General features: G+C 69.4%; 48 protein-coding genes and 1 pseudogene (2 of these 49 running past the window's edge). 20 read left to right on the forward strand and 29 right to left on the reverse strand.

The window, feature by feature from the left end; all coding sequences use genetic code 11:
- Together OG588_RS39150 and OG588_RS39155 are read right to left on the reverse strand one after the other, a co-directional pair.
- A protein-coding gene (locus OG588_RS39150) for a pectinesterase family protein (RefSeq protein ID WP_405951359.1) crosses the window boundary here: on the reverse strand, positions 1-849 show its 5' portion. Its footprint begins 225 nt before the window's first position; 849 of the gene's 1,074 nt are visible here — the first part of the coding sequence; the start codon lies at positions 847-849; the stop codon falls past the left edge of the window.
- A gap of 39 nt (positions 850-888) precedes the next feature.
- Positions 889-2,568: a rhamnogalacturonan lyase B N-terminal domain-containing protein gene (locus OG588_RS39155; protein ID WP_405951360.1), complete on the reverse strand. Its 1,680-nt coding sequence runs from the start codon at positions 2,566-2,568 to the stop codon at positions 889-891.
- Between the two features lie 188 nt (positions 2,569-2,756).
- Between OG588_RS39155 and OG588_RS39160 the strand changes: the two genes are divergently transcribed.
- Together OG588_RS39160 and OG588_RS39165 are read left to right on the forward strand one after the other, a co-directional pair.
- A complete protein-coding gene (locus OG588_RS39160; RefSeq protein ID WP_405951361.1) occupies positions 2,757-3,800 on the forward strand; it encodes a rhamnogalacturonan acetylesterase in 1,044 nt (347 codons plus the stop codon).
- An 84-nt stretch (positions 3,801-3,884) separates the two neighbouring features.
- Entirely contained in the window at positions 3,885-5,591 is a 1,707-nt protein-coding gene (locus OG588_RS39165) for a DUF2264 domain-containing protein (protein ID WP_405951362.1), read from the forward strand.
- Here the strand turns inward: OG588_RS39165 and OG588_RS39170 are convergent.
- Positions 5,536-7,119 carry a hypothetical protein gene (locus tag OG588_RS39170; RefSeq protein ID WP_405951363.1) on the reverse strand — a complete coding sequence of 528 codons (1,584 nt, stop codon included), beginning with the start codon at positions 7,117-7,119 and terminating at the stop codon, positions 5,536-5,538. The two genes, OG588_RS39165 and OG588_RS39170, sit on opposite strands and share 56 nt — an antisense overlap.
- Before the next feature lie 194 nt (positions 7,120-7,313).
- Here OG588_RS39170 and OG588_RS39175 point away from each other — a divergent pair, with 194 nt between their 5' ends.
- Positions 7,314-7,736, forward strand: a complete 423-nt coding sequence (locus OG588_RS39175) for an NUDIX hydrolase (protein WP_317771432.1) — start codon at positions 7,314-7,316, stop codon at positions 7,734-7,736.
- Here the strand turns inward: OG588_RS39175 and OG588_RS39180 are convergent.
- The 3 genes from OG588_RS39180 to OG588_RS39190 form a co-directional block, all read right to left on the reverse strand.
- The gene (locus OG588_RS39180; RefSeq protein ID WP_405951364.1) at positions 7,723-8,448 is read right to left on the reverse strand and encodes a hypothetical protein; all 726 of its coding nucleotides are present in this window, start codon (positions 8,446-8,448) and stop codon (positions 7,723-7,725) included. The two genes, OG588_RS39175 and OG588_RS39180, sit on opposite strands and share 14 nt — an antisense overlap.
- Positions 8,449-8,452: 4 nt before the next feature.
- Positions 8,453-9,898: a hypothetical protein gene (locus tag OG588_RS39185; protein ID WP_405951365.1), complete on the reverse strand. Its 1,446-nt coding sequence runs from the start codon at positions 9,896-9,898 to the stop codon at positions 8,453-8,455.
- Positions 9,899-9,999: 101 nt separating this feature from the next.
- The gene (locus tag OG588_RS39190) at positions 10,000-10,581 is read right to left on the reverse strand and encodes a TetR-like C-terminal domain-containing protein (protein ID WP_405951366.1); all 582 of its coding nucleotides are present in this window, start codon (positions 10,579-10,581) and stop codon (positions 10,000-10,002) included.
- A 123-nt stretch (positions 10,582-10,704) separates the two neighbouring features.
- On the opposite strand from OG588_RS39190, the gene OG588_RS39195 reads away from it, so the two are divergent.
- The 3 genes from OG588_RS39195 (at position 10,705) to OG588_RS39205 (ending at position 14,014) form a co-directional block, all read left to right on the forward strand.
- Positions 10,705-11,982: a YhgE/Pip domain-containing protein gene (locus tag OG588_RS39195; RefSeq protein ID WP_405951367.1), complete on the forward strand. Its 1,278-nt coding sequence runs from the start codon at positions 10,705-10,707 to the stop codon at positions 11,980-11,982.
- 116 nt (positions 11,983-12,098) lie between these two features.
- A complete protein-coding gene (locus OG588_RS39200) occupies positions 12,099-12,707 on the forward strand; it encodes an ArsR/SmtB family transcription factor (protein ID WP_405951368.1) in 609 nt (202 codons plus the stop codon).
- Positions 12,704-14,014 carry an MFS transporter gene (locus OG588_RS39205; protein WP_405951369.1) on the forward strand — a complete coding sequence of 437 codons (1,311 nt, stop codon included), beginning with the start codon at positions 12,704-12,706 and terminating at the stop codon, positions 14,012-14,014. Before OG588_RS39200 ends, OG588_RS39205 begins: the two co-directional genes overlap by 4 nt.
- Positions 14,015-14,070: 56 nt before the next feature.
- Here OG588_RS39205 and OG588_RS39210 read toward each other — a convergent pair whose 3' ends face one another.
- The 15 genes from OG588_RS39210 to OG588_RS39280 form a co-directional block, all read right to left on the reverse strand.
- Entirely contained in the window at positions 14,071-14,589 is a 519-nt protein-coding gene (locus OG588_RS39210; RefSeq protein ID WP_405951370.1) for a hypothetical protein, read from the reverse strand.
- The gene (locus OG588_RS39215) at positions 14,586-15,155 is read right to left on the reverse strand and encodes a SigE family RNA polymerase sigma factor (RefSeq protein WP_405951371.1); all 570 of its coding nucleotides are present in this window, start codon (positions 15,153-15,155) and stop codon (positions 14,586-14,588) included. The genes OG588_RS39210 and OG588_RS39215 overlap by 4 nt, the downstream gene beginning before the upstream one ends.
- A 76-nt stretch (positions 15,156-15,231) precedes the next feature.
- Complete coding sequence (locus tag OG588_RS39220; protein WP_405951372.1) at positions 15,232-15,942, reverse strand: hypothetical protein; 711 nt, start codon at positions 15,940-15,942, stop codon at positions 15,232-15,234.
- Positions 15,894-16,082, reverse strand: a complete 189-nt coding sequence (locus OG588_RS39225) for a hypothetical protein (protein ID WP_405951373.1) — start codon at positions 16,080-16,082, stop codon at positions 15,894-15,896. Before OG588_RS39225 ends, OG588_RS39220 begins: the two co-directional genes overlap by 49 nt.
- The gene (locus OG588_RS39230; RefSeq protein ID WP_405951374.1) at positions 16,079-16,879 is read right to left on the reverse strand and encodes an ABC transporter permease; all 801 of its coding nucleotides are present in this window, start codon (positions 16,877-16,879) and stop codon (positions 16,079-16,081) included. The genes OG588_RS39225 and OG588_RS39230 overlap by 4 nt, the downstream gene beginning before the upstream one ends.
- Before the next feature lie 5 nt (positions 16,880-16,884).
- A complete protein-coding gene (locus tag OG588_RS39235; protein WP_405951375.1) occupies positions 16,885-17,688 on the reverse strand; it encodes an ABC transporter permease in 804 nt (267 codons plus the stop codon).
- Position 17,689: 1 nt separating this feature from the next.
- On the reverse strand, positions 17,690-18,700 hold the full coding sequence (locus OG588_RS39240) for an ATP-binding cassette domain-containing protein (protein WP_405951376.1): 1,011 nt from the start codon (positions 18,698-18,700) through the stop codon (positions 17,690-17,692).
- A 34-nt stretch (positions 18,701-18,734) separates the two neighbouring features.
- The gene (locus OG588_RS39245) at positions 18,735-19,907 is read right to left on the reverse strand and encodes an MFS transporter (RefSeq protein ID WP_405951377.1); all 1,173 of its coding nucleotides are present in this window, start codon (positions 19,905-19,907) and stop codon (positions 18,735-18,737) included.
- Positions 19,904-22,771, reverse strand: coding sequence for a glycoside hydrolase family 2 TIM barrel-domain containing protein (locus OG588_RS39250; RefSeq protein ID WP_405951378.1), 2,868 nt, complete (start codon positions 22,769-22,771; stop codon positions 19,904-19,906). The genes OG588_RS39245 and OG588_RS39250 overlap by 4 nt, the downstream gene beginning before the upstream one ends.
- Before the next feature lie 27 nt (positions 22,772-22,798).
- Positions 22,799-23,665 (reverse strand): carbohydrate ABC transporter permease, encoded by an 867-nt coding sequence (locus tag OG588_RS39255; RefSeq protein ID WP_405951379.1) that lies wholly within the window; start codon positions 23,663-23,665, stop codon positions 22,799-22,801.
- Complete coding sequence (locus tag OG588_RS39260) at positions 23,662-24,630, reverse strand: carbohydrate ABC transporter permease (protein WP_405951380.1); 969 nt, start codon at positions 24,628-24,630, stop codon at positions 23,662-23,664. The genes OG588_RS39255 and OG588_RS39260 overlap by 4 nt, the downstream gene beginning before the upstream one ends.
- Positions 24,631-24,650: 20 nt before the next feature.
- Positions 24,651-25,916 (reverse strand): ABC transporter substrate-binding protein, encoded by a 1,266-nt coding sequence (locus tag OG588_RS39265; RefSeq protein WP_405951381.1) that lies wholly within the window; start codon positions 25,914-25,916, stop codon positions 24,651-24,653.
- A gap of 225 nt (positions 25,917-26,141) precedes the next feature.
- Positions 26,142-28,007 carry a glycoside hydrolase gene (locus OG588_RS39270; protein WP_405951382.1) on the reverse strand — a complete coding sequence of 622 codons (1,866 nt, stop codon included), beginning with the start codon at positions 28,005-28,007 and terminating at the stop codon, positions 26,142-26,144.
- 11 nt (positions 28,008-28,018) lie between these two features.
- Positions 28,019-29,272, reverse strand: coding sequence for an ROK family transcriptional regulator (locus OG588_RS39275; protein ID WP_405951383.1), 1,254 nt, complete (start codon positions 29,270-29,272; stop codon positions 28,019-28,021).
- 128 nt (positions 29,273-29,400) lie between these two features.
- Entirely contained in the window at positions 29,401-30,645 is a 1,245-nt protein-coding gene (locus OG588_RS39280) for an FAD-binding protein (RefSeq protein ID WP_405951384.1), read from the reverse strand.
- 146 nt (positions 30,646-30,791) lie between these two features.
- Here OG588_RS39280 and OG588_RS39285 point away from each other — a divergent pair, with 146 nt between their 5' ends.
- The 3 genes from OG588_RS39285 to OG588_RS39295 all read left to right on the forward strand — a co-directional run bounded on the left by OG588_RS39285 (position 30,792) and on the right by OG588_RS39295 (position 34,977).
- The gene (locus OG588_RS39285; RefSeq protein WP_405951385.1) at positions 30,792-31,469 is read left to right on the forward strand and encodes a pyridoxamine 5'-phosphate oxidase family protein; all 678 of its coding nucleotides are present in this window, start codon (positions 30,792-30,794) and stop codon (positions 31,467-31,469) included.
- Between the two features lie 462 nt (positions 31,470-31,931).
- Positions 31,932-33,260 carry a radical SAM protein gene (locus tag OG588_RS39290; RefSeq protein ID WP_405951386.1) on the forward strand — a complete coding sequence of 443 codons (1,329 nt, stop codon included), beginning with the start codon at positions 31,932-31,934 and terminating at the stop codon, positions 33,258-33,260.
- A 214-nt stretch (positions 33,261-33,474) separates the two neighbouring features.
- Positions 33,475-34,977: a cellulose-binding domain-containing protein gene (locus tag OG588_RS39295; RefSeq protein ID WP_405951387.1), complete on the forward strand. Its 1,503-nt coding sequence runs from the start codon at positions 33,475-33,477 to the stop codon at positions 34,975-34,977.
- Positions 34,978-35,064: 87 nt separating this feature from the next.
- Here OG588_RS39295 and OG588_RS39300 read toward each other — a convergent pair whose 3' ends face one another.
- Positions 35,065-37,149, reverse strand: a complete 2,085-nt coding sequence (locus OG588_RS39300) for a DUF4157 domain-containing protein (protein WP_405951388.1) — start codon at positions 37,147-37,149, stop codon at positions 35,065-35,067.
- On the opposite strand from OG588_RS39300, the gene OG588_RS39305 reads away from it, so the two are divergent.
- On the forward strand, positions 37,054-38,040 hold the full coding sequence (locus OG588_RS39305; RefSeq protein ID WP_405951389.1) for an SDR family NAD(P)-dependent oxidoreductase: 987 nt from the start codon (positions 37,054-37,056) through the stop codon (positions 38,038-38,040). The genes OG588_RS39300 and OG588_RS39305 overlap by 96 nt on opposite strands.
- Before the next feature lie 92 nt (positions 38,041-38,132).
- Positions 38,133-39,155, forward strand: coding sequence for an LLM class flavin-dependent oxidoreductase (locus tag OG588_RS39310; RefSeq protein ID WP_405951390.1), 1,023 nt, complete (start codon positions 38,133-38,135; stop codon positions 39,153-39,155).
- Positions 39,156-39,439: 284 nt separating this feature from the next.
- On the opposite strand, the gene OG588_RS39315 is transcribed toward OG588_RS39310, so the two are convergent.
- Entirely contained in the window at positions 39,440-41,068 is a 1,629-nt protein-coding gene (locus tag OG588_RS39315) for a protein kinase domain-containing protein (protein ID WP_405951391.1), read from the reverse strand.
- A gap of 379 nt (positions 41,069-41,447) precedes the next feature.
- On the opposite strand from OG588_RS39315, the gene OG588_RS39320 reads away from it, so the two are divergent.
- The 4 genes and pseudogenes from OG588_RS39320 to OG588_RS39335 all read left to right on the forward strand — a co-directional run.
- Positions 41,448-42,101: a hypothetical protein gene (locus OG588_RS39320; protein ID WP_405951392.1), complete on the forward strand. Its 654-nt coding sequence runs from the start codon at positions 41,448-41,450 to the stop codon at positions 42,099-42,101.
- Between the two features lie 580 nt (positions 42,102-42,681).
- Positions 42,682-43,074 (forward strand): hypothetical protein, encoded by a 393-nt coding sequence (locus tag OG588_RS39325; protein WP_405951393.1) that lies wholly within the window; start codon positions 42,682-42,684, stop codon positions 43,072-43,074.
- 964 nt (positions 43,075-44,038) lie between these two features.
- Positions 44,039-44,902, forward strand: a complete 864-nt coding sequence (locus tag OG588_RS39330) for a hypothetical protein (RefSeq protein WP_405951394.1) — start codon at positions 44,039-44,041, stop codon at positions 44,900-44,902.
- A 294-nt stretch (positions 44,903-45,196) separates the two neighbouring features.
- A pseudogene (locus tag OG588_RS39335) lies at positions 45,197-45,622 on the forward strand (GTPase RsgA); the annotation flags it as partial.
- Positions 45,623-45,911: 289 nt separating this feature from the next.
- Here the strand turns inward: OG588_RS39335 and OG588_RS39340 are convergent.
- From OG588_RS39340 to OG588_RS39350, 3 genes are read right to left on the reverse strand one after another with little or no spacing between them, the layout of a single operon-like run.
- Positions 45,912-46,643, reverse strand: coding sequence for a hypothetical protein (locus tag OG588_RS39340; RefSeq protein ID WP_405951395.1), 732 nt, complete (start codon positions 46,641-46,643; stop codon positions 45,912-45,914).
- Entirely contained in the window at positions 46,600-46,992 is a 393-nt protein-coding gene (locus OG588_RS39345; RefSeq protein WP_405951396.1) for a hypothetical protein, read from the reverse strand. The genes OG588_RS39340 and OG588_RS39345 overlap by 44 nt, the downstream gene beginning before the upstream one ends.
- Positions 46,992-48,554: a glycoside hydrolase domain-containing protein gene (locus tag OG588_RS39350; protein WP_405951397.1), complete on the reverse strand. Its 1,563-nt coding sequence runs from the start codon at positions 48,552-48,554 to the stop codon at positions 46,992-46,994. Before OG588_RS39350 ends, OG588_RS39345 begins: the two co-directional genes overlap by 1 nt.
- Before the next feature lie 1,341 nt (positions 48,555-49,895).
- On the opposite strand from OG588_RS39350, the gene rsgA reads away from it, so the two are divergent.
- The 3 genes from rsgA (at position 49,896) to OG588_RS39365 (ending at position 53,043) form a co-directional block, all read left to right on the forward strand.
- Positions 49,896-51,017, forward strand: coding sequence for a ribosome small subunit-dependent GTPase A (gene rsgA, locus OG588_RS39355; protein WP_405951398.1), 1,122 nt, complete (start codon positions 49,896-49,898; stop codon positions 51,015-51,017).
- A gap of 107 nt (positions 51,018-51,124) precedes the next feature.
- Positions 51,125-52,549, forward strand: coding sequence for a DNA-3-methyladenine glycosylase 2 family protein (locus tag OG588_RS39360; protein ID WP_405953312.1), 1,425 nt, complete (start codon positions 51,125-51,127; stop codon positions 52,547-52,549).
- A complete protein-coding gene (locus tag OG588_RS39365) occupies positions 52,546-53,043 on the forward strand; it encodes a methylated-DNA--[protein]-cysteine S-methyltransferase (protein WP_405951399.1) in 498 nt (165 codons plus the stop codon). Before OG588_RS39360 ends, OG588_RS39365 begins: the two co-directional genes overlap by 4 nt.
- A gap of 1 nt (position 53,044) precedes the next feature.
- On the opposite strand, the gene OG588_RS39370 is transcribed toward OG588_RS39365, so the two are convergent.
- Positions 53,045-53,428, reverse strand: coding sequence for a PPOX class F420-dependent oxidoreductase (locus OG588_RS39370; RefSeq protein WP_405951400.1), 384 nt, complete (start codon positions 53,426-53,428; stop codon positions 53,045-53,047).
- A gap of 178 nt (positions 53,429-53,606) precedes the next feature.
- Here OG588_RS39370 and OG588_RS39375 point away from each other — a divergent pair, with 178 nt between their 5' ends.
- Positions 53,607-54,815, forward strand: coding sequence for an SGNH/GDSL hydrolase family protein (locus OG588_RS39375; RefSeq protein WP_405951401.1), 1,209 nt, complete (start codon positions 53,607-53,609; stop codon positions 54,813-54,815).
- 11 nt (positions 54,816-54,826) lie between these two features.
- Here the strand turns inward: OG588_RS39375 and OG588_RS39380 are convergent, their stop codons facing one another.
- Positions 54,827-55,309 carry a DUF456 domain-containing protein gene (locus tag OG588_RS39380; RefSeq protein ID WP_019063771.1) on the reverse strand — a complete coding sequence of 161 codons (483 nt, stop codon included), beginning with the start codon at positions 55,307-55,309 and terminating at the stop codon, positions 54,827-54,829.
- Between the two features lie 36 nt (positions 55,310-55,345).
- The gene (locus tag OG588_RS39385; protein ID WP_405953313.1) at positions 55,346-56,326 is read right to left on the reverse strand and encodes a helix-turn-helix domain-containing protein; all 981 of its coding nucleotides are present in this window, start codon (positions 56,324-56,326) and stop codon (positions 55,346-55,348) included.
- A gap of 1,047 nt (positions 56,327-57,373) precedes the next feature.
- Between OG588_RS39385 and OG588_RS39390 the strand changes: the two genes are divergently transcribed.
- Positions 57,374-57,671, forward strand: partial view of a protein phosphatase 2C domain-containing protein gene (locus tag OG588_RS39390; RefSeq protein WP_405951402.1) — the beginning only. The gene runs 1,151 nt beyond the window's last position; the window shows 298 of its 1,449 coding nt (coding positions 1-298); it begins with the start codon at positions 57,374-57,376; its stop codon lies off the right edge, out of view.

Consider the following 57,671-nt stretch of genomic DNA (forward strand, 5'->3'; position numbering starts at 1 on the left):
TTGGCCCACCGCGTCCGCCGTCGGGTGCCAAGGGCGGCCCAGGTAGTACGTGTTGGCCGCCGCCGAGCTGCTCACCGAACTGCCGGTGACGAGAATGCCGTACGTCTTCGCGGAGCTGGTGTTGGGCGCGGAGAGGAAGCCGTTGAGACCGCCCGCCGCGGCACCCGAGTTCCGCAGCTGGATGTTGACCCGGTCGTAGACGGCGGTGGCGTTGCCGAAGACGAAGTCCACGTCTCCGGTGATGAACGACGAGTAGAAGTACTGCCTGTACTGACCGGTCGACGACGGCGACCAGTTGAGGACGGTGTCCTGGCGGCTGATGAACCGGTCGTTGGTGAACGTCTGCCGGTCGCCCTGCGCGGTGATCGCGACGGCCTGTGTGTCCGTGATTTCGGGGTGGGCGGACTTGTCGAAGGTGTTCTGGACGGTGATCCCGGTGACGGTGAGGCCGCCCGCCGAGAAGGTCGCGACCGAACTGCCCAGCGTCCCGTATTTGTTGCCGCTGGCATCGGTGTAACCGGCGGCCCGGTCATAGGTGATGACGACGTCCTCGGCATTGCCGGTGGCGCCCTGGATGGTCAACCCCGTCTTGCTCACCGGCACGTTGACGATCTCGGCGTACGTGCCCTTCGCGACGGAGATGGTGTCACCGGCGGCGGCCGCGTTCACGGCGGCCTGCACGGTGGTGAAGCGGCCCGAGCCATCCTTGGCGACGGTGATGACGGTGGCGGCCCGCGCCTGGGTCACCAGCGACACCGCGAGCAGCCCGAGGGCGGCCGCGGTACAGGTCGCCACGGCGGCGGCTCGACGCCGGGCGGGGGAGCGGCGGTGCGTGTTCGGCTCTGTCATGCCTACAAGTCGCCGTGCCCCGCCCGGGAGTTGCCGCCTCTACGCCAGCAGATCGATCGCGTCGACCGATGTGCCCGCACTCAGGAACGACGTCGTCCCCGACCCGCTCGCCACATAGATCTTCAGCGTGTTGTACGCGCTCGCGTCCGTCAGCCAGGCGGACGCCGGAACGCTGTACGTGAACGTGTTGTTGTTGCCCCGGTACGAGCCCACGGTCAGCGACCGGGTGCTCGGCTGGGTCGGCGGCGAGGGGACGGCCGAGGTCCAGGTGTCGTTGACGACGACCTGCGGCCGGCCGTTCGCGTACGCCGTCGTCACCCCGATGCGCAGCGTGTGCGCGGCGGCCAACTGGGCGGCCGTCAGCTTGAAGTACACGATGATGCCGCTGTTGACGTCCTTCCACAGATAGCAGGGGAACCCCGAGGTCTCCGTGCCGCTGCCGACGACGACGTTGCCGGTCCAGGACGCGGCCCGTACGTCCGACGGGTGCGCGTACGTCATCAGGTCCGCGTTCTTGAACCCGCTCGGCGAACCGTCCCAGTTGCCGATCCGCCAGATCGCGCTCGCGTTGGACGGGTCGTTCGAGGACGGGATCGCGATGCTGTTCAGCGTCGTCGTCCCGCCCGCCGTGACCGTCACCGACCCGGTGTAGACGGCGAGTTCACCCTTGAAGACGGTCAACGTGTAGGTCCCCGGCAGGACTCCGGCGATCGAGAAGTAGCCGTCCGAGGCCCGCGCCGAACCCCAGTACTGGGCACCGGAGTTGGCGAGCCCGACCGTGTACGCGTACGCCGTGTCGCGCCCAGTGATGCCCACACCGGCGACCCGACCTCGGCTGCCAGAAGCCGTGTACCCGGAGATGCCGAGCGAATCGGCCCACGCGGTGGTCAAGTTGGCGTGATACAGGGACGAGGAGGGCGCGCCGCCGTCCGTGAGCGCGATGACGTACGGCCCCTGGAGACCGAACCGCTGCGCCTCCGTCTGGTTCTCGCCGTAGTACAGGATCTCGTACAACCCGCCGCCGTCCGCGCTCTGGTGGCGCAGCAGCGAGCGGTAGAACGGGCCGCCGGACGCCTTCTCGTGGTTGCTGCGCACGACCCAGAGGCCGACGCTGCCGGTGGTCCAGCCGACGTAGTCGTAGTCGATGACCCGCTTCTTCGCGTAGTGCTTGGAGCGGGTCTGGCCGTCGGACTTCTCGAAGACGTCGGCGGATTCGATGGTGGTCGGTGCGTAAGTGTAGGAATCCGGCTCGTCGTTGAGGAACAGGCCGGCCTTCACGCGCACGATGTAGCGGGTCGCGCTGACCGAGGTGTCGGCCTTGTTGGTCCACAGGTAGACGTTGTTCTCGCCGCTGCGGGCCGCGTAGTAGTGCTTCAGCGTGCCGTGCGTGACGGAGATCAGGATCGTCGTGCCGGACTGCGCGATGGTCACCGTGGAGGCGCCGAGGCCGGACTCGACATGCGAGTTCATGCCGCCGTAGCCCTGGTACTCGGTGCCCTTGTAGACCAGCGAGGTCAGGTCGCCGTTCGTCTTGCTGACCTTGAAGACCAGGCTCGCGCCGGTGTCGACGACGTAGTTCGAACCGTCGTCGGTGTAGCCGAAGCTCGCGGCGGACGCGCTCTCGGCGAGCGGCCCGGCGAGCGCCGCCGAACCGGCCGTAGCGGCTGCGCCGAGGACGAAGGTACGGCGGCGAACCGGTCTGTTCACAGAGCCGGACATGGGGGTGCCTCCTTCGGGAGGGTGGGGGTGCGGGTGCTTTGGAGGGTGGCAGTTGAATCGATTTCGCGAAAGGGCTTTCGCAGCCTTGGAGTTGGCGATGAAGTGAAATCTGCCGCAGGTCTAGAAAGCGCTTGTCCGGAGCGGTACGGTCCACCGCCAGGCCTTGTCGTCGGACGGAGGAGCCACGCATGAGACGTTTCAACATCGCCCTGCTGGCCGCACTGACCCTGAGCACCGCCCTGTCGACCGCACCCGCCCAGGCACACGACCGCACGCCCCCGCTCGGCCTCGCCAATTGCACCGCCACCGCTTGCCACTTCGACGTCCCGCCCGGCACCTACGACGTCACGGTCCACCTCGGCGGCGAGAGCGCGGCGAGTACGGCCATCAGCGGTGAGACCCGGCGCTCCCTGCTCCCCGAGACGGCAACGGCGGCCGGCCGCACGGTGACCCGCAGCTTCACGGTCGACGTCCGTACACCAGAAGGCGAACCGACCGGCCCCGACGGCACCCCAGGCCTCGACCTCACCCTCGGCGGCACCGCCCCCGCGCTCGCCGGCATCAGCGTCAAGCCCACTCACCACGCCCGCCAGATCATCCTGATCGGCGACTCCACGGTCTGCGACCAACCGGGCGACCCGTACTCCGGCTGGGGCCAACAGCTCCCGCAGTTCCTGCGCAAGGGCATCTCCGTCGCCAACTACGCGGATTCCGGGGAGAGTACGGTCACCTACCTGGAGAATCCCCTGCTGTGGGGGACAGTTCAGCCGCTGATCCACCCCGGCGACCTCGTCCTCGTCCAACTCGCCCACAACGACAAGACGACCGACGAGGCCACGTACCGCGCGAATTTGGAAACGCTCGTAGCGGGTATCCGTGACAAGGGCGGTCGGCCAGCCCTCGTGACACCGATCGTCCGACGCTGGTTCAATGCCGACGGCACACTGAACAACAACACAGCGCTGCTGGTGAACGGACTCGGCGTCGACCTGCCGGGCGTCATCCGCTCGGTCGCCGCGACCGAGGGGGTAACGCTGATCGATCTCACGGCGCAGACCAAAGCGCTGGTGGAATCGCTGGGAGTGGAAGGCTCCAAGGCCCTCTACCTCTACAACGAGAAGAAGGACAACACGCATACTTCCGCGCACGGGGCCACCGTGTACGCGGGCCTGGTCCGCGACGCACTCGTCGCCCGGCATCTGCTGCCGGAGGACCGGGTACGAGTGGGGTGAGACCCGAAAGACCCCTGGGGCGTTCCGACCGGAACCGGGGCGCCCCAGGTTCCACTCTCCCGCCGTGCGTGTGAAAGCGAGCCGATGCAACTCCCTGCCGAAAACCGTGTGTTGAGCCCCCGCACCGGCTACACCCGCGCCCACTGGGAGACGGCCGCCGACACCCTCCTCGCCGCCGTGGAGCCGTACGCGACCGAGGACCGCGCGCTCTACCACCTCCCCGGCAACCGCACCAGCTGGTCCGGCAGCCTCTCCGACGGCCTGGAGGGCTACGCCCGCACCCTGCTGCTGGCCACCTTCCGCCGCGACGAGACAGCACTGGAGCGCTACGCGGACGGCCTGGCCGCAGGCGTCGCGGGCGTCTGGCCGACGATCGAGGACCGCAGCCAGCCCCTCGTCGAGGCCGCCTCGATCGCCCTCGCCCTTCGCCTGACCCGCCCCCTCCTCTGGGACCGCCTCGACGAGCCCGTACGGCAGCGCGCGGCGGCCTGGCTCGCGGACGCCCTCACCGCCGAACCCTGGCCCTGCAACTGGGAGTTGTTCCCCGTCACGGTGGGCGGCTTCCTCCAGGAGATCGGATACGAGGCCGACGCCTCCCGCAAGGCCGTCGACCGGGGCCTGTCGCGCATCGAGGAGTGGTACGTAGGCGACGGCTGGTACACGGACGGCGACGGCCGCAAGTTCGACTACTACAACGGCTGGGCGATGCACCTCTACCCGGTCCTGCACGCCTGGCTCGCCGACGACCCCCGCCTCCTCGACCTCTACGGCGGTCGCCTGGAACGCCATCTCGCCGACTACGCCCGCCTGTTCGGCGGCGACGGCGCCCCGATGCACCAGGGCCGGTCCCTCACGTACCGCTTCGCGACGACGGCTCCGCTGTGGCTGGGGGCGCTGACGGGCCGTACGCCCCTGTCGCCGGGGGAGACCAGGCGGCTGGCGTCGGGCGCGCTGAAGTACTTCCTGGAGCGCGGGGCGGTGGACGACCGGGGGCTGCTGAGTCTGGGCTGGCACGGGCCCAACGAGGCTGTCCTGCAAGGCTATTCGGGCCCCGCGTCCCCGTACTGGGCCAGCAAGGGATTCCTCGGCCTGCTCCTCCCGCCGGACCACGAGGTGTGGACGGCGGTCGAGGAGCCCGGTCCGGTGGAGCGGGAGGATGCGGTCACGGCGGTCGCCCCCGCCAACTGGCTGCTCCAGTCGACCCGTTCGGACGGCCTGGTCCGCCTCCACAACCACGGCAGCGAGGACGTCCGCTACGACCCGTACTACACGCGCCTCGCCTACTCCACGGCCACGACGCCCTCGACGTCGTACGACAACAGCGTGTTCGTGGGCGGCGATCCGAGCCGTACGGACATCGTGCCGTTGGGGGTGGGGGACGCGCTGGTGGCCTCCCGGCACACGGCGGGTTCCGGTGCCCGGGTGACCAGCGTGGTGATGGCCGAGGGGGCGGTGGAGGTGCGGGCGCATCTGGTGGTGGGCGCGGCTGCGGGGACGCCCGTGCGGGTCACGGGCTGGTCGGCGCAGGACGGGCAGCGCGCCGAACTCGTCTCCCTGCACGGGCTGTTGGACGGCGAGGGTGTGGTCGGTGACGGGCCCACCCTGTTCGTCGCCCTGGTCCGGCTCACCGCGGAGCCTGACCCCCGTCCCCTCGCGGAACTGGTGTCCGTGGAGGTCGACGGGGATCACGGCGTCTCCGTTCAGTGGGCCGGCGGCAGGCGGATGAACTACCGGTTCACGGAGTCAGCCGGGCTATCCGGAGGCTCGTGGCGGTCGGTGACGCCCCGGTGAGCGCGGTCGCGTAGGTCGGGGTGACCGGGGCGTAGGCCCAGGTCAGCGTGCCGTTCTTCAGGACCGCTATGTCACCGCTGATCCGGGCGCTCACCACCTTGTCCGCACTCTGGAACTTGCCGTTCCAGTCGATGAGCCGCAGGTGGGTGCCCGTGAAGGTGCCGGTGCAGGTGCCCGCGTTGCACTTGGCACCCTTCAGGGACTCCCAGGAGACCAGGAGCCGGTCCTTGCCGTAGGGCGCGACGTGCACGTTGACGTTCTCGGTGCCGGCCGCGCTCGTGAGGTAAACCGCCTTGCCGGGACCGGAGTTGCGGTTGGCCATGAAGGCGACGGCGACCTGGTGGGTGCTGGTCTTCGGGGTGACTGTCCAGCCGCGTCCGCTGGAGTCGGCGGCGTTCTTCTTGGCCGAGGCGGCGCCGCGTGAGGCGAAGGCGGTGGCGTACCGGCCGCTCGCGGACTTCACCAGGTCACCGGTGCGGCTGGGGAAGGTACCACCGCAGTACCCTGCCCAGCACTGCTCGCGCTGCACGACCGGCGCGACGTCCGGGGCGCCGATCCCGGTGGAGACGAACAGGCCCGAGCGCCAGTCGTCGAAGCACAGCGAGGTGAAGGCGCCGGAGGTCTCCGCGTGCAGCGCGATGCCCTCGTTGTGGCTGCAGCCCCAGCTCCAACCACCGCTCAGCTTCGCGCCCTTGGCGCTGATGTACGTCAACTTGTCCCCGAAGTGGCCGTCCGCGAAGCCGCCCGCGCCGTGCACGACGAAGTACGCGCCGTACTTGCTGCCGTTCCAGGTGAGTTGGCCGTCGAGACCGGGGGAGGTGTCGTTGGAGGCGGTGCCGGTGAGCTTGGTGCGGAAGGTCTGCTTGGCGCCCGTGTAGCGGACGATCGCGGCGGCCGTCTCCTTCCACTTGTTGGTGTCGGCGACTCGGGTGAGCAGCGCGAAGCCGTCGTTGTGCGCGACGAGCCCTCCAACTTCCTTGGCGCCCTTGACGATTGTGTCGGCGCCCGAGCGCAGTCCGGCCGCGTTCAGCGGGGTCACGTGAACGCCGTCGGCGGCGGGCCAGGCCACGCGCAGGGTGCCGTTGGGGGCCACGGCGGTGGTCGTGCGGGTCCACTCGCGGGTGTTGTTGTAACCGGCGGTCAGATAAGGGAACTTGGCGGCGAGCGCCACCGTGGTGCTGATCGGGGTGAGCGTGCCGGTCGCGGCCTTGGCGGCCGTCGAGGTCTTCGCGACGGCCTTCGGTGTGGTCTTCGCCGAGGCGGACGCGGTCGTCGTACCGGAGGCGGCCGTGGAGCCGTCGGCTGCGGCCTCGGAGGAGGCGGAGGCGGAGGCGCTGGTGGACGCGGAGGCGGACGTGGCTGTCCTGGCCGCGGTCGAGCCACCGTTGTCGCCGCTGCCCGTCGCCGCGGTCGCGTACCACGCACCGCCCAGCAGGGCCGCGACGGCGAGCGAGCCCGCGAGCGGCTTGCGGGCGATGCGGCGGGGGGAACGGCGACGGTGTGTCGTGGTGCGTCTTGCGTTGGTCATGTTCCCAAGTCGCCGCTGGTGCGAGGGAGGTTGCCGTCGAGTCGTGCGAAATATGGGGAGGTCAGTGGTCCGGCGGCTTCCGGAGGTGAGACCGGCTCCACAGCCGGGACAGGCCGATCCTGGTACGTTGGATGCTTTCCTGGGTATCAGACCCTTTGGACTCATCTCCGGCGAGGGACCGAGGAACCATGACCATGGACCCCGGCGACAAGCGACTGGCGGCGGCCGTCGTGATGGACGACGACGGGCGCGTGCTTCTGGTGCGCCGCAGTGCGACCGAGAGGTTCCTGCCGCGCGTGTGGGGCGTTCCGTGCGGGAAACTGGAGCCGGACGAGCTTCCCGAGGACGGTGCCCTGCGGGAGCTGAAGGAAGAGACCGGGCTGCTCGGTGAGATCGTCCGCAAGATCGGCGAATCGTCCTTCGTGAGCGAGTACCGGGGGAGCGAGATCAAGAACTGGCAGGACAATTTCCTGGTCAGGCCGCTGACCTTGGAGATCACCCTCCCCGAGCCCGACCAGGCGTATCTCTGGCTCCCGCCGTCCGAGCTCGCCGGCGCCGGCATCGACATCGACGCGTACAACCTGGACGTCGTACGACAGGCCCTCACGAACTTCTGAGGGACTCCGCGAGGCCGTTCAGCGCGGCGAGATAGTCCCGCGCTTCGAGCGGCACCTTCGTCACCGCCCCCGGATGCGGGCCCGCCGCCGTGAACACATCGGTGTGGCGCCGCCGTTCGGCCCCCGTCTCCAGGAACAGCGTCACCGTCGGTACGTCCGTGTCGCACCAGGCCCGGTGCAGGGTGTGTGCCGGGAGGGCGTAGGCGCTGCCCGCCGCGTACTGACCCGTGTGCGTCAGCCGCAGTCGTGCCGGTCCCGTCGGCCGCAGCCGCCAGTCGGAGCTGCGCTCGGCCAGGGACTCCTCGTACCGGTCCGCCGTGATCCCGCCGTCGTCCCGCGCCTCGTACAACTCCATGGCGAGCCGGCCCCGGACCACGTAAGAGGCCAGCGGGGAACGGTGGTTGTGAATGTCCTCCGTGCCGATCGCCCTCGCGCCGGGATGCCAGAAGTGCGCGCGCAGCATGTGGCGCGGGCCGCCGTCGATCAGCAACAGCTTGTCGAAGCCCAGGACATGACGGTACGACAGCTTCGCGCAGGCCTCGGGATCGCCCTCGCCGGAGGCGAGTTCGGCGACCAGCTCCAACAGGCGGTCGGGGCAGCCCAGTTCGGCGATGGCAGCACGGGCTGAGGCCACCGTCTCGTGGTCGGACAGCTCACCGTCCAGCACCTCGGTCAGCAGCCGTCGCGCCGCCAGGATCTGCCGACCACCCATGCACTCACTCCCCAACTACGTCTCGCACCGGCCTCGTTCGAGGGTCCGGCTGGTACATCCATACGGCATGTGCGCGCAGCGCCGAAAGCCCTTGATAGGTCATCCAGATGGGCTGGCGCATTTCCTCGGTCGTCGTGAACCCGGACCCGTCCCGGCTCCAGGACCAGATGCCGTCGGTCTGCGCCGCCCACACCGCGGCGGCCGCGCCGTTCAGCAGTTCCCGCCAGGTGTCCTCGAGGCCGTCCTGACGCGCGATCTCCTGGGCGCCCGGGGTGAGCAGCGCGCGCACGATCCAACTCGCCGTGAAATGCCGGACGTTGAGCACCTCGTGGTGCGAGGAGTCGTCCGGGTGCCGTCGGCGTACTTCCTCCCGCAGGTTCGCCAGGTCGGCGCAGTTGTCGTGCCCGGTCGCCGGGCAGGCCAGCAGCCAGCGCACCCCGTCCTCGCGCGCCGACCGCTCCACGGGCCCCTCGCCCAGGACAACGGCCGCCCGGTCCAGGGCGACCACGGCCTGCGCGGTGTGCAGGGCGGAGGGCTGGGCGGGGTGCCCGACCCAGGGGAGCGGGGAGAGACGGTGGCTCCAACAGCGGCGGTGCTGGCGCTGCGGATCGGAGAACGCGCCGTCGACCAGGGCGCCGCGCAGCACGGGAATCGTCGGCGCGTCCGGTGCCGCGCGCAGCAGCCCCCGCATCACCGTGGTGACGACATGGGTCAACGCCCGCCCCGTACCGTCGAGTTCACGGGTGAACCCGGCCTCGCAGCGCGCCACCTCGTCCGCCAGCCGCTCCCGCGAGGCACCCGCCCGGGCCAGCGCGCCCAGCACCATCGCGGTGACCTCCGGGCGGGCCACCGACCCCTGCGAACGGGCCGACCAGCCACCGCCCTGCAGCCGTAGCCGCCACAGCGTGTCGATGAGGTCGCCGGTGTGCAGCCGGCCGTCCGCCACCCCCAGGTCCAGCACGATGTGCAGCCCGTACGCGGTGGCCAGCGAGGTCGGCCGGGCCGGGCCGTCCAGCTCCTGGAGGGAGTGCGGCCAGCCGACGAGACGGCCGCGCACCGGGTCGTCCACCACGGCGACCTGCGCGGCGAGGGTGTCGTAGGCCGAAGTGAACACCTGGGGCAGCGGGCCGGGGGCGTTCGGCGCGAGGGGCGCGGGCGTGGTGAGGGGTGTGGGTCCTGCCGTGCGGGCGCGGAGCAGGGCGGCCGCCAGCCAGGTCATCCCGACCGTGGCGAACCCGCTCAGCCCGGAGATCAGATACTTGGCCGGTTCCCCGTCGATCGAGTCGGGTAGCACGCCGAACAGGAACTGGAACACCGCGTATCCGGCGGCCACACACCCGAACCGGCCGAGCCAGCTCACGAAGCGGGTCGGCGGGCTCCCGCCGGGAGTCGTCGGACCGGGCGGCCCCGGGGCCCTCAAGGGACCACGTCCCAGTTGCTGTTGAGACAAGGCGCGCTCCCTCCCCCCTGGGTGGCACGTGACGTTCGCGAAGTTTCCAGTCTAAGTGGTCAGCGATACACCTGGGGCGCGGACCGGAACCGGCGTCTCCGTCACCCCGGTTGACCCTCACGCGGCCAGTGCGTCAGCGCGACATGCAGCGCGTCGACCGCACGCTCCCAGGACCGCCGCACGTCACGCGGCGCGCCGAAGCCGCCAGCGGACTCCAGGGCGCAGTAGCCGTGGAACGTACTCCTCAACAGCCGTACGGCGTCGGTGAGATCGGGTTCCTCCAGGCCGTAGGAGCGCAGCATGCCGTAGGTGATCTCGGCGGTGCGGCGCAGGGCGGGGGAGTCTGAGATCAGGGACTGGTCGACGCGGATCTGGGTGGCCGCGTACCGGCCCGGGTGCTCCAGGGCGTACGCCCGGTACGCGTCGGCGAAGGCGCCCAGTGCCTCCCGGCCCGTGCGGTCGGCGACCGCGACGGCGATGCGGTCGATCAGCTCGCCGCCCGCGAGGAAAGCGACCCGGGTGCGCAGGTCCTGGAGGTTCCGGACGTGCGAGTACAGGCTCGCGTCCTTCACGCCGAAGCCGCGGGCCAGCGCGGACAGGCTGACGTTCTCGAAGCCGACCTCGTCGGCGAGGTCGGCGGCGGCCGCCACGACCCGGTCGGCGGTGAGTCCCGCGCGCGCCACGGCCCACCACCTCTCCTCTGACCTGCGAAAACCAGAACCCCTAGGACGATAGCCAATAACAACAGGGGTGTCCGGCGCGTTTCCGCACCGCCTCCAACGGATCCGGTACCAGACTTGCCCACCATGGACGACGACTCCGGCACCCCCGCCCCCACCGGCCTCCGCGCCACCGCACTCCTCGGCCGCCCCAAACTGTGGCTCATCCCCACCGTGCTCACCGGCCTGCTCGCACTCCTGCTGTCCCTCCTCTACATGGGCGGCATCGTCAACCCCAACCGCGAACTGCGCGACCTCCCCATCGCCCTCGTCAACAGCGACACCGGCAAACCCCTCACCGGCCAGCAGCAGAACCTGGGCACCCGGATCGCCCACTCCATCGTGACCAACTCCGGCAGCCGCGCGGCCGGTTGGCGTCAGCTCACGCGGGCCCAGGCCCAGGACGAACTCGACGCCGGCAAGGTCTACGGCGCCCTCGTCATCCCCGCCGACTTCACCAACTCCGTCGCCGCACTGACCACCACGAACGCCACCGCCCGCCCGACCATCACCGTGCTGACCAACCCCGGCAAGGGCAGCCTCGGCTCCTCCCTCGCGAGCAAGATCTCCTCCACGGCGGCCCAGCAGGCCTCGCTCACCATCGGCAAGCAGCTCGGCGCGGCGGCCACGCAGGCCGACGCCACGCAGAAGCTGTTCCTCGCGGACCCGGTGCGGATCGTCACCCAGGTCGGCCACCCCATCGGCGACAACAGCGGCATCGGCCTGACCGCCTTCTACTACACCCTGCTGCTGGTCCTGGCCGGTTTCATGGGCGGCAACGTCATCAGCAACGGCGTCGACACCGGCCTCGGCTACGCCGACAACGAGATCGGCCCCTGGCACACCCGCCGCCCCACCGTCCCCATCGACCGCACCCAGACACTGCTCCTGAAGATGGTCATGACGGCCGGCATCACCCTCCTCAGCGTCTCCCTGATCATGCTCGCCAGCGTCAGCATCCTCGGCATGGACGCGACCCACATCCCGCTCCTGTGGATCTACTCCTACTGCGCGGCCCTCGCCGTCGGCCTCGGCGTCCAGGCCATCAACGCCGCGTTCGGCGGGATCGGCCAGCTGGTCTCCATGTTCGTGTTCATCGTCCTGGGCCTCCCCTCCTCCGGCGCGACCGTCCCCCTCCAGGCCGTCCCCGGCTTCTACCGCTTCCTCTCCCACTTCGAGCCCATGCGCCAACTCAGCGACGGCGTAAGGGCGATCCTCTACTTCGACGCCCGCGGCGACGCGGGCCTCACCCGCGCGTGGACCATGATCGGGATCGGTACGGCGATCGGCCTGCTCTTCGGTTTCGCGATGGTCCAGTACTACGACAGGAAGGGCCACAAGCGCCTGACGCCGCAGCCTGCTTGAGGCACCCCGATTGCGGCGCCCCGATCGAGGCGCCCCGATTGAGGCACCCCGCTCCCAACTCTGCGGCTGGATCTGAGAGTTGACTCTCAGGCTTTCTGAGAGAACACTCTCAGACCATGGATTCCGGCAACCGCTTCGGCGACCTAGAGATATCCGACCCGAAGACCATGCGCGCGCTCGCGCACCCTGTACGGCTCGCGATCCTCGAACGCCTCCAGCGCCACGGCCCCGCCACCGCCTCCCGGCTCTCCCCGCACGTGGGCGCCACCCCGTCCGTCACCAGCTGGCATCTGCGCCATCTCGCCGGCTTCGGCCTGGTCCGCGACGCCGAGGGCGGCACCGACCGGCGGGAGCGGCGCTGGGCGGCGGTGGCACGGGGCTTCCGCGTCGAGGTGCCGGAGGACGCGGAGGGCTGGTCGGCGGCGCGGCTGCTGGCCGGCGAGATGTTCGCCCGGAACGCCGACCTGCCGCTGCGCTGGCTCACGGACACGGCACCCGGACTGGAACCGGAGTGGACCAGGCTGGCAGGCGCGAGCAACACCCGGATCGTGGTGACGGCGGACGAACTGGCCGCGCTGAAGGACGCGTTGGAGGAACTGATCGCGCCGTACGTCGTCCGAGCACCGGACGAGCGGCCCCCGGGCAGCCGGGATGTCCGGCTCCTGACGTACGCGCTGCCGGAGGGCGCCGGGAACGAGGGCGACGACACGGACGCCCCGGAGTGAAGGGCGGTCGGGTCCTCCGGCCGGGCCCGGACTCACTGTGGCGGGACCGCCGCTTCGTACGGTTCTGGTGCGGCCAGTCCGTCTCCCAGTTCGGTGACCGGATCTCCGAACTCGCCCTGCCGCTCATGGCGGTCGGCGCGCTGCGCGCCTCCGCGAACCAGGTCGCCCTGCTGACCGCCCTGGTCTGGACACCGAACCTCCTGGGCCTGCTCCTGGGCGCCTGGGTGGACCGTCGACCCGGCAAACGCCAACTCATGCTGCTCGCCGACCTGTTCAGAGCCGCCGTACTGCTCACCCTCCCGATCGCCTACGCCCTCGACACCGTCACGCTCGCCCAGCTGTACACGGTGGCGCTGCTGACCGGCGCGGCGGCGGTGGTGTTCAACACGGCGTACTCGTCCTTCTTCGCCCACCTCGTGCCGCCGGAGTCGTACGTCGAGGCGAACAGCAAACTCAGCGCGAGCAGGTCGGTGTCCTTCATCGCCGGTCCCGCGGTCGGCGGTGGTCTCGTCCAGGCACTGACGGCACCGGTCGCGGTGATCGCGGACGCGCTGTCGTTCGTGGCGTCGGCAATCCTGGTCGGACGTACGCGAGTTGACGAACCAGTGCCAGTTCAAGTGCCAGTTCAAGTTCCTGTTCCTGTTGCTACGACGTCGGCCGGCCCTTCGCTGCTGCGGCGCGCGAGGGAGGGGCTGACCTTCGTGATCCACGAGCCCGTCATGCGCGCGGGCCTGCTCTGCACCACGACCGTCAACTTCTTCACGTTCCTGTCGGGCACGGGCCTGCTCGTGCTGTTCGCCGACCGGGTGCTCCAACTGTCGCCCGGCGCCATCGGGTTGGCGTTCGGGTTGGGTGCGACGGGCGGACTCCTGGGCGCGGTGGCATCCCCGGCGATCGCCCGCCGGATCGGCATCGGCCGCAGCATCGTCGTAGGCGCCGTCCTGTTCCCGGCCCCCTTCGCCCTCATCGCGGCGGCGACCGGCCCGAGTTGGGCCTGTCTCGGCACCCTGGGCGCGGCCGAGTTCCTCTCCGCCTTCGGCGTGATGCTCCTCGACGTCAACCTCAACTCCCTCCAGACCTCGGTGGTCCCGGACGGCCTCCGCAGCCGCGTGGCCGGTGCCTACAGCACGGTCAACTACGGGATACGTCCGCTGGGGGCGCTGGTCGGCGGTGAACTGGCCACGCTGGCGGGCCTGAGAGTGATGCTGATGGTCGCCGCGGTCGGGGGAGCGTTGTCGGCGGTGTGGTTGGTGGCTTCGCCGATACCGGGGATACGGGTGCTGAAGCCGGCGTCCGACCAGTCCTGAGCGGCTCGCGCGCGCACGCCCAGGACCGGGACCGGGGCCCTACCCGGTCAACTCGCTCAGCCCGCGCAGAGCTTCACGTTCACGGTGTCGCCCGTTTTCACGATCTTCGGGGCGTGGGGGGTCACCTCGACCACCGAGTCCGGCTTGCAGCCCGGGCTGTTCACGCTGCTCACCGTGCCGAGCTTGATGCCGCCCTTGAGGAATTGCCCCTTGGTCGTGCGCAGGTCCGTGCCCGTGAAGTCGACGGCGACGGGGCCTCCCCCCTTGCCGAAGTCCAGCAGCAGGATGGCCTTCTTGTCGTCGGAACCCTTGGTGGTCGCCGTGGTCATGGGCTTCTCCGCCGTCGTCGGCGAGGTGCCGCCCGTCATGGACGCCAGGGCCGTGCCGCCGCCCGCCACGATCAGGGCGGCGGCGACACCGGCGATGAGGGTGGCGCGCCTGCGGCGGGTGCGGTGGACCATGTCGGCCGTGTCGAAGGCCGGAGTGGCGGTGGAGTGCGCGAAGTCGTTCATGGCGTTGATCAGTTCCTCTTCGAAAGGTGTGCAGCCGGAGGACCGCGGGTCGTGCGAACTCATCGGGTTCCTTCCGTGAGCTGCTGCGATGAAGGGGTGGAGAGCGCGGGAAACTGGCTTCTCAACCGGTCGATTCCACGAGCCAGTTGGGAACGGACGGTGCTCTGCGAGATCTTCAGGTCGGCCGCTATCTCGGCGTCGGACAGATCGTGGAAGTACCGCAGCACCACCACCGTCCGCATCCGCATGGGCAGTTGCTGAAGGGCACGGACCAACTGGTCCCGGCTGTCGATCCGTCCGTACTCGTCGCCCGGCGCGGCCGGCTCGCCGTCCACCGGGTGCTGAGCCGTACGGCGGAATCGTCGCCAGCGGTCGTTGGCGAGGTTGACCATGATCCGCCGTACGTACGCGTCCGGGGCGTCCTTGGCGCTGATGGTGCGCCACTTGCGGCAAGCCCGCTCCAGGGTCTCCTGGACCAGATCCTCCGCCGCGTCGCGGCTGCCCGTCAGGACCAGCGCGCCCCGGAACAGCGCGGCCGACCGGGCGGCGACGAATCCATGGAAGTCCCCCTCCAGCGAACCGACTCCGGTGCGCCCCGCGCCCGTTGCCCACTTGGCTGCCAGATCCACACGCTCCTCCCTTCCTGTCACCCCTCCTCGACGGGAAAGCCCACGGATCTGCTGCACGGCCCTGACGTGACCTGGGTCACGCCATCGAGATCCTCCTCGTCAGCAGGGCCGCCCCCAGCCCCGCCACGGCCAGCGACGCCAACGCCAACCGCAGGCTCGTCGCCCCCGCCAGCGCGTACGGCAGTCCGGGGTGCACGAGCCCAACTCCCGCCCCCAGCACGACCGTCAGGAGCGACACCTGCACGAAGACCCGGCGCCCCCACCTCGACACGAAGCGATCGCCCACCAGCCGCCCGACGAGGATCGCCACGGTGAAGCACGTGTACGTCGCCGCGCCGAGCGCCGCCCCCTCGTCCAGATAGTCGGCCGTGAACACCGAACTCCACTGCGAGGCCGCGCCCTCGACGAAGGACGCCAGGAACGCGACGGCGGCCAGCAGCACCAACTGCGGTGCGAAACGGTGCCGCAGCGACCGGCGGCGTCGCTCCGCCGCCACCTCCTCGTCCGGCAGGCGCCCGCCCATGATCAGCAGCAGCACCCCAAGTACCGTGCTGCTCACCGCCAGTTGGACCCGCGGTGACACCCCGCCCGCCGCGGGCCAGCACACCGCCAGACCCAGCACCAGCGCCGGGAGTGCCGAAGCACCCGCCAGCACAGGCGCGTTGAGCAGCGCCAGCCCGGTCGCGGACAGGCACAGCAACCGGGTGCTCACCCGCCCGATCAGCACGGTGACCAGAGTCAGCGCGACCAGATCCCCACGGCCGACGTGCTGGACACCACGCCCCACCGCGCGGTGTCCAGCCCCACCCGGTCGCGGATCGCCGGGATACGCGCCATCCAACTGCCCTGTGTGCAGCCGGGGATGATGAAGACCAGGCTGACCGCGAGAGGGGCCCGTAAGCCGGACGGGACCGCCGTCGCGGTCACCCGTTCACCCCCGTGTAGTGGCCCAGACTCCACCGCCACAGCAGCCGCGCCGCGAGATACAGCAGCAGGCCTACGAGGGGTGAGCTCGCCGCCAGCCAGTACGGCACCCCGATGTCGTGGCCGTGCCCGGTCAGTACGGCGGCCGGGAGGAAGGCGACGAAGGCGAGCGGAAGGCCGTAGGTGAGGAAGCCGCCCACCGCTCGGGGCAGGACGTTGAGCGGGTAGTTGCCGAAGGTGCCGAGGAGGTCCTCCACCCAGCGGCTCCAGTAGTCCGCGGACGGGAAGCGCAGGGAGGCGGCGGCCACGGTCGTGAAGAGGGCCGCCTCCAGGAGCATGCCGCCCAGCAGCGCGGCGATCAGGTACGCGACGCGGCCCGCCGTCCAGTCCAGGTGGCTGCGGCTGAGCGCGCCGACCATCAGCCCGCCCGCCACCGTGAGGTCGCCGATCGCGTTGGTGGGGAAGTACTCCAGCTGGGCCTGGCGGTGGACCGGCATCGGGCGCACCAAGTAGATGTCGATACGGCCCTCTTGGATGTACCGGCCGATGCCGTGCATCCGGCCCAGGAACAGCACCATCAGCCCGTGCGCCATCATCCGTGTCGCCGGGATCAGCAGCACGTCCGAGCTGTCCCAGCCGCCCATCCCGGAGAACCGGGTGAGCAGCACGGTCGCGAACACGATCACCGACACCTGCCAGATCGCGCCGATCGCGATCATCAGCAGGAACTCGGTGCGATATTCCAGCTGGGCACGGAAGTTGAGGCGCGTGATGCGCCAGACGATCCGGACGGCTTTCACTCGCGTCAACCTCCTTGGGCCACGACTCGACGGGCGGCGCGCCGCCACAGGAACCGGGTGAACAGGGCCAGGGACGCCACCCACACCGCCTGTAGGGCGAGTTGGGCCCACGCGTCGGACAGCGGGATACGGCCCACGTAGATCGAGAGCGGCACGCTGAGCGTCGCCTGGAACGGCAGGAAGCGGCTCATCGTGATGAACCAGTCCGGGAAGAACCACAGCGGCGCGTACACCCCGGACAACAGGTTCTGCGCGAAGATCAGGATGAGCATCGCGGCCCCGTTGCGGAGCGTCCAGAAGCACAACTGGTCGATGAGGAGCATGACGTAGTACAGGACGAGCTGGCCCAGCAACATGCTCAGCGCGAACACCCCTGCCACGGAAGGTGACTTGGGGGGTTCCACGACTCCGGTCGCGAGGCAGACGACATAGCCGGTCAGCGCCCAGGCCAGGCCGTACATCTGCTCGCCGAACGCCCGCAGCGCGTAGTACCGCTGGGGCGGCAGCGGGCGCAGATACCAGTAGATGATCGTGCCGAAGTGCATGTGCTGAAGGACCGCGTCCCGGCCCGAGCGCTGGTCCAACTCCCGCAGCCGGGAGGCGAGTACGGCCATGACGGCGTACGTCACCGCCTGGTCGCGGGTGAGTCCGGCGGTGGTGCCGGTCTGCGAGTACAGGCCGCGCCACAGGGACGCCACCAGGACCACCTGCACGGTGAGGCGGAGCAGGGCGGCGGTGATGCGGGGCGGGGCGAGCAGTTCGCCGAGCGGGGTGACACGGGCGGCGCGCCAGGCGTGCAGGGCGGCCATCTCAGGCCTCCTCGGCCGGCGGCCCGGCCTGGACGTAGGCGGCCCGCATCACGTCCTCCAAGTCGGCCTCGTCCATGGCGACTTCGGTCACCTCGTAGCGCTCGATGACCTGCTTCAGCGCCTGATGAACGGTCGGCCCCTCGGTCCCGTCCGGGCCGAACACCACCTGCGGGCCGTCCCGCCGCACCAGCGCGATGCCGGGCAGCGGTACGACCTCGGCGTGCGTGTCGGCGAGGGTCGCGCGGATCTGCCAGGTCGAGCCGAACGTGCGGCGGATCTCGTCGAGGGTGCCGTCCAGGACCAGCCGGCCGTGGTTGATGAGGACGACCCGCTCGGCGAGCCGGGCGACCTCGGTCATGTCGTGCGTGGTCAGCAGGACCGTACGGCCGCGCTCCTCCACCTGGTGCCGCAGGAACTCCCGCACCTGCTCCTTCACGACCACGTCCATGCCGATGGTCGGCTCGTCGAGGAAGACGACCGGCGGATCGTGCAGCAGGGCGGCGGCCAGGTCACAGCGCACGCGCTGGCCGAGGGAGAGATGGCGGACCCGGGTGTCCCAGAAGGTGGACAGTTCGAGGAGGTCGTCGAACTCCCGCAGCCGCGCCGCGTGTTGGGCCTGCGGCACCTCGTAGATGTCCCGCAGGATCGCGAACGACTCGCGTACTGGCAGGTCCCACCACAATTGGGTGCGCTGCCCGAACACCGCTCCGATATTACGGGCGTTGCGCTCCCGTTCCTCGTACGGCACCACACCCGCCACCCGCGCCTCGCCGGAGGTGGGCCGGAGAATACCGGTGAGGATCTTGATGGTGGTGGACTTGCCGGCGCCGTTCGGGCCGAGCAGGGCGAGGAGTTCACCCGGGGCGACGTCGAACGTGACGTCGGAGACGGCGTACTTGGGCACGCGCTTCGGGTTGACGAGGGAACGCAGACCGCCGACGAAGCCCGGGCGGCGGACAGTTGTGTGGAAGGTGCGGGACAACCCCCGGACCTCGATGCTGCTCGCGCTCACTGGATCGACCTTCGGGTGAGCCGGAACAGTGCGTTCATGATGCGGACCTCCTCGTCAGTCGGATCAGCCGGACGGTCGCCAACAGCGACGCGCCCGACAACACGGTCAACAGCCAGGGCACCGCGTGGATCCCGGAGGCCTCGATCCCGACGCCGAGCAGCGGTGGAGCCGCCACCCCACCGACGTTCGAGGCCGCGATCACCCACGCCCCGGCGCGCCTGGCCTGGGGGAGCGCCGAGTTGAGCCACGAAAGGCCCGTCGGAAATACCGGCGCGATGAACAAGCCAACACCGGCGTACGCCACCGGTGCCACTCCTTTAACCAGCGTCAACAGCAGACACACCGTCATCCCGGCCGCGCACACCGCGAGGATGCGCTCGGGGGCGTAGCGCGTCGTGATCGGTACGACGAGGAAACGGCCGGCCGTCATCATCAGCCAGTAGACCGAGGTCGCGGATGCGGCCACGGTGGCGGTGTAGCCGACCGTCTCCAGATGTGTCGGCTCCCAGCCGCCGACGCCCGCCTCCACGGCCACGTTGAGGATGTAGAGGACGAGGAAGCCGACGAGGACTCGGGACAGCCCAAGGGATCTGACTTTCGTCGTCGCTGGTGGGGCGTCAGATACACGTGTACGTACGCCACTTGAGCCCGCAAACACCAGCACCGCCGCCAGCACGGCGCACGCTCCGAACGCGTACGGGTAGTCGTCCGGGCCGAGCCAGGCGATGACCGCCGGGCCGAGCACCGCGCCGATGCCGAAGTGCGCGTTGAGTACGTTCAGCATGGCGGTGGAACGGTTGCCGAAGCCGACGGCGAAGAGTTGGTTGAGGCCGTAGTCGATGCCGCCGAAGCCGAGGCCGCCGAGGAACGCGGCGGTGAGCGCGAGGGGCCAGTTCGGGGCGAGTGCGAATCCGGCCGCGCCCGCCGCCATCAGGCCGTAACTCCACGCCAGCAGTGCCCTGTTGCTGATCCGGGAGTGGATCGAGTTGAAGGCGAGGACACCGGCCACCCCGCCCGCGAAGTGCAGGCTCAGGCCGAGACCCGCGCCGGACGGGGAGAGCCCGAACTCGTGGCGCAGGCCCGGGACCGCCGGGCCGTAGAGGGCCTGGAGCATGCCGATGAGGATGAAGCCGACGCAGGACGCGACCGCGGCCGACCGGGCGAAGAGCCGGTCGGCCGCAGGCGATTTCGTGACTATGTCACTCAACTGGTCTCCGGGGTTTTTGCGAACACGAAGGAGAACTCGGTGGGTTGGGCGTTCAGGAAGTACTGCGGGAGCGGGCCCGGTCCGCAGGACTGCGAGCCGATGCCGTGCTGGGCGTGGTCGAGGTTCACCCAGACAGTGCCGCCGGGGGCGAGGTCGGTGCGGTGGGTGGCCGCGTCGAGCTGCTCCGTCGTCCAGCGGCGGGCGGTGAACCAGAACTCCGGGTCGCCGTCGATGCGCAGCCCGCCGATCTCCGCCCAACGGACGTCCGGGCGGGCGCCGTTCTCCTGCGGGCGGACGTAGGGGGTCTGGAGATCGTCGACCGTGGACTCCCAACGGCCCAGCATCGAGGCCGACTTGGTGTCCGGGTATCCCTCGCCGGGACCACCGCCGAACCACTTCACGCGGTCGGCGCTCGCGTCGAGGCCGAAGCGGACACCGAGCCTCGGCAGCGGGAACGTCCAGTTGCCTTCGGGTGCCACGGACACCGTCAGCCGTAGTCGCGAGCCGTCGGAGGTCCAGCGGTACACCGTGGCGAGGCCCACCTCCCAGGCGGCGGGTGCCACCCGGGTGCGGACGGTCAGCGCGTCCTCGCTCAACTCCACGCCGTCCAGGCGGTGTCGCATGCGGTGCAGGCCGAACTTGCGCCAGAGCAGGCCGAAGCGGACGTCGGTCTGCCAGGACGCGCCGTCGTCGTTGTCAGTGGGCGCCCGCCATACGTCGAGGCGAAGACCGGTGAGGTCGACCGCGCCGATCGTCTTCAGTTCGCCTGTGCGCGCGTCGAAGGTGGCCGGGCCGAGGGTGATCCGTCGATCGGCGAGTACCGGACCGGCGAGAGCGGAGACGGACGGCAACGGGCTTGCTGTGACCGGGAATTGGCCCCAGCCGATGACATGGCCGATGGCACCCCATGCGGTGTCGGACGCCAGCGACGCCCGTACCGTCCACTGGGATTCGGTGCCGTCGGACTCCGTGGGCGGTTCGGGCAGTTTGACGTCGGCGGACTCGCCGGGTGCGAGTGACGGCACGGTGAGGGTGCCCGACTCGACTGTCTCGCCGTCCACTTGGTACGACCACGTGAAGGCCAGGGCGGAGAAGTCGGCGAAGTCGTACGCGTTGGTGATGCGTACGGTGCCGTCCGCGCCGTCGCCGGTGATGCGGACCGGCTCGATCACCTTCTTGTACTCGATCAGGCCGGGGGAGGGGGTGCGGTCCGGGAAGACCAGGCCGTCGCAGACGAAGTTCCCGTCGTGCAGCTCCTCGCCGAAGTCACCGCCGTACGCGAAGCCGTAGCGCTCGTCCTTGATGCCGTGGTCGATCCACTCCCAGACGAAACCGCCCTGGAGTCGGTCGTACGACTCGAAGAGGCGCTGGTAGTCGGTGAGTCCGCCGGGGCCGTTGCCCATGGCGTGGGCGTACTCGCAGAGGATGAAGGGGAGTTGGCGGCGTTTGTGGGTGCCGCCGTCCAGGTCCCGGCCGATGCGCGCGACCTCGGCGTGGTCGGCGTACATCCGTGAATAGACGTCCGTGTCACGGCAGTCGATGTCGCCCTCGTAGTGCACGAGGCGGGAGTCGTCGCGGGCGTGGATCCACTCGGACATGGCCGTGAGGCCGCGACCGGTACCGGCCTCGTTGCCGAGCGACCAGATGACGATCGAGGGGTGGTTCTTGTCGCGTTCGACCATGCGGGCGGCGCGGTCGAGGAGGGCCAGGGTCCAGCGGTCGTCGTCAACGGGGTTGTCGCGCCAGGCCTGTTCGGTGAAACCGTGGGTCTCCAGGTCGCACTCGTCGATGACCCAGAGGCCGTACTCGTCGCACAGGTCCAGGAAGTCGGGGTGCGGCGGGTAGTGCGAGGTGCGGACGGCGTTGACGTTGTGCCGCTTCATCAGCAGCACGTCCTCCCGCATGGTCTCCAGGTCGAGGGCGCGGCCCTTCTCCGGGTGCCATTCGTGGCGGTTGACGCCCTTGAAGAGGATCGCCTTGCCGTTGACCTTGATCAGGCCGTCGGAGAGTTCGACTGTCCGGAAGCCGATGCGCAGCGGGAGGCGCTCGCCCTCGGTGGTGAGCAACCCCTCGTACAGGTACGGGGTTTCGGCCGTCCACGGCTGCACCGGCACGGTGACCGGCTCGCCGGTCGCGACATCGATGTCCAGGGCCGGCACGGTGATCCGGCCGTCGACGTCGGAGTCGACGCGCAGGGTGCCCGTACCACCTGTGTGGTCGTAGGAGGCGTGCACGAAGAAGTCGAGGGCGCTGCCCGGCGGGCGGTGCAGCAGGGTGACGTCACGGAAGATGCCGGGCAGCCACCACTGGTCCTGGTCCTCCAAGTACGAGCCCGCCGACCACTGGTGGACGCGGACGGCGAGCACGTTGCCGCTCGGTTTGAGCAGGTGTCCGACCGCGAACTCGTGCGGCAGCCTGGAGCCCTTGAACTCGCCGAGGTCCGTGCCGTTCAGCCAGACCCGGGCGCAGGACTCGACGCCGTCGAAGCGCAGCACCGCCCCGCCGTCCGAGGGCCACTCGGACGGCAGGGCGAAGGTGCGGAGGTGATCGCCGGTCGGGTTCTCGGTCGGGACGCGGGGCGGGTCGACCGGGAAGGGGTAGAGGTGGTTGGTGTAGATGGGGGAGCCGTGACCCTGGAGGACCCAGTGGCCGGGGACCGTGACCTCGGCCCAGTCCCCGGCGTCGTAGTCCTCCTCGGCGAACGAGTCGTCCTCGGCGTCGGCCGTCGCCGACACACGCAGGCGCCAACTGCCGTTCAGTGACAGTGACTTCGTGTCCGGGGACGCGTACCGGGCGCGGGGCGGGAGGGCTCCGCTGCCCGGCGAGACGTCCTCGATGTAGTCGGCGACGGTGCTGGAAGTCATCGGTCTCCAGGTCGTGAGATGCGGGTGTCAGCCCTTGATGCCGGTCTGCGCGATGCCCTGGACCAGCCAGCGCTGGAGGAAGAGGAACACGAACACCAGGGGCAGGATGGAAACTGCGGTGGCCATGAAGATGAGGTGGAAGTTGACGGTCTGGTTCGTGATGAACGACGACAGGGCGATCTGCACGGTCCAGGAGTTCGGGTCCTGGCCGATGACCAGCGGCCAGAGGAAGGCGTTCCAGCCGCTGATGAAGGTGATCGTGGCGATCGCCGCGAAGAAGTTCAGCGAGTTGGGCACGACGATCCGCCAGTACGCGCCCCAGTAGCCGAGCCCGTCCACACGCGCCGCCTCCTCCAACTCCTTGGGGAACCCCAGGAAGTACTGCCGGAAGAGGAAGCAGGTGAAACCACTGAAGAGGCCCGGGATGATGAGGCCCCGGTAGGTGTCGACCCAGCCGAGCGACGAGACGAGGACGAAACTCGGCACGAAGGTAACGGCTGTGGGGACCATCAGGGTCGCCAGGACGACGTAGAAGACCTTGTTGGAGTGCTTGTACGGGATGCGGGCCAGGCCGTAGCCGGCCAGCGAGCAGACCAGGAGGGTGCCCACGGTCATCAGGACGGCGACGACCGTGGAGTTCCACAGGGCGCGGCCGAACTGGACGGTCTGGTCGTCGAAGAGCTCGGAGATGTTGCCCCACTGGAACGAGGGCAGCAGCCGCCAGTTCTCGCCGGTGATCTCCGCGTCCGTGGAGAGGGCGTTGCGGAGGATCAGGTAGAAGGGGATCAGGAAGAGCAGGGCGGCGACGCTGACGGCGAGGTACAGGCCCGTGTTGCCGAGGACGCCGCCGCGCTTCTTCCGCTTCTTGTTCAACTGCGGTGCGGTGGTGGTCACTTGCCCTCCTCACCCCTTCCGAAGCCCATGATCTTGCCCTGGGCGAGCGTGACGATGCAGATCAACAGGGACAGGATGACCGCGCCCGCGCTGCCCGCGCCGTAGTCCTGGTTCGTGCCGAGAGCCGCCTTGTAGAGCTCCATGAGCGGGGTCTGCGCCCAAGTCGCCTTGGTGGTGATGAGGTTGTAGAACTCGTCGAACGCTTGGTACGCGGCGATGAGCAGCAGCAGGATCACCGCGGTGGAAGTGGCGCGGAGTTGGGGCAGGGTGATGTACCAGAACGTCTGCCAGCCCCGTTTGGCGCCGTCGATCTCGGCGGCCTCGTACAGCTCGGCCGGGATGTTCTGCAGCGCCGCGAGGAACAGGATCATGTAGAAGCCGGACTGGATCCACAGCCGCAGGCTCACCAGCACCACCCAGTACCAGGGCGGGCTCGGGTTGGACAGATAGGCGATGTTGTCGACGCCGAACCAGCCGAGGACGGTGTTCGCCAGGCCGAAGCGGACACCGGTGAAGAGGGACATCTTCCAGATCAGCGCGGCGGCGACGTACGAGACGGCGGTCGGCAGGAAGAACACCGACCGGAAGAACGCCCGCATGAACCGGAGTTGGTTCACCAGCAGCGCCAGACCCAGCGACAGTGCCCATGTGGTCGGCACGATGAACGCGGCGAAGACCGTGAACGTCAGCAGCGAATCAGGGAAGTTGCTGTTGGTCAGGATCTGCTTGTAGTTGTCGAAGCCGATGAAATGGCTCGGCGTGACGGTGTAGCGGGCGTCGAAGAAGCTGAGCCAGATGCTCCATCCGATGGGGACGAAGACGAAGATCACCAGGCCGATGAGGAAGGGGCCGGTGAAGAGCCAGAAGTTCAGGGTGGCGTTGGACCGCAGGCCCCGCCGCGGCCGGGCCTGGGAGGCCTTGGCCGGGGCGGGTTGGGCGACCCCGCGCGTGGTGGTGGTCGACATGTCGTGTTCCGTCCGCCGGCCTATCCGAACAGCTTCTTGAGCTCGACATTGACCTTCTTGTCGCAGGCGTCGAGCGCGGCCTCAGGGTCGCCGCCCTTGCGGACACTGGACGCGATCACGTCGTTGAGGGCGGTGATCATCGTCTGGTCCCAGGCGATGTTGTCGAAGTGGCCGTAGTCGGTGAAGAGCTTGACGGCCTCGGCCGGCAGGCCCGACTTGAGCTTGGTGGCCTGCGCGGCGATCGAGCTGCGCGGCGGGACGTGGAAGCCGTACGAGAGTGCCCAGTCCTCCTGGTACTTCTTCTGCTCGATCCACAGCCACTTCACGTACGCCTTGGCCGCCTCGACGTTCTTGCCCTTGGCGTTGACGAACATCGACCAACCGCCGTTGGTGACCGACAGCTTGCCGTTGTCGCCGACCTTCGGGAACGGGAAGATGCCGAGGTCGTCACCGAGCGCCTTCTGCATGGCCGGCATGGACCACAGGCCGCCCCACTGGATGGCGCACAGGCCCTGGTTGAGCGAGGACGGGTCCCACCAGTCGGTCGGCGCGTCGAGGAGCACATGGCCGCTGGTGAACAGCTGGCGGAGTTGCTTGAGGCCCTGGACGACGGCGTCCGTGTGGTAGGCGATCTGGTTGTTCGCGTCAAGGGTGTCGGCACCGGCCGACCAGATCAGGTTGCCCTGGACCGGTGTGAAGTCGTTGCCGAGGTCGATGCCCTTGACCTTGCTGGTGGTCAACTTGGCGGCGGCTTCCAGCAGTTCGTCCAGCGTGGTCGGGACCTCGACCTTGGCCTTCTCCAGCATCGACTTGCGGTAGTAGAAGAACTGCGGGTCGTCGATCATCCGGACCCCGTAGATCTTGCCGTCCACGGTGTGCGAGTTGATGTCGGCCGGGTTGAAGTCGTCCTTGACCGGATCGATGATGTCGCTCAGGTCGGCCACCTGGCCGCTCTTGACCAGCTGCAACTGTGGGTGGAACTCGAAGACGTCGGGCGCCTGCTTGGTGAGCAGGGACGAGAAGAGCTTGGCCTCGAAGTTGGTGCCGGTGATCCAGGTGGTGGACACGTTGGCCTTCGAGTAGGCCTTGGCGTACCGCTTGATGGCCTGTTCGGTGCCCGCCTCGCCGTAGGCGTGGAAGAACTGGACGAGGTTCGTGCCCGAACCGGAGCCCCCGCCCCGCCCGTTGTTGCCGCCACAGGCGGCCAGGGTGCCGGCCGCGGCCATCCCTGCGGCCGCCCGGAATATCGATCGTCGGGACCAGTTGCTGTTGCTCATTGCCGACATGGTGACGTCCTTGTCTCTCGCGCGGCTGCGGCTCCACGGCTCCACGGCTGAGTGGCGGCCGGTGGCTCAAATCGAGGTGCGGAGCGGGACGTTAACCTTCGCCTAAGCCTTCGGCAAGGGGTTGGACGAAGTCTGTTCGAAGCGTTGTGTAGCGTTCGGGATACCGGACGTGACGAAGGCGCGGGCCGCCGTGAAGGCGACCCGCACCCCGCACTCAGGTGGTCATTACACCTTCGACCAGGCCTCGTTGGCCCCGCCGTTGCAGCTGTAGAGGATCACCTTGCTGCCGTCCGCAGTCGCCTGCCCGCTCACGTCGAGGCACTTCCCGGACGCCTCGCTGAGGATCTGTCCGTTGCCGTTCAGCAGCCATCGTTGGCCGGGATCACCCGTGAAGTCGGCGGCGGTCGTCAGCCCCGAACTCCCCACCGTCAGATACCCGTTGGCGCTCTTCAGGCCGCCCTTCGCGTCGTACGACCATGTCTGCTCGGCCCCGCCGGTGCAGGTGCCGAGCGCGGCCCCTGAGGTGTCCGCCGTCAGGCACTTGCCGGACTGCTTGCCCTGGAGGGCACCGGTGACGGCCGTCGAACTCCCGTGTCCCTTACCGCCCTTGCTGTTCTTCTGGTCGAAGACGTACGTCGTGATCGAGCGGGCCGCGAGGCTCGTGGACACCGTGGAGCCGCTCACGTCCGGCTTCGCGACCTTCGCCCAGTTCTCCGTGGCCGACGTCCGGACCGCCTGCGTCGCCCGCACCGGAACCTTGCTGTTGAAATGCAAATTCAGCGAAGTGTCGGTCGTGTTCTGGTTGTTGACCACGACGACCCACTTGCCGTCCCGGTCGTACGAGCTCACCTCGACACCGCTCGGCGCACCCGTCACGTTGTGCGCGACGGAGCCGGGCCGCACGAACTTGCTGTACTGGCCGAGCGCGTAGTACCGCTTGGTGAAGTACAGCGCCTGGTTGCCGTTCGTCGCATAGTCGGGGTCGTAGTAGACCAGCCCGTCGTTCCAGCCGACGTCGTTGCGTGCGGCCGGGTCCGTGCCGTAGCCGCTGGCGAGCGCCACCCACCACTGGAACGCCGAGTCGTGCGAGGTCGCGAAGTCCTTGTAGACGATGCGGGACATGAGCAGGGCGTTGTCGATCGTCGGGTCGTACTCCTGGTTCCAGCCCGTGCCGCCCTTTCCGAAGCAGCAGATCTCGGTGGCCCAGGAGGTCTTGCCGACCGTCTTCGCCGTCTCGTAGACATTGCCCAACTGGCCGTCGTTCGGGTTGTTGTACGTGTGATGCGCGAGCTTCGACACGTACTGCGCGGTGTCCGGCTGGGAGATCCACTGCGGGACCTCGGTGGAGAAGCTGACCGTGCTGCTCGACTCGTCGGCGATGATGCTCGTCTTCTGGTGCCGGGCCTGCTGCTCGGCGCCCAACGCCCGCACGATGTCGTCGCGTTGGTCGACGGTGACCTGCATGCCCTCCTGGCCGCAGTCGCCGAAGGTGTTGTTGGGCTCGTTGAAGGGGCTGATGTAGTCGAACCTCGCGCCCTGCTTCGCGAAGTGGGCGGTGACGTCGGCGATGTACTTCGCGTAGTCGCTCTCGTTCTCCGGCTTCAACTGGCCGCCGCAGCTCTGCCCGTTGGTCGTCCACTGTGCGGGCGCGCTGTTGACGAAGCCGATCAGGTCCTGCACGCCGTACTGCGCGGCGTACTTGAGGAACGTCCGACCGCCCTTGTCCTTGCTCCAGTCGTAGGTGCCGTCGGCGTTGAGGAAGTCCTGGGCGGCACGGGCGGGGGTGGTGACCGCGGTGCCGCCACCGCCGATGTTGTAGCGGTAGGAGGACAGGTCCAACCCCTGCTTGGAGAACAGGAGTTGGGCCACCCGAGCCTGGACCGCGGGCGTGAAGTTCTGGAGGTCGTTGACCCACCAGGCGCCGGATGCGCCGATGTTGTCGATGGTCTGGGCCGCGTGGGGGGAGACTTCGGCCGGTGCGACGCCGTCGGCGTTCGCGGGCGGCGCGGAGAGCAGGGCCCCGGTGACAGCGAGCGCGGCTGCCGCTGTCGCGAGGATCGTTCTCCTGGGGTGGGGGTGAGTCACGTGCATCCCTTCCGTCGTCATGAAGGTGGTGCGATACGGCTCCTCGTGATCTTCTTGCCGGCCCTCTGCCCGACCGACTGAAGTGCCCCTTCGAGCGCGAACGTTGCCGCGCCCAGGCACGCCGGGTCGGTGAGGATGGGGGAGAGGACGATCCGGGTGGCGGCGAACGGCCGCCTGAGCGCGTGCCGTTGGACGGCCTCGCGCACCTCGTGCAGCAGGGGCTCACCGAGCCTGCGGGCGACCCAACTGCTGAGCACGACGACTTCGGGGTTGAGGATGTTCACCAGGTTGGCGATGCCCGCACCGATGTAACGGGCCGTCTCCCGGACGACCTTGAGGGCCACGGGGTCGTTCGCCTCCGTGCCGTGGGCCAGGGCGTCGATGGTGGCCGTCTGGTCCTCGGGGTGCAGCAGCGGGCTGTCCGGGCTCAACTCCCTTAGGTTCAGCATGATTCCGGGCGCGCCGACGTACGCCTCGACGCAGCCGTGGTTGCCGCAGCGGCACAGCCGCCCGTCCAGGACGAGCGTCGTATGGCCCCACTCGCCGGCGCTGTTGCTCACCCCCCGGTACAGCGCCCCGCCGAGCGCGAGCCCCGCGCCGACGCCGGTCCCGAGGTTGACCACCACCGCGTCCCCGCGTCCGCGCGCCGCCCCGAACCACATCTCGGCGACCGCGCCGGCGCGCAGCGGGTTGTCCAAGTACAGGGGATAGGCGATCACTTCGGACAGCAGGTCGAGCAACGGCACGTCGTGCCAGTCCCAGTTGGGCGCGTACTCCGAGATACCGGTGTCGCGGTCCACCTGGCCCGGCACGCTCACCCCGACGCCCAGCACCCGCGCGCCCTCGATGCCGGCCTGCGCGACCACCGAGCCGACGGCGGCGGCCACATGGCTGACCACCTGCTCGGGCAGGCTCTCGCCGGGGCGCATGTCCTCGTCGGCGCGGGCCAGCACGTTCAGTCCCAGGTCGAAGAGTTCGACATGGACGTACGTCTCCGCTATGTCGACGCCGATCAGCGCGCCCCCCGACGCGTTGACCGCCACGAGACCGCGCGGGCGACCCCCCGCCGAGTCCTCGAAACCGACCTCGGTGATCATGCGGAGGTCGAGCAGCTCACCGACGAGGGTGGCCACCGTGGCCAGGCTGAGCCCGGTGGCGGCGGCCAACTCCTGCCGGGAGGTGGGCGATTCGGCGATGATCTGGCGCAGTACCTCGTAGCGGTTCGCGGTACGGATGTCGCGTGATGTGCGCTTCGGCGGAGTGGCCGCCATCCCTTCCCCCTCGCGTCATGCCGAGGCACGACGGCATCGGCGCGCCGCAAGGCTATGGGCAGCGGCCGACGTTCGACAAGGGGTTAGGAAAGGGGCCATACAAAGTCGCCGCCCAGCCGGCCACACGGTCAGTCGCCCAGCACGTCCCGGACGAAGGAGTTGGCGAACTTGCCTTCCGGGTCGAGGTCCCGCGCCAGCGCCGCGAAGTCGCCGAGCCGCGGATAACGCCCGCGCAGCACCGCCGCCGGAGTGGTGAACACCTTGCCCCAGTGCGGCCGCGCGTCGAAGGCATCGAGTGCCTCCTCCAGCCGTCGCACCACGGGGAGCACGCGCTCCGTGTCCTCGATCCAGGTGAAGTGCAGGGCGACCGTGTCCCGCCCGTACGAGGGGCTCATCCACTGCGCGTCGGCGGCGACCGTCCGCACCTCGCAGATCTGCAGTACACCGGCGACCGTCTCCCGGATGCCGTCGACCGCATACAGCGCGTCGACCGCGGCCGACCGCGGCAGCAGGTACTCCGATTGCAGCTCCGCGCCGCTGCTCGGGGTGAACTCCGCCCGGAAGTGCGGCAGTCGCTCGTGCCACGGTCCCGCCACGCCGAGCTGCTCGGTGGTGTTGACCGCGGGCATCCCCGGCACCGGGTGCAGCGCCACGGTCGCGGGCGTCGCCCACGGGAAGTCGACCGGCGGCTGGTCGGTGCGCCGCTTCAGCCACACCTGCCCGAAGCGTGGCTCCCGCCAGTCGGTGAACAGACTCACGCTGTACGCCGATGCCGCCACCGTCTCGAAGTCCAGCCCGGCGAGCGGGAGTTCGGTGAAGACGTACTGCTCGACCTCGAAGGCAGGCTCCAGGTCGAGAGTGAGGGAGGTGACGACTCCGAGCGCGCCGAGGGAGGTCACAGCGCCGTCGAAGCGGTCGTCGCCGCGCGCGATCGTGACGGTGGAACCGTCCGCCGTGACGATCTCGACCTCGCGGACGGCCGAGGCGAGCGAGCCGTTGCCGACGCCCGAGCCGTGCGTGCCGGTCGCCACCGAACCGGCCACCGAGATGTGCGGCAGGGACGCCATGTTGGGCAGCGCGAGGCCGTGCGCGTCCACCCGGCGGGCCAGCTCGGCGTACCGGACGCCGCCCGACACCCGTACCGTACGGGCGGCCGTGTCGACGTCGAACTCGGGCGGCAGCGCGGCGATCGACAGCAGGGTGCCGTCGGGGCCCGGCTCGGCGATCTCGTTGAAGGAGTGGCCGCTGCCCAGCACCCGTACCCGGGCGCTCTCGGCCACGAGGGACCTGAGGGCGTCGGGTGTGCGCGGGCGGTGGAGTTCCTTCGCCGCGTAGGTGATGTTGCCGGCCCAGTTGGTGACCGTCTCCGTCATCCCTGTCGTCCCTCCGGGTGCGTGCGTTTTCCCTGACCTTCTCATCCGCCGACGGCGAGTGCGGATTTCGTCGGCTTAGGTCGATGAAAGTGACGTGATGGTCAATCTGTAGCCTATGTCCTGCGATATCGGTAGCCTCTGCTGTCATGACCGCCCCGCGCCCCGTCACCGACCCGCTCCCCGTGAACAACCGCACCCGACACCGTCGCCTCGCCGACCAGGGCAGCCTCGACCGTGCCGACCTGGAGGCGATCCTCGACGCCGGTTTCGTCTGTCACCTGGGGGTCGTGATCGAGGGGCGGCCGGTCGTCGTACCCACGGTTTACGGGAGGGACGGGCGGCGGCTGTACTTCCACGGCTCCGTCGCGAGTCGTAGCCTCACGGGCGGAGCCCCCGTGTGCGTCACCGTCACGCATGTCGACGGCCTCGTCCTGGCCCGGTCGGTCTTCGAGCACGGGGTCAACTACCGCAGCGCGATGATCCACGGGGTACCCCACAAGGTCACCGACCCGGAGGAGAAACTGGCCGGCCTGCGCTGCCTCACCGAACACGCCACGCCCGGCCAGTGGTCGTACGCCCGCCTCCCGAACCGCAAGGAACTCGCCGCGACCACCCTCCTCGCCCTCTCCCTGGAGGAAGCCTCGGTCAAGATCCGCACCGGCCCCCCGGACGACGCCGACGGCCCCGACGCGGAGCTGCCCGTGTGGGCGGGCACCCTCCCGCTGACCTCAACCTGGGGCACACCCGTACCGGACCCGGTTCTGCCCCCGGGTATCCCGGTACCGGAGCACGTCGCGAGCCGCGAGGGGACCAGGCACGGCTGACCGGGCAGGGCTGAAGGGACAGGGTTGAGCGGGCAGGGCTGAAGGGGCAGCGATCTCCGCGCCCGTGGCGCTCCCGGGCCGCTGCAGGGCGGTGCCGCCAGGGCCGTATGGCCGCCCGGCTCCGACCCGATCTGACCGTTCCGGCCCGACAGATCCGCTTCGGCTCGCCCGACCTGCCTCAACCCCGCCCACCCCCATGCCCTAAGGGGCGCGGGGAACTGCGCACCCAGCCACAACGCACCCGCACTCCGCATACAACCCGAGCCCCCACCCCCGACCCGACCGCCACAACGCACCCGCACCCCGCAATCAACCCGAGCCCCCACCCCCGCCCCGTCCGCCCGACCAAACCCACCTGAACCTCACCACACCGACCCCCCGCTCCCCCCGCCCAACCGCCGGAGGCATACCGTGAGGAGTCGTACGCCTGAGCAGGGCGACTGAGGCGGGAGGAGATACGGGATGGGCAGCCGCACCGCGCTGGTCGAGGATCTGATGGAGCGCTTTCCGCATGTGCCGCGGGAGGCCGTCTTCAAGGAGGACCTGCTGCGTGGGGGCGTCGCCTTCGACCCGTCGGCGCTCAGCGACAACGAGGGCGGTGAGGTGAAGCCGAAGTCGTACTTCATCTTCTCCTTCGACCACGGGACCCTGCCCGAGTTGGGCGAGGCCGCGCTGCGGCGCCCGCCCGAGGAGATCATCCTCACGGGGGGCCCGTACGACCTGCGACGGACCGTCGTCTCCGTGCGCGTGAACCCGGCCTCGCCCTACCGCGTGGCCTCCGACGAGGACGGCGTCCTCGGGCTCTACCTCGACGGCAAGCGCATTGCCGACGTCGGGGTGCCGCCGATGCCGGAGTACTACAAGCACAAGCTCGCCAACGGGAAGTCCGTCATGGAGGTGGCCCCGACCATCCAGTGGGGCTACCTGATCTACCTGACCGTCTTCCGCGTCTGCCAGTACTTCGGCGCCAAGGAGGAGTGCCAGTACTGCGACATCAACCACAACTGGCGCCAGCACAAGGCCGCCGGGCGGCCGTACACCGGGGTCAAGGACGTGGAAGAAGTCCTCGAAGCGCTGGAGATCATCGACCGGTACGACACCGCGAAGGTGTCCACCGCCTACACCCTCACCGGCGGCGCGATCACCAAGACGGTCGCCGGGCGCGACGAGGCCGATTTCTACGGCCACTACGCCAAGGCCATCGAGGAGCGCTTCCCGGGGCGGTGGATCGGCAAGGTCGTGGCCCAGGCGCTGCCCAAGGACGACGTGCAGCGGTTCAAGGACTACGGCGTGCAGATCTACCACCCCAACTACGAGGTGTGGGACGAGTATCTGTTCAAGCTGCACTGCCCGGGCAAGGAGCGCTACGTCGGGCGTACCGAGTGGCACAAGCGGATTCTCGACTCCGCGGAGATCTTCGGCGCGCGCAATGTCATCCCCAACTTCGTGGCCGGCGTGGAGATGGCGGAGCCTTTCGGGTTCACGACTGTCGACGAGGCCATCGCGTCGACCACCGAAGGGCTGCGCTTCTTCATGTCGCAGGGCATCACGCCCCGCTTCACCACCTGGTGCCCCGAGCCCACCACCCCGCTGGGCAAGGCCAATCCGCAGGGCGCTCCGCTGGAGTACCACATCCGGCTGCTGGAGGCCTACCGCGCGACGATGGAGGACTTCGGCCTCAAGTCCCCGCCCGGATACGGCGAACCGGGCCCCGGCCGCGCCGTCTTCTCCGTCAGCTCCTTCATGGACAGTCTCCCCGCCGAGCCCGCCGAGGAGCCCACGCCTTTGTAAGGTAACGGTGTGGCCAACTCCTGCGACAGGTGAGTCGGGAGAGGCTCGGACACGTACAACTGCACAGAGGCGACTGACAGTCACCGTAATTGAATAGGCGGCTTGTCAGTTGTGTGGGACGCGTGAAAGGCTCTGGCCCTGTCACGAGGCAGCCCCCCTCCAACTTGCTTACTGTCAGAGCTAGTTGGCCGTCATTCGTGGATGCAGGAGACCCATGCCCGACCTGCCGACTCCTCAGGACGCCGCTGAGGCAGCGCTGTTCACCGAGAGCTGGGACGCCGTGCTGTCCTACGCCGACCTGTGCACGTCCGGAGCCGCCTCGGCCACCGAACTGGCCAGCGAGGCCTTCGCACTTGGCATCCAGGAGGCCCGCTCCGCCGGGTCCGGCCCGATGCGCGGACCGGCCCGCCGGGTACTGCCGGTGATACCGCTGCTGCTGACCGCCGTACGGACCACGGCCGCGGCCTGGGAGTTCGCCGGGCGGGGGCACCGGCTCGACCCGGACCTGCGGCTGTGGCTCAACTCGGAGAAGGCGGCCCGCTATCACGGCATGCCGTTGCAGCGCCCGATAGCGCTGCGCGGGCTGCGGGATCTGCAGGAGGCGGACGCGGCGCTGCTGTGGCTGGCCGAGGTGGAGGCGCTGCCGCTGCCCGTCGTGGCCCGCCGGCTCGGCCTCGACCCGGCGGTCGTCTCCAGTGAACTCGCCCAGGTGCGGGCCCTGTTCAGGGACCGCTGCCACCGCAACCACCTCGACACCCCGATGGCCGCGGAGTGCCGCAGCTACGCCCGGCTGCTGGACGCGGTGACCCGGTCGCCGGCCGCCGACACACCCGAGGACCTCTCCCGGCACCTCGCCACCTGTGTGCAGTGCGCGGAAGCGGCCGCCTGTCTGCGACTGGCCGGCGGCGGACTGCCCGCCGCCCTCGCGGGCGGGGTGATCGGCTGGGGCGGGCTCGCCTACCTGGAGCGCCGCCGCCGGGCCTCCGAGGTACGGCTGGGCGCGGGGCGTCCCGTGGCCGAACTGGAGGCCGGGGAGCCGAAGGAGGGCGCGAGCAAGGCACGCCTCGTACGCAACAGTCTGCTCGCCGCGGCCGTCGTGCTGTCGCTGGTGGCGCTCGGGGTGTCGATGATGCCGATGGGCGGCTCCGGGCACGACAACGCGGCCAGCGACGACGCCGACCGCCAGCCGGTGTCCGACCCCGCCCCCACCATGTCGTCCGTCGGCACCCGTCCGTCGGGCACGGCCTCGCCGTCCCCCCGGCCCACGGCGAGCGGCTCCGCGACCGACTCCGGGGACAAGAACCCCGACACGGAACCCCAGGGCACCGCCTCGGCCACGGCGAGCAACTCACCGGACCCGACGAAGAGTTCGGGTGCGGGATCAGGTTCGGGTACCACCACTCCGGCGAGCTGCGACGTCACCTACGACCTCGTCAACCAGTGGCCCGACGGCTTCCAGGCCTCGATCACCGTCACCACCACCAAGGCCCTCGACACCTGGCGCCTCGCCTGGTCCTACCGCGACGGCCAGCAGGTCACCCAGATGTGGGACGCGAGCGTCGCCCAGGACGGCTCCCGGGTCACCGCCACCGCCGCCGACTACAACAAGGACGTCGCCGCGGACGGAAGCTTCACCTTCGGCTTCCTCGGGACGTGGGACAACAGCAAGAACTCCGCGCCGTACGGGTTCACGCTCAACGGGGCGGCCTGCAAGTAGTGCGGTTCGTCCCGGTCCTTCCGGGCGGGCCGTCACCCGCCCCGGCAAGGTCTTCGGGCGGGTGACGACCACCTGCGAACTACGCGCTCACGAACCGGTGTTGGCGCGCTTGCCGATCAAGTCCCGGTACAGGGCGGCGCGTTCGTCATCCGTCTTGGCCTTGGCGAGTTCGGCCTTCCAGTCCTTCTCCAGGTCCTTCAGCTTCTGTACCCAGTCGCCGAACTTCTCCAGGTCGACATGGCGCTGGCTCGCGCTCAGGGGTGCGTTGCCGCCGGGCTTGTCGTCCTTGTGCCCGCCGAACTGGCTCACCGGGTTGCTGTTCTTCTCGCTGCTCGTGATGCCGTGCTTGTAGCCGTCGGGGGTCCTGCCCCCGGGCCCGGCGGTCTCCAGGCCGACCTGAAGTCCGCCGTCGCGCTCGTCCGTCGGGTGCTTGTACCCCATGAACATGTGCCCGTACGACTCGTTCGGGAGGATGGTGTCGCCATGGTAGTCGGTGTTTCCCATGCCTCCCGCGGCCATGGGCAGACCGTAGAGGTGGGTGCTGGGATCGAACCAGTTCTGGACGGTGGCCCCGATCTCTCCCTTCTCCACGAACGCGCCCGGCGTTCCGTCGACCGGGTTGTTGTCGCCGATCTTCAGGTGATGCGTGCCGAACTTGCGCCGGTACACCGGTTCCTCGGGCGTGGACTTGGACTCCCAGGGCCTCCGGTTCTCCTTGGTGATGTGGAGCCACTGGGGCAGCTCGTATCCGTGCTGGCCGTCGGCCAGTTGGGGAATACGGATGTTGACGCGTCCGCCGTAGGCCAGCGCGTGGGCGACGTCGTCCTTGAAGTCCTCGTGCATGCCGGTCTCCGGGTTGAAGACCTTCAGCCCCTCCTTCAGGATCAGGAAGATCTTGGTCAGCACCTCGGTGCCGCGCTCGACCCGCTCCCGGTGCTTGGCGGCGTCCGGTACGCGGTCGTTGATTCCGGGAGGGACCATGGTCGTCACGAAGGTCTGGAAGATGTGCTCGTTCCGTTCCCCCGTGAGCTGTTCCTTCTCGGTCTCCGGGGTGTCCTTGTCGTGCATGGCATGGTGGCGGGCGAGTTGGTAGTCCGAGCGGGTGGGTTTGTCCGTCGGCTTCCCCTGAGCGCGGTCCGCGACCTCCTGCCGCCAGCGCAGGGTGGCGATGAGGAGGCGCTTGCCCTCCGGCTGCTGGAGCCAGTTGTGGAAATCGCCGGCCTTGAGGTACGCGTCGGCCTCGATGGTGCTGCACATCCCCACGGTCTTCAGCCACTTGGGGTCCTCGGACTCCACGACCTTGATCGCGTCGAGCTCCTCGTCCGTGAAACTCGGGCCGCTGCGCACCCGCGTGTGGATGACCGCCCGCACGTCCTTGTTCCTGATCGTTTCCTTGCCCCTGACGAGCAGCCCAGCCAGCCGGGCGATGGCCGGCTGCGAGTCCTGGATCGGGGGTGAGGGCGAGGTCGGGGGCGGAGTCGTGCTCTGGGCCGGAGGCGTGGTCGACGGTCCGGGCCGGTCCGCCCGCTGGACGGAGACGTCCCCGTCCACGCTGCGCTGCACCGCCGTACCGGGTAAGTCGGCCCCGGGCAGCGACAGTTCGGGGTCGGCGCCCCGGGCCAGCTTCCGCCCGTTGGCGCCGGCGCTCCGCTCGAACGGGTCGTCCGGGTGGGAGACCTTCTCGCCCCGGCCGTTGTCGGTGCCGGGCACGGGGCCCAGGGCCTGCTGGCGTACGTGGTCGACCTCTTCGAACATCACCTCGTCCTCGACGCGGTCGCCGCCGAGCACGATGTGGGCACCGGTGGTGTAGGCCAGGGCGCCGAGATCCTCGGCCGAACGCTGGGCGACCGGGTCGCTGTGCACGCGTACATGCCCGAAGTCCATGCTGTACGCCCGCTCGGCCCGTTGCAGGATGCGGGGCTCCAGCGGCCGGCCGGGAGAACCGACGGCGTCGACCACGGACGACCGCCGCTGCATGGGCACGGCCGCCGCAGGCCCACTCCGCTGCTCCTCGGCACGCTCCTCGTCCCGTGCCCGCTGGATCGCGCGGCTCACCGCGGCGTTCCCGGCGGCCTGTTGGAGCGCGGCGAGCGGCGGCAGGGCGGCGGGCCGGGACACGGGACGGCCACCGGCACGGTCACCGCTCGGGCGGTCCTCTCCCTGGATACGCATACGCGGTTCCCCTTCGGTCGGCGGGCGTCCCTCGCTGTTACGGGTGCCCTTTCCTCTTACCGGACGGGGGCATGGGGGAGAGAAGTCCGTAGGGGCAGAGTCGGGGGCAGACTTGGCGCCGAGTCCGTCGTCTCAGCCGGACGCGGGCGCCGTCACGATCGGATCGAGGAGCCGTCGTGGTGCGTTGATCGCGCCGGAGACGGGGTCGTCCTCGGGGCCCGCCGCCCGGAAACACTGGCCGACCTCCCCGTCGACCAGCGCCTTCGCCTCGATGTCACCGACCAGGAAAGCGTCGACCGGGCCGTCCGGGACGCCGGCCGTATCGACGTCCTGATCAGCAACGCCGGCGACACCGTGCGCGCACCCCTGGAGAGCGTCCCGCTCGCGGAGGTCGAACGGCTCTTCCAGCTCAACACCCTGGGCGCGCTGCGGGTGACCCAGGCCGTGCTGCCCGCCATGCGCGAACGAGGAGCGGGCCGTCCGGTCTTCGTCTCCAGCATCCAGGGCCGTCTGGTGCTGCCCATGATCGGCCCCTACGGCGCCGGCAAATGCGCCCTGGAGGCGCTCGCCGAGAACCTCGCCATCGAGACGGGGCACTTCGGCGTCAAGGTGAGCGTCGTGCAGCCCGGCGCGGTCTCCTCGGGCGGCGGCGAGCGCGCCAAGGTGTTCCTGGGGGAGAACGACCCCTGCACCCCGCTGTACGAGGCCTTCCCCGCGCTCCGCGGCGAGCTGATCACCCCGGAGGACGTGGCCGCCGCGGTGGCCGCCACGATCGAAGATCCCGCACCTCCGTTGTGCGTACCGCTCGGCGCACCCGCCGAGCGTGCGCTGCGAGCCCGTAAGGAGGCTCCCGAGAACGAGCCGTTTCTGCCGGTCGCGATCGATTGGTAGGGGACGTGGAGGGCTGAGGGGGTGAGGGGACGAAGGGAGCGGGGCGGCTCGGGGCGGGGAATCAAACGGGGCCGTCGGACGCTCTGGCGTGCGTGAAGAAGATAGGTTTTCTCTCGTTCGGTCACTGGTCGCCGAATCCGCATTCCAAGACCCGGTCCGCCGCGGACTTCCTGCACCAGTCCATCGACCTGGCGGTCGCCGCCGAGGAACTGGGCGTGGACGGCGCGTACTTCCGCGTGCACCACTTCGCGCAGCAGGCGGGCAGCCCCTTCCCGCTGCTCTCGGCCATCGGCGCGCGGACCTCGAAGATCGAGATCGGTACCGGCGTGATCGACATGCGCTACGAGAACCCGCTGTACATGGCGGAGAACGCGGGCGCCGCCGACCTCATCTCCGGCGGCCGGCTGCAGCTCGGCATCAGCCGTGGGTCACCGGAGCAGGTGATCGACGGCTGGCGCTACTTCGGGTACGCGCCCGCGGAGGGTGAGACGGGCGCGGACATGGCCCGCCAGCACGCCGAGGCTTTCCTGAAGGTGATCGAGGGCGAGGGGTTCGCGCGGCCCAACCCGCGACCGATGTTCCCCAACCCGCCGGGGCTGCTCCGCGTCGAGCCCTACTCGGAGGGGCTGCGCGAACGGATCTGGTGGGGCTCCAGCTCGAACGCGACCGCCGTCTGGGCCGCGGAGCTGGGGATGAACCTGCAGAGCTCCACCCTGAAGGACGACGAGACGGGCGAGCCGCTGCACGTCCAGCAGCGCAAGCAGATCGAGGCGTACCGCGAGGCGTACAAGGCGGCGGGCCACGCGCGCGAGCCCCGGGTGTCGGTCAGCCGCAGCATCTTCGCGCTGACCGACGACATGGACCGGGCCTACTTCGGCCACGACCGCGACTCGCGGGATCAGGTCGGCATGATCGACGACACGACCAGGGCGATCTTCGGACGCTCGTACGCCGCCGAGCCGGACGTGCTGGTGAAGCAGCTCCGGGAGGACGAGGCCGTCCAGGCCGCGGACACCCTGCTGCTGACCGTCCCGAACCAGCTCGGGGTCGACTACAACGCCCATGTGCTGGAGAGCATCCTGACCCAGGTGGCACCGGAGCTCGGCTGGCGCTGAGTGTTCTGCCGCCCTGGGGGCGGGGCGGGCCGTGGATCACGACCCGTTCGTGCGGACACCGCACGGCGACCCGGTCGTGGTGCGAGAAGCAGGCCGCGATGCGGGCCGTCTTCGCGGGTTCCGCCGGTCGATCGACTCCGGGGAGACATGGGGCACCGGACGGCCGGCGCCCCGCATCGACGGACGGATCTGTGGGCGCGCACGCCGGGAACGGGGACGACGATCGTCTCGCGGTACGCGGAGGCGTCCGGGCTCCGGCTCGGTGGCCGGTCCCGGCATCGGCCTCAGCACAGGTAGTTCGGCGAACTGGCCCAGTAGACGAGGTAGGACCATGTCTCCGGGCCGATGAGCCCGTCGACCGTGATGTTCGCGCAGTTCTGGAACCGCCTCGTCGCTCCCTCGGTGACGGGCCCGAAGTTCCCGTCCTCGGGAATCGTGCTTCCCGTCATCGAAAGGTTGAGATAGCACTGTGCCTGCCGCACCGCCGCGCCGGACGAGCCGTTCTTGATCGCTGGACGGCTGCTGGTGTAGCCGCATGAGGTGGCGGGGCCCTTCGGTACGGTAACCGCCGGCGGGGTGACCGTAGTCGTCACCGTGGCCGGCGGAGCCTTCGTCACTGTCGGGGTGTCGGTCACCGTCCGGGCCGGTGCGGCAGTCCCGACCGCCTCACCGGAAGGGGGCTGCGCAGCCGGTCGGGCCGTGCTCCGGGAGGTGGCGGGTGCGGACTGAGAGGTGCCATGGGAGTCGCTGGTCATCACCATGGCCGCGGCGCCGCCTCCCACCAGAGCCACCGCGAGTGCGGCCCCGGCGATCATCAGCGACTTGCGGCGCCTCCGCGTGGCGTTGCCCGCCCCTTCGTCGTGCTGGGCGAAAGGCACCGGTGCGGTCGGCCCGGTGGGCGCCCGGCCCCGGATGTGTGCCGCCGGACCGGACTCGGGTCGGTCGACCGACCCGTGCGACGGCACCGGCGTGGGCGGCGTCGCCCGGGTCGGTGCCCGGGCGAGGCTCCCGTCGCCGTTGTCGTCCGGCGGCGGCGCCACCTGCGTGGGCGGATGCTCCGATGCCCCGGGCGCCGCTGAGTCCAGCGGCACCGACAGCCCCGCCGCCACATCGCTCAGCATCCGCAGGGCCTGCTCGGCGGTGGGCCGCTCGTTCGGGTCCTTGCGAAGCAGTGCCTCGATGACAGGAGCGAGCGGTCCCGCGTGCCGGGGTTCCGGAAGCTCCTCGGCGACCACCGCCTGCAAGGTGCTCATCGTCGTGGTGCGGCGGAACGGGGACCGCCCCTCCACTGCGGCGTACAGCGTCACGCCGAGCGACCACAGATCGGACTCCGGGCCCGGACGGTGGCCCATCGCCCGCTCCGGAGCGAGATAGTCCGGTGAACCAACGACATCGCCGGTGCGGGTCAGACCACTGGAGCCCTCCATGACGGCGATGCCGAAGTCCGTGAGCACCACCCGGCCGCCCCGCTCGAGCAGTACGTTGGCGGGCTTGACGTCCCGATGGAGAACCCCCAGCTGATGCGCCCGGTCCAGCGCCGACAGCAACTGCGCTCCGAGTCGGGCCGCGTCCCGTGGCAGCAGCGTCCCCTCCGTGGCGATGACGTCGGCCAGCGACTGTCCGTCGATCAGCTCCATCACGATCCACGGTCGACCGTCCTCTTCCAGGACATCGAACACCGTGACGATCCCCGGGTGCTTGACCCGCGCCGCGGCCCGTGCCTCCTGCTCCATGCGGGCGTGCAGCACCACGAGGTCTTCGTGCGGCAGATCGCCTACCGTCAGCTCCTTCACCGCCACCTCACGGCCGAGCACCTGATCCCGGGCCCGCCACACGGTCCCCATCCCACCGCGGCCGAGCTGCTCGACGAGGAGATACCGGCCGGCCAGCAGCCGTTCCTCCTGCCCGCTCATGGCGCTCCCGAGCCGTGATCGGGCAGGCATGGGCACCGAGCAGAAGGTGTACGCATCTTCATGGCTCCTCGCTTCTGCCGTCGTGCGGCCGAGAACCCCGCCCCCTCCCATGCTGTGCCGACCGCTTGGTGTTGTCGCGCCGAACCGGACCGACCGCGACCGGGCTCGCCGTATCCGTCGGATGACGAGGGAGGGGTCGGTCACGACGGATCGGAGCAGTGATCGAGGGCGTCACGAACCCACAGGTCAGACCCACAGGGCAGACCCACCGGTCAAACGCCCGTACTTGAGGGTGGGGCCGGGCAAGCATGCGCGGACTGCTGGCGGACAGGGGGGATCCCGGTTGAGGATCCGTGTCCGCCGGCGGTTGCGTCGTCGCGTGGGAGCGTCCGGCTCGCGGTTGGTACCGCCGGTTTGGAAGACGCCCGGTTGTTTTCTGGCCGATGGCTCCGACGGTGAGGGGCTTCCCCGTGGAGGTGGTCGCGACACCCACCCCTTCTGGGTCACCGACCCTGCCGCAGGCACGCACGTCCAGATCACGGCGGTCAGCCGCTACACCAAGACGCAGGTCACGCATGACCTGACTGTCAGTGACGTCCACACGTATTATGTGCTGGCGGGGGCCACGCCTGTCCTGGTTCACATCTGCGGTTCCGCCGAAGAACAGGGAAGCGGCAACGTTTGGAAGAGCAGCGAAGAGCTCAGCAACGCCACTGGAAGGACGACAGCATCCAGGAATCGTGCCATTGATGCCATCATCAGCGAAGATTTCCCGGACCTCAATCTCACCTTCCTCCCCGTTTACAGCTACGGGGACAACTCCGGCATGGCGAAGGCTAACGTAGGAACGCAAATTGGATTCAAGAGGTTTGCGAGCCGGGCACTCCTTCGCACTACGGTGGTCCACGAGGAACTGCACCACCGTTGGTTTGCGCGCGGTCTTCGCAACCACCATCCACGCGACGACTCCGGGACGTCGGATCGATTTTGCGGAATCGTCGAACGCTACATGCCGATCAGGGGCTGGCAATGACGGAACAGGCGGCTCGGCTACCCGGGCCGTGCCGCGAGTGCGGCGGGGTCGGCACGGAGTGGCTGGTTCAGTCCACCAACAACGGGTCCCTCAGCTGGGCAGTCGAGTGGGATTGCGACACATGCGGGATCTCGCACGACTCGGGTGAGGGTTGGGCACCATCAAGAGTACGGAACGCGATCCTGGAGCAGCATGGACCCCATTGCCTGAAACTCGTCTCTGTCGCAGCGCACGGGGGGCCACTACTGAAGTCCTTTCGAGCAGCCTTCAGTACGTCAATTCAAGAAGCGAAGAGATTGTCGGATGAACTGAAACGGTCTGGCTTTGAAGGCACGCTGGTGGAAACCGCGCTTCTCTCCGAGTTGTTGGAGAAATTCGGAATCTCCAGCGTGACGCAACCTGGTCGCTGTAGCTAGTGAGCTGGTCTTGAGCCGGTAGCTTACCTCGTGTGTCGCTTCTCGTTTCAGATCTTGGTGGTTTGCTGCGGGGAGTAGTGGCCCTGGTTCATTCGCCCTCAGGTATGTTTCCGATCAACGCAGTTCGAAGACCATCCACACCGAGACGGCTAGGGTGGGGCGCCATGATCAGGCTGGCAGGAGACGACCGAGACGGCCGCAAGACGCGCGACTGGGAAGTTGACGAACCTACGCCGGAACGAATCGCTCAGTCGATCGCGGATCTTGATGGAGGTCGATGGACCGAGGTTTCCGTGACAGAGGATGACCCTTTCCGGTATATTTCGATTGCGGGTGGTCCGGATTTCTTTCTGGTCACGGGGGAATCTGTCGATGGAGAAATGCTGCAGCTGAGGAACCCCGAGTGGGGATCGGAGGAGTTCAGGCTCGTATGCGGTGGTCAGACGGGGATTTTTGAACGATCAGATCTCGTTGACCGTGATCAAGCTATCGAGGCTGTTTCGGAATTTCTGAACGGTTTTCCTGACGGATTCGGATCGGCCTGGTCCGTGGAATAGGAAAGATTGCCGGGGGCATTTAAGTGCTTTCCGGCAACCTTCTGCTGCGGCGGGAGTGGCAGTCGTGATTTTTAATCAAGCATGACGAATCTGAGTACATTGGCCCGCCGGTATGCGCCGAGATGATTGGGCGTGCCGAGGAGGTGCTTCAGGTTCGCCTGCCGAGGAGTTGCATCGATCTGACTCTTGTGCACGTCATGAGCGCCGGACCATATGTGTATCGATGCGATCTGCGGAGTTGGGTGTGTGGTGTGGGTGGGCGTTGTGTCGCCCAGGATGATTGCTGAATGGAAGTACCCAGAAATCGGCGTCGTCCTTGGCATTACTCCCTCTGTTGGGCATGCCAGAATGGGTGGTGATGGTATATGATTCCCCGGATCGGCGATGAAGTCGCCGTCTCCTGCGAGGCGGCAAGGGTCTGAGTGGTCGCGGTGAACTCGCGTCACATTGCTTTGGAATGGCCATGGGGAGTGATCGACCATTCCTCGATCTTTTGGTGGGGCGGCACCTATTCCCTGCCGTGCGATGAGTCCCACGCGGAATGGGTCCTGTACAGGCTCGAACCGGCGGCTTCCGAACTTCGTGCGGGATATGCTTGCGTGATTTCCACCCCTCCGACGCGGCTCCAAGTCGGGCATTATGAAGAATATGACCCTCCGCGTAATCTCGGCTGGACTCCCGCACCTGTCGCGGGAATCTATGTGGTTGCGCCGGAGAAATCGGAGGACGAGGATGCGGGATCCATGCTCTATCTGGGAGGCGCTGAGCACATTCGGGTGGAGCCGGCCGACGGATAGCTGTTCAGGTCGTTCGTGCGGGTGAACGAGAAGACGTTGGGGTTGGTGAACTCGGCCGCGACGGCGTGGAACACGGTGACGTTCAGCAGCACGGGCTCGCAGCAGTCCGTGGGGGATCACATCGATGTGCGGTAGCGCGGCCGATGCGGGGAACAGGGAGCGGGATCATGAGGCGAAGTGCTGTGCGGCGTCGTGGAGTCGGGGCGGCCGGGGCAGCCGGGGCGCTCGCGGTGGCGTTGCTGGCCGGGTGTTCGGGGTCCGGGAGCGAGGCCGACGGTGACGACGTGGCGGCGGCCGTCTCCGCGGAGGCGTCGGCCGCCGCGGGCAAGGGCGCGGGTGCGGGTGCGGGTGCGAGCGCTCTGTCGGCGACGGGGCTGGAGGCCGTCGCACTGGCGGACGGGAAGGTCGTCGCCGGGGGGACGGTGACGGCGCAGGTGTCGGATCTGGACTTCCCGAACCCCGGGACGGTGATCGCGAAGAAGGCGGCGTGCACGCCCCTTGCCGCGGTGCAGGCCGGGTCGGTGCTGGGGGCGCCGGCGTCGGTGGTGCGGCGGATGTGGATCGGGCCGCAGGAGACGTCCGAGGCGGACCTGGGGGCAGATCCGTCGGACAAGGAGCGGGCGGCAGCGGCGCTGGACGCGACGACTTCCTTCGTCTCGCTGGCCTCGTACGGGCAGGAGACGGCGGCGAAGGCTGCGATGGCCGGGATCGGCCGGGCGGTGCGGGAGTGCGTGGGCGGGTTCGTGTACACCGTGGCCGGCGAGGACCAGGTGAAGACGGTCAAGGCCGAGAAGACGGGAACGCCGGCCGGCACCGACGGCGCGGACGAGGTGATCGCGGCGACCCTGACCGTCCGGGTCGACGGCGTGAACGGGCCGGTGCAGGTGGTCGTGGTCCGGGAGGGCGGCACGATCGGCTACTTCCGCGCAACGAACCTGGCGTCCCAGGCCACCGGGGACGCCTTCGCCCTCCCCGCCGCCGTGGTCCGGGCCCAACTCACCCAGCTCACCCAGCTCACCGAGATCGACTGAGCCGTCCCGGAAGCCGACGGCCCGGGCCGATCCGTGCTCGCTCATGAGCGTGCCGTAGTTCGGTGGCGTGGTAGCACGTGCGTCTTCTAAAGTCCGTGCTGTTGGAGCGGCAACCGTGCGTTGTCGCCGGTGAGTTGGCTTGTGTTGTGGGAGGTGTGACCGATGGCTGTCTCTGTGATGGGCGCTGCCCGCATTCAGAAGTGCATCAAGTCCACCTCCGTGGCCACCGGCTGACCTTCCTCTTCCACCGCGCCGACGTGCGCGCACCGGGGCCACCCTTGTGAAGGGTCTCCCTTGACTTCCACCTCTGCTTTTCTCGCGCTCGCCCGCTACGGCTGGGACGACGCATGGGCGGACGAGTTCGCCCGCTATGACGCCGAAGGACTGCTGGCCGGCCGGGTGATCCGGGTCGACCGGGGGCAGTGCGACGTCGTCACCACCGACGGGACGCTGCGCGCCGACACCGCGTTCGTCACCCCGAACGACCCGATGCGCGTCGTGTGCACCGGCGACTGGGTGGCCGTCGAACCCGCGGGCAACCTGCGGTACGTACGGACGTATCTGCCGCGCCGTACCGCCTTCGTGCGCTCCACCTCCTCCAAGCGGGCCGAGGGGCAGATCCTCGCGGCCAATGTCGACCACGCGATCGTCGCCGTACCCCTGACCGGGGACCTCGACCTCGGCCGTATCGAACGGTTCCTCGCGCTCGCCTGGGAGTCCGTCGTCATCGTCGGCGAGCTGCGGGAGCACGGCCCGGGAGCGAACCGCAAGCGGGTGGCGACCAGGGCACGCACCATACGTCCGAGGCGTTTGCGGTGTCCTGTCGGAAGTGCAGGGCGCGTCGAGTGTGAACTCCTGCACGGGGAAAGGCGGTTCAGGAGACCGCGGCCCGCGTGGCTCCGGTCGAGTTCGAACGAAGGCCGCTCACGTCACGTAGCCCACCGGAGAAGTGGCTCCTGTGCCCCGGACGTCGCTTGACGGCAGGGGCACAGGAGTGGGGTGATCAGGACTAGGGCGCCGGAGTGGGCACGTCCTTGAGGTACGCCGCGGCCTTCCTGCGGCGCGCCGGGAGGAACGGGTCGATCGAACCGGCGCCGGTGCCGGGGGAGGCATCCTCGCCACGGATGCGGGCGGCGAGACGGTTCAGTTCGGGATCACCGGGGCCGACGTTGATCTGGAAGTGGGACTCCTTGACGGGGTCCGCGTTCCCGCCCCAGCCGACAACACCCCGGCAGTCGGCGAGGATGTCCGCGACGACCACTTTCTCCAGGTCGGAGAGCCCGGTGCCCTTCTGCGCCCCGAGCGGGTAGAAGAGCGGGCGGATCGTGATCGCCGTACCGGACAGACGGTTCGACTCGAAATCCGCACCGACGGCCCGGTCGGTCGAGTACCCCTGGACGTCGCCGGGGCGGAGCGTGTCGATCTCGTAGCTGAACCGGCGGACTACGTGAAGAAGTACGGTGGCGACGTCGCCCTTCAGGAGGGGAACGGAGACGTTGGTGCCCTCGATCCGCGAGGCCTCCGTGTCGACGGCGTGAACGACCGGCCAGTGGTTCTGGGTCCGTCTGCCCCGCCAACCGCTCGGCCACGGGGCTGCCTGGGCGCTCTGGCTCGTGACGACGAGGGTTCCGGCGGTGATGCCCGCGGCGAGGCCGAGGGTCTGACGGCGGGTCAGCGTGCGGGGCGAGTGGTGTCCTTCAAGGTGTGCGTCCTTTCCGGTGACGGCGGTAGGCGAGGACAAACCCCGCCACCAGGCCGGCCGTCAGGACGGTCGCGCAGACAAGGGTGAGTGGATTGATCCAGCCGCTCACGAAGTCCTGCTGCGTGCCGTTGTCCCAGTGGCATGTCGCCTGCGGCGGCAGAATGCCGCTGTCGTATCGGATGAGATGGACCATGGGGCGCAGTTCGAGCTGGTCGGGGCATGCGTGTGCCGGGATGGTCATCGCGACCTGGAGGCAGCCGAGCACGTAGCAGAGAATCCCCGTGGTGGCGGAGCCCTTGATGATGCCGACGAGCCGCCGGCCCTCGTGGAACCTGACGAAGGCGAGGCCGCACGCCACGAGGAGAACCGCCAGGAACCAGGAACCCATCAGCCGGCGGAGCCCGAGAAGAGCTTGGCGTGGTTGGCCAGCAGCGTCGCCCGGCTGCTCTCCTCCAGCCCGGCGCGGGCGAACAGCGTTTCCGCGAAACCGAGACAGAAGGGCTGGAGCAGGTTGTCCGGGAGCGTGTGGGACAGGACGATGAGAACTCCTCCGCCTTCGTATTCGAGCGCGACCCGTCCGAGGTTGATGATCGGGGAGTCCAGCGCGGTGAGGATGTAGTGCGCGGCGTCCTGCGCCGTGGACCGCGTGCTGTCGAACCGCTTGGACAGGAAGTCCTGGAAGCGGGTCGCTCCGCCGGTCTGTTCGTAGTGCTCGCGCAGGGCCGTGGTGATGGCCTTGCCGGCTCGCAGTTCCTCGGCGAGGAGGAACCCGTCCACGTCCTCGACGAGATCCTCGAAGCTGAAGCTGGAGGAGACGCCGATCTTCGCCATGTAGTCGGTGCAGTAGGTGTAGCCGGAGGCGACCGAGTCGCTGTCGTGACGCCAGTTCCCGTAGAACGTCATGACGTCTCCGGCCCATCCGGCGACATCGCCCGCGTTGGCGTGGCTGTGGTCGACCAGGGGTGGCTTGATCATGTGCCCGGCGGTGGTGGCGAGCAGATGCTGGGGGCCCAGGGTCTGTCCCGTGAAGGGGTCGGTGAATTCGGAGAGTAATTTCGCCCCGTGGCTGTCGGCGTAGGCGACGAAGTCCCAGTCGACGTCGCCTATCAGCTGCGTCCACCTGTAGTCCGAGTAACGCGCCTGGCGGTAGTAGTCGGTGACGAGCCGGTTCGGGTCCCCGCTGCCGTAGTTCTGCGCCAGGGCGTACAACTGGTCGAAGTTCGTGAGGAGGTCGATCGCGGGGGAGACTGCGCGGTTGACGTCGCCCTGTCCGAGGTCGGCACCGTCCCGGTGTACGTCACGGTCCAGGGCGAACACGTCGGTGCCGTTGGTGACTTGGTATTCCTTGATCTGGTTGAAGGACCAGTTCGCGGGGAGCGGAAAGCCGAGATTGCCGGAGAATCCCCAGGACATTCCGGAGACGAACGAGTATCTGGCGTAGGTCTCCTGCGTCACCTGGGCGCACACGTTTCTGGAGCCGTACACGCCGTGCGCGTAGCGCTTTCCCTTGGAGGAGAGGCCGGAGGTGACACCCCGGAAGTACTCCAGGATCTTCGGCATGTCCTCCACGGTCGCATCGTAATCGACGGCGAAGTAGATCACGGTGCCCCGGTTGAACCCGAAGTGGACCGCCTGGTCATGGGCCAGCCGGCCGTGGGCGTAGCCGTTGGGGGAGTTGTACTCGGCGAGGGTTCTGCCGTTGTCCTGGAAGATGGGGAAGACGCGCAGGCCCGCGCCGAAGATGTCGTCGAGTTCGCCTTCCTCCAACATCTTCGAACCGCCGCCGGCCGAGGCCTCGTTCAGGTAGCGGCCGACATACAGGTACTTGTCGTCGCGCATCCGCTGTGCCCGCGACGCCGTGATGGTGTACGCGGTGTCGGATCCGGTGGCCGCGCGGTCGGGATCGCCCATGGACACCAGGAGTTGGGCCCAGGTCAGGTAGTCGCCCACACCCGAGCGCTCGGACTTGTCGCACCCGGAGAACGTCTGGAAACCGCTGACCCAGCCCGAGATGTCGGAGTCCCAGGTGTCGGTGAAGTGGGTGCTCTGATCGGCCCACGGAATGGGCCTTGAGCGCGGCCTGGGTTCCGGCGCCGAAGTTTCCGGTCGCCTGGGCCTCCGGTATGCCGCCCTCGATCTGGATGGCCTTCATCAGAGCCTGCTGGACATCGCGGGAACAGTGGCCGTCGGTGGGGCCGATGGTGCATGTACTCCGCGTCCAGTAGCGGCCGTTGAGCCACCGCTGAATGGATCCGATCTTGTCGTCGCCGCCGGACAGAACGGCGTAGGCGTCCATGGTGAGAATCGCCTTGAGGACCTTGGGCTGGACCACCCCGCCATCGCGGACGAGGCCCCTGTTCTCCTTCATCAGGTCGACCGACGCGGCGGCGGAGTCGAAGGCCACCACCCCGGTGTCCCCGCCCCAGTAGCCCTTGCAGAAGAGCCCGTGACGGATGATTTTGACGATGTTCGCTTTCGTCTGCCAGCCGAGTCCGATGTTTCCCAGGGCGGCCACCGCTGAGAGGGTGCCGGCGCCGAAGTTGGCCACAACAGGGCTGATTCCCAGCTCGTGTTGCAGACCCATCGTCAGGCTGTACATGGTGGACCAGCCGGTCTGCCCGTTCTCGGGGCACGCCGCGTATCCCGCCACCGAACCGTAGGTGGCGTTGACCCACTGCTGGGCGGCAAGAACTTTTTCGTCGGCCGTGAGACAGCCTCTCCTCGCTGTTCGGAGATCGCTGATGGGCGCACGGGACCGTGCGAATGGGGAACATGCGCATACGTGGACCTGCGCCCTGTGCGGGCATGCGTGTGCCGGCCCTCAGGCTTGACGATGTGTCCCCCCGCTGCCGACCGGTATCTCTGGTCGGCGAAGTCCCTTTGCGGGCAGCCTGGTTGGGCTCCCCGCAAGGAGATCAACTTAGTCACAGGTGGAACCTGAGGGGCAAGAGATACCCATGACGATCGGACGTTGGCCTGAACCAGTCAGATGGGTGCCTGGATGGACGGCGTCTGTCCCGGGGCTTGAGATGCGCCCGGACTCCTCGTCGAATAATGGTTGGCGCTCCGTGGGAGTCGGAGGCTAGGTTGCTTCTCGTCCCAGTGGTGGCCGGTCGGCCACCAGTGTCGGTTGAGTGCATAGGGGAGGTGTGACGGATGGCTGTCGTTGAGATGGGCACTGCCCGCATCCGGAAGTTCATCAAGTCCACTCCCGTGGCCTCCGGCTGACCTCTCTCTCCTTCCCGTGCTTGTGCGCGCGGTGCCGGGGCCACCCTTGTGAAGGGTCACCCCTTGTCTTTCTCTTCTCTCCCGGGTTCGTTCTCGTCCACCGCTTCCGTGCATCCGCTCCAGCCGTACGGCTGGGATGCGGACTGGGAGGCCGAGTTCGTCCCGTTCGCCGAGCGGGGTCTCCTGCCCGGCCGTGTCGTACGGGTCGACCGTGGCCTCTGCGATGTCGTCACGTCGGCCGGCACCGTCCGTGCCGACACCGAGTTCGTTGTCCCCCGTGACCCGATGAAGGTCGTGTGCACGGGCGACTGGGTCGCTGTCGACCCCGAAGGCGGCAACCCGCGGTACGTACGGACGTATCTGCCGCGCCGTACCGCCTTCGTGCGCTCCACCTCCTCCAAGCGGTCCGAGGGGCAGATCCTCGCGGCCAATGTCGACCACGCGATCGTCGCCGTACCGCTGACCGGGGACCTCGACCTCGGCCGTATCGAACGGTTCCTGGCGCTCGCCTGGGAGTCCGGTGCCCAGCCCCTGGTCGTGCTGACCAAGGCCGACCTCGTGCCGGACGCGGTGACGTTGTCGTATCTCGTCAAGGACGTGGAGACGACGGCGCCGGGCGTGCCGGTGCTGGCCGTCAGTGCCGCCACCGGGGACGGGATCGACGTGCTCGCGGCGGTCGCCGCCGGCGGTACGTCCGTGCTGCTCGGGCAGTCCGGTGCGGGCAAGTCGACGCTCGCGAACGCGCTCATCGGCGAGGACGCGATGGAGGTGCAGGCCACGCGTGACGCCGACGGCAAGGGCCGTCATACGACCACCACGCGCAATCTGCTCGCCCTGCCGGGTGGTGGGGTGCTGATCGATACGCCGGGGCTGCGAGGCGTCGGGCTGTGGGACGCGCAGACCGGGGTCGGGCAGGTCTTCGCCGAGATCGAGGAACTGGCGGGGCAGTGCCGCTTCCACGACTGCGCCCACGTCGCCGAACCGGGCTGCGCGGTGCTCGCCGCCGTCGACTCCGGCGACCTCTCCGAACGCCGGCTCGACAGCTACCGCAAGCTCATGCGCGAGAACCAGTGGATCGTCGCCAAGACCGACGCCCGGGCCCGCGCCGAACTCCGCCGCGACTGGAAGCGGAAGGGGGCGGAGGGGAAGGCGGCGATGGAGGCGAAGCGGGGGCGGTGGGCTTAGCCTCGTCGCCGGCCGGCCGGCGGTCCGACCCGGCCCGGCATGGCGTCAACGTCCCGTCCGATTTCCGCCAGCCCCACCCCCGGGGATGGCGGAGACTGGACAGCGTGATGGACGAAGACACCAGGTACGAAGCCGTGCGGAGCCGGGATGCCCGGTTCGACGGGGAGTTCTTCTTCGGGGTGGCCACGACCGGGATCTACTGTCGGCCCAGTTGCCCGGCGGTGACGCCGAAGCGGCGCAATGTGCGGTTCTTCGCGACGGCCGCCGCCGCGCAGGGCTCGGGGTTCCGGGCCTGCCGGCGGTGCCGTCCGGACGCCGTGCCGGGGTCGGCCGAGTGGAACGTGCGGGCCGATGTCGTGGGCCGCGCCATGCGGCTGATCGGCGACGGCGTCGTGGACCGCGAGGGCGTCGCCGGGCTCGCCGTGCGGCTCGGCTACAGCGCGCGGCAGGTCCAGCGGCAGCTCACCGCCGAACTCGGCGCCGGTCCTGTCGCCCTCGCCCGGGCCCAACGGGCGCACACCGCAAGGGTGTTGGTGCAGACCACCGACCTGCCGATCACGGAGGTGGCATTCGCCGCCGGGTTCGCCAGCGTCCGCCAGTTCAACGACACGATCCGCGCCGTGTACGCGTCGACCCCGAGCGAGCTGCGGACGGCCAGGACGCCCCACGCGACCAAGGCACCGGCGAAAGGGACCGGCCCGTCCGCCGGAATCCCGTTGCGGCTCGCCCACCGGGGCCCGTACCAGTCCGGCCCCGTCTTCGATCTGCTCGCACGCGAGGCCGTCCCCGGCATCGAGGAGATCACCGGCACCCCCGGCCGCCGTACCTACCGCCGTACCCTCCGCCTCCCCTACGGCACCGGAATCGTCGCCGTCGACGAACGACCCGGCGCCCTCAAGGCCGCGTCCCCCGCCCACCCCGGCGGTTGGCTCGACGCCCGTCTGCACCTCACCGACCACCGCGACCTGACCACCGCCGTCCAGCGCCTACGACGGCTCTTCGACCTCGACGCCGACCCGTACGCCGTCGACGAACGGCTCGGCGCCGATCCCCGGCTCGCCCCACTCGTCGCCGCCCGCCCCGGCCTGCGTTCACCGGGCACCGCCGACCCGGAGGAACTCGCCGTACGGGCCCTGGTCGGGCGGGCGGAGGCCGAGCGGCTGGTGCGGCGCTACGGCAAGACGCTGGACGCCCCGTCCGGCGGCCTCACCCATCTCTTCCCCGAGCCGTCCGCGCTGGTGGACGCCACCCCCGGCGAACCCCTGGCCGCCCTCGCCACCGCCCTGGCCGACGGCACCGTACGGCTCGACGGCGGTGCCGACCGGGACGACGCGGAGGAGGCATTGCTGGCATTGCCCGGCATGGACGCCGCGACCGTCGCCGTCATCCGTACCCGCGCGCTCGGCGATCCTGATGTCGCACCGCCCGGCTTCGATGTTTTGGACGCGTGGCGCCCCTGGCGTTCCTATGCCGTACAGCACGTAGAACTTGTACAACACCTGCGCACGGCAGGGGAGTTGGAGTCCCGATGAGTACACCGAGCAGCATTCGCTGGACGAGCTTCGACAGCCCGCTCGGCCAACTCCTCCTCACCGCCGACGAGTTCGGCGCCCTCACCTCCCTCTCCGTGCCGGGTCAGAAAGGCGGCCGTACCGTCCAGCCCCAGTGGCGGCAGGACCCTGGCCCCTTCCGTGCCGTCGGTGAACAGCTCGCCGCCTACTTCGCCGGTGAACTCAAGGAATTCCAGCTGGAGTTCCGCACCTCCGGCACCGACTTCCGTGAGCGTGTGTGGAGTGCCCTCGACTCCGTCCCGTACGGCGCGACGACGACGTACGGCGAGATCGCCGCGCGGATCGGCGCGTCCCGGGCCGCCGTCCGGGCCGTGGGCGGGGCGATCGGCGCCAACCCGCTGCTGGTCGTCCGGCCCTGCCACCGGGTGATCGGCGCCGACGGATCGCTGACGGGGTATGCGGGCGGCCTCGACCGCAAGGTGCAACTCCTCACGCTGGAGGACGCGTTGGGCTGAGTCAGTCCGTTCCCGGTTCTGTCTCCAGGCCCCAGCTGTGGATCCGCCGCGGGTGGATGCGAATCACCTCCTCGCTCATGTGCGGCCCCAACTCGTGCGGGCCGACGAGGAGTTCGGCCTCGCCGCGGATGTCGATACCGCGTACCTGCCAGGGGTTGAGGCTGACGATGTCGTCCACGACCAGCGCGACCTTCGGGTTCTTCCGCAGGTTGCGCCACTTCTTCGTCGTACCCATCGCATAGCCGCCGACCAGGATCGTCCCGTCGGCCTGCGGGAAGAAGCCGACGGGGTTCGCCTGCGGCTGGCCCTGGGGGTCGACGGTGGCGAGGCGGCCCAGTCGCTGCGAGGCGAGGTACGCGCGTTCGGCCTCGGTGAATTCGGTCATGACCGCAGCCAAACACGCCTGCCCGCCCCGCGCATCGGCCTCCGGTCCCAGGCCTTAGGCCTTATGCCCCACACCGGAGGGGGACGCGGGGCCCGGCGCCGGTGATGCTCCGCCGTCCGCCTCTTTCGGCGTGCCACGGTCGCCTTCCTTGTGGCTGGTGGGAAGAGGCGGAGCGCTCATGGTCGGGGCCGGACGGATCGTCGTCACAATGCTGGTGGTCGTACTGGGAGCGGGAGTTGGGCAGGGTACGGCGATCGCCGAAGCCCCGGCCCGGGACCCGTTCGGCACCTGGACCGGCACCTGGGAGGCCGCCCCCTCCGGCACCGCGACCGCCCACCCCGGCGCCTCCTTCCGCAACGTCGTCCACCTCAGCGTCGGCGGCAGCGCCACCCGGGTCCGGCTCACCAACCGGCTCGGCAGCGCGCCGCTCCGGCTCGACGCGGTGACCGTCGCGCTGCGGGAGGCCGGTCCGGACGCCGTGGCCGGCTCGATGCGCGTCGCGACTTTCGGCGGCGCGCGGACGGTGACGATCCCGGCGGGCGAGGACCTGGTCAGTGATCCCGTCCTGCTGGCCGTGCCCGACGCGGCGGACCTGCTCGTCACGGTCCACACGCCCGTCGACTCCGGCCCGGCGACCTACCACCGCGCGGCCGGACAGACCAACTACCGTGCGCCGAGCGGCGATCGGGCCGCCGACGTCGACGGTTCCGCGTACACGACGACCACCACCTCCTGGTACTACGTCACCGGCGTCGACGTCCTCGACGCCCCGGCGGCCGGCAGCGTCGTCACCCTCGGCGACTCCCTTACCGACGGCAACGGCTCCACCCGCGACGCCAACCACCGCTGGCCCGACCGCCTCGCCGACCGCCTGGCCGCCCTGCCCGCGTACCGCCGCCTCGGTGTCCTCAACGCCGGTGTCTCCGGGAACCGGCTGCTGCGCGACGACGTGGGCCCGAGCGCGTTGTCCCGCCTCGACGCGGATGCCCTGTCGCGGTCCGGCGTGCGTGTGCTGATCGTTCTCGAAGGCATCAACGACATCAAGGGCACCCCGAACGCCACCGACCCCGACGCCTTCGAGAGCGCCTACCGCACCCTCGTCAGCCGCGCCCACGCGCACGGCATCCGTGTCATCGGCGCGACCCTCACCCCGTACGGCGGCAGCAGCGGGTACACGGCGGCCCGCGAGGCCGTACGGCAGGAGATCAACGCCTTCATCCGCGGCGGCGGGGGCTTCGACGGGGTCGTCGACTTCGACACCGCTGTCCGCGACCCGGAGCAGCCGCAGCGGATCCGGCCCGGTTACGACTGCGGCGACCATCTGCACTTCAACGACGCGGGCATGCGGGCGCTCGCCGACACGGTCGACCTGACCATGCTCGGCTGATCCCTTTGACGTCAGCCCCAGATCACCGCGCCCACCCACGCCCCCATGATCAGCAGGCAGGTGAACAGTTCGGTCAGCACGCTGGAGCCGCCCGAGCGCATCGCCGTACGGAGGGAGGCCATGGCCTCGCCGTGGCGGCCAAGCCGGAGGCGTTCGTGGAGGTAGATCCCGGCCATGAAGCCGGGGATCGCGCCGAGCACGGGGACCAGGACGAAGCCGAGGAACGCGCCGGCTCCGGCGTACACGCCCATTCGGGGGGTCGCGCCGCTCGCGCGCAGCCGGCGGGGCGGCAGGGCCCAGCGGACCACCTGGGAGAGGAAGAGGACGACCGTGGCGCCCACGAGGACGCCCCAGGACACCGGCTGCGGATCCTTCAGCGCCCACCACAGGACCGCGGCCCACACCAGCCACGACCCCGGCACTCCGGGCACCAGGACTCCGCACAGGCCGAGCAGGATGACGACGCCGACCAGGAGGAGTTCAGCCACTCCCATCTGCCCAGCCTGCGGGATCCCGGGTGAAACCGCAGGTCAGGTGCGGGCCACCCAGCCCCGTTCGTAGGCGTGCCAGCCCAGTTGCAGCCGGGTCGTGACGCCGGTCAGCTCCATCAGCCGCTTCACCCGGCGCTGGACGGTCCTGAGGCCCAGGTCGAGCTGTTTCGCGACGCTGGCGTCGGTCTGCCCGGCCAGCAACAGGGACAGCACCTCCAGGTCGGTGGCGTCGGGGCCGTCCGGGTCCTGCTCGGTGGCGCCGGACGCGCCGAGGCGCAGCGGGAGGGCGTCCCGCCAGACCGACTCGAAGAGCCCGCGGAGCAGCTCCAGCAGGCCGCTCGCGTGCACGACGAGCGCGGCGGGCTCCGCGGTGTGCGAGGTCAGCGGCACCAACGCGAGGGTCCGGTCGGCGACCACCAGCTTGGTCGGCACCTTGTCGACCACCCGTACCTGTTCGTCGCGGCCCAGCGCGGCGGTGAGTTCGGTGATGCCGTCCGGCTGGTCGAGCACGGCGCGTTCGAGGACGACCCGGTAACGGACCCCGCGGCGGGCGGCCTGCTCCTCCGCGTCGTTCTCCCCGCCGGTGACGGCGACCGGGGTCCCGGTGACCAGTGCGCACACCTCCTCGGTCGCGCCGAGCTGGAGCTGGAGGAAACGCTGGGTGACGGCCGCGGCGCCGATCACCACCTCCACCAGGTCGTGTACGGCGGGTTCGGCGGCGGTGGCCCGGTACTCCTCGGCGAGCTGCGCGGCGGCCAGTTCGGCCTTGTCCAGTTCGTGCCGCTGCTGGGTGAGCAGCGCGCCGAGGGCGACCCCGGGCGGGGCGGCGACCCAGCGGCCGGGGCGGGCCGAGGACTGGGCGGCGAGCCCGTGCCGTTCCAGGCTGCGCAGGGCGCGCTCGGTGTCGTACTCCCCGAGGGCCAGTCGTCGGGCGAGATCGGGCACGTCCGCGGCGCCGACCGCCACCAGTGCCCGGTACGCCGACTCGTGCGCCTCGTCCAGACCTATCGCCGCCAGCATCAGGTGCCGCTCCTCCCCGAAAACCCCGTCTGTCTCGCGCTGGTCGTGGCGGAAACCGGCCACGGCGCGAAACCGCCTCGGCACATCATCGCCGTACCACCCGCCCCTCTGCCAAGGTTGCGCCACCGAGGCATCAACTACCGCCCAGAATGCCCGTATTGGGTCCGATCGGCCTGCGGGTTCGCGCACGGCGGGTGACAGGCAGGGCGGGCGCGAATCACAGCGGAGCTTCAGGAAAGCCGGTCACACTCGGGACCGGGTGGGCCGAACCCGCAACGGGATTCGGTCACTTGGAACGTGACCCGGGCCCATGACGTGCGCCGGCACGCAGGGGAGTTGGGGCCGGGTCACTCAGTCGTCGCCGGGCGGTTCTCCCGTGGGGGGTGGGACCGTCCGGCGGCCCTGTGTCGCCGTGTGTCGCTGTGTGTCGCCCGGTGGTGGACGGGTGTTCGGCACGTCGTCCGACACGCCGTTCGAGGAGGGGCGCGCACCCGATTTTCCGGACGCCCCGTTTCCAACTGGCCTGTGCGGTGGACAATTAGGGGCATGAGCCAGCAGGGGGGAACGCCGACCGGTCACGAGGACGACTGGTGGAGCCAGCTGTACGACGACACCGCGGAGGACACGGGGCCGTCGGCCGCGGGCGACTCCGTCGACGACCGGTTCGCTTCGGCGGCGGGGACGGTGGGGGTGCCTCCGGCGGATGAGCGGGGGCGTGTGGAGGGGGTGCCTTCGGTGGGGGTGCCTTCGGCGGGCGAGGGGGCGCGTTCGGTGGGCCCGGGTGTCCCAGGGCCACGTGCGGACGGCGAGCCCGACTCCGGGCCGCCTGCTGTTACGGGTTCCGCGTCCCCGGGTGCTTTCTGGGAGCCGCCGTCCAGTGCGCCTCCGGGGCCGGGAGGCGCCGGGGCGGATGTGTATGGCGAGCCTCCGTTGTTCCGGCCTGTGGCTCCTGCCGCTCCGGGCGCTCCTGGCGATGGCGCGTCGCCGCCTGCGGTTCCGGGGGATGCCGGCGCGGATTCGTATGCCGAGGCTCCGTTGTTCAAGCCCATGACCCCCGTCGCCCCAGGGGAGCAGGCCCCGCCCGCCCCACCCCGGCAGGCGCCCCACGCGGACACGCAGCCCGACCTCCCACCGGCACCCCCTCAGCGGGCGGCCGACGCGGAGCTCCCGCCCGCGTACCCGCAGCCGGCCGTTCCCGCACCGCCTGCCGGCAGTCCCGCCGTCGCTCCGGCGGGTCTCCGCCCGGACGGTCTGTCCGCCTCGCAGCCAATGGCCGTTCCCGTACGCCCTGCGGAGAGTCCCGCCTCCGCACCGACGGAGCCGCGTCCGGCGGGCCCGGGACCGT

Source organism: Streptomyces prunicolor (genome assembly GCF_045162825.1).
GTDB lineage: Bacteria > Actinomycetota > Actinomycetes > Streptomycetales > Streptomycetaceae > Streptomyces > Streptomyces prunicolor.

What these genes read in the sequence shown, in the direction of transcription:
- OG588_RS39155 (WP_405951360.1), bottom strand. Translation starts at nt 2,568, where the DNA reads ATGTCCGGCTCTGTGAACAGACCGGTTCGCCGCCGTACCTTCGTCCTC.
- OG588_RS39160 (WP_405951361.1), top strand. Translation starts at nt 2,757, where the DNA reads ATGAGACGTTTCAACATCGCCCTGCTGGCCGCACTGACCCTGAGCACC.
- OG588_RS39165 (WP_405951362.1), top strand. Translation starts at nt 3,885, where the DNA reads ATGCAACTCCCTGCCGAAAACCGTGTGTTGAGCCCCCGCACCGGCTAC.
- OG588_RS39170 (WP_405951363.1), bottom strand. Translation starts at nt 7,119, where the DNA reads ATGACCAACGCAAGACGCACCACGACACACCGTCGCCGTTCCCCCCGC.
- OG588_RS39175 (WP_317771432.1), top strand. Translation starts at nt 7,314, where the DNA reads ATGGACCCCGGCGACAAGCGACTGGCGGCGGCCGTCGTGATGGACGAC.
- OG588_RS39180 (WP_405951364.1), bottom strand. Translation starts at nt 8,448, where the DNA reads ATGGGTGGTCGGCAGATCCTGGCGGCGCGACGGCTGCTGACCGAGGTG.
- OG588_RS39195 (WP_405951367.1), top strand. Translation starts at nt 10,705, where the DNA reads ATGGACGACGACTCCGGCACCCCCGCCCCCACCGGCCTCCGCGCCACC.
- OG588_RS39200 (WP_405951368.1), top strand. Translation starts at nt 12,099, where the DNA reads ATGGATTCCGGCAACCGCTTCGGCGACCTAGAGATATCCGACCCGAAG.
- OG588_RS39210 (WP_405951370.1), bottom strand. Translation starts at nt 14,589, where the DNA reads ATGAGTTCGCACGACCCGCGGTCCTCCGGCTGCACACCTTTCGAAGAG.
- OG588_RS39235 (WP_405951375.1), bottom strand. Translation starts at nt 17,688, where the DNA reads ATGGCCGCCCTGCACGCCTGGCGCGCCGCCCGTGTCACCCCGCTCGGC.
- OG588_RS39250 (WP_405951378.1), bottom strand. Translation starts at nt 22,771, where the DNA reads ATGACTTCCAGCACCGTCGCCGACTACATCGAGGACGTCTCGCCGGGC.
- OG588_RS39260 (WP_405951380.1), bottom strand. Translation starts at nt 24,630, where the DNA reads ATGTCGACCACCACCACGCGCGGGGTCGCCCAACCCGCCCCGGCCAAG.
- OG588_RS39265 (WP_405951381.1), bottom strand. Translation starts at nt 25,916, where the DNA reads ATGTCGGCAATGAGCAACAGCAACTGGTCCCGACGATCGATATTCCGG.
- OG588_RS39270 (WP_405951382.1), bottom strand. Translation starts at nt 28,007, where the DNA reads ATGCACGTGACTCACCCCCACCCCAGGAGAACGATCCTCGCGACAGCG.
- OG588_RS39275 (WP_405951383.1), bottom strand. Translation starts at nt 29,272, where the DNA reads ATGGCGGCCACTCCGCCGAAGCGCACATCACGCGACATCCGTACCGCG.
- OG588_RS39280 (WP_405951384.1), bottom strand. Translation starts at nt 30,645, where the DNA reads ATGACGGAGACGGTCACCAACTGGGCCGGCAACATCACCTACGCGGCG.
- OG588_RS39285 (WP_405951385.1), top strand. Translation starts at nt 30,792, where the DNA reads ATGACCGCCCCGCGCCCCGTCACCGACCCGCTCCCCGTGAACAACCGC.
- OG588_RS39290 (WP_405951386.1), top strand. Translation starts at nt 31,932, where the DNA reads ATGGGCAGCCGCACCGCGCTGGTCGAGGATCTGATGGAGCGCTTTCCG.
- OG588_RS39295 (WP_405951387.1), top strand. Translation starts at nt 33,475, where the DNA reads ATGCCCGACCTGCCGACTCCTCAGGACGCCGCTGAGGCAGCGCTGTTC.
- OG588_RS39300 (WP_405951388.1), bottom strand. Translation starts at nt 37,149, where the DNA reads ATGCGTATCCAGGGAGAGGACCGCCCGAGCGGTGACCGTGCCGGTGGC.
- OG588_RS39315 (WP_405951391.1), bottom strand. Translation starts at nt 41,068, where the DNA reads ATGAGCGGGCAGGAGGAACGGCTGCTGGCCGGCCGGTATCTCCTCGTC.
- OG588_RS39325 (WP_405951393.1), top strand. Translation starts at nt 42,682, where the DNA reads ATGATCAGGCTGGCAGGAGACGACCGAGACGGCCGCAAGACGCGCGAC.
- OG588_RS39330 (WP_405951394.1), top strand. Translation starts at nt 44,039, where the DNA reads ATGAGGCGAAGTGCTGTGCGGCGTCGTGGAGTCGGGGCGGCCGGGGCA.
- OG588_RS39345 (WP_405951396.1), bottom strand. Translation starts at nt 46,992, where the DNA reads ATGGGTTCCTGGTTCCTGGCGGTTCTCCTCGTGGCGTGCGGCCTCGCC.
- OG588_RS39360 (WP_405953312.1), top strand. Translation starts at nt 51,125, where the DNA reads ATGGACGAAGACACCAGGTACGAAGCCGTGCGGAGCCGGGATGCCCGG.
- OG588_RS39365 (WP_405951399.1), top strand. Translation starts at nt 52,546, where the DNA reads ATGAGTACACCGAGCAGCATTCGCTGGACGAGCTTCGACAGCCCGCTC.
- OG588_RS39370 (WP_405951400.1), bottom strand. Translation starts at nt 53,428, where the DNA reads ATGACCGAATTCACCGAGGCCGAACGCGCGTACCTCGCCTCGCAGCGA.
- OG588_RS39375 (WP_405951401.1), top strand. Translation starts at nt 53,607, where the DNA reads ATGGTCGGGGCCGGACGGATCGTCGTCACAATGCTGGTGGTCGTACTG.
- OG588_RS39380 (WP_019063771.1), bottom strand. Translation starts at nt 55,309, where the DNA reads ATGGGAGTGGCTGAACTCCTCCTGGTCGGCGTCGTCATCCTGCTCGGC.
- OG588_RS39385 (WP_405953313.1), bottom strand. Translation starts at nt 56,326, where the DNA reads ATGCTGGCGGCGATAGGTCTGGACGAGGCGCACGAGTCGGCGTACCGG.